This is a genomic window from Pedobacter sp. T50_32 (assembly GCF_057652195.1).
Genome location: NZ_JBYFBY010000010.1, coordinates 1 through 57671 on the forward strand (window position 1 = coordinate 1; position 57671 = coordinate 57671).

General features: G+C 37.7%; 44 protein-coding genes and 1 tRNA gene (1 of these 45 running past the window's edge). 20 read left to right on the forward strand and 25 right to left on the reverse strand.

Features of this window, described 5'->3' with window-relative positions; all coding sequences use genetic code 11:
• Positions 1-366, forward strand: a 366-nt coding sequence (locus tag AC23ME_RS20090) for a JAB domain-containing protein (RefSeq protein ID WP_487729523.1), incomplete at its 5' end; no start/stop codon positions are given.
• 1009 nt (positions 367-1375) lie between these two features.
• Here AC23ME_RS20090 and gap read toward each other — a convergent pair.
• The 3 genes from gap to pfkA form a co-directional block, all read right to left on the reverse strand.
• Positions 1376-2374 (reverse strand): type I glyceraldehyde-3-phosphate dehydrogenase, encoded by a 999-nt coding sequence (gene gap, locus AC23ME_RS20095; RefSeq protein ID WP_487729524.1) that lies wholly within the window; start codon positions 2372-2374, stop codon positions 1376-1378.
• Positions 2375-2490: 116 nt separating this feature from the next.
• On the reverse strand, positions 2491-3333 hold the full coding sequence (locus tag AC23ME_RS20100; RefSeq protein WP_487729525.1) for a hypothetical protein: 843 nt from the start codon (positions 3331-3333) through the stop codon (positions 2491-2493).
• A 5-nt stretch (positions 3334-3338) separates the two neighbouring features.
• Positions 3339-4328, reverse strand: a complete 990-nt coding sequence (pfkA, locus tag AC23ME_RS20105; protein ID WP_487729526.1) for a 6-phosphofructokinase — start codon at positions 4326-4328, stop codon at positions 3339-3341.
• A gap of 123 nt (positions 4329-4451) precedes the next feature.
• Between pfkA and AC23ME_RS20110 the strand changes: the two genes are divergently transcribed.
• On the forward strand, positions 4452-5141 hold the full coding sequence (locus tag AC23ME_RS20110) for an NUDIX hydrolase (protein ID WP_487729527.1): 690 nt from the start codon (positions 4452-4454) through the stop codon (positions 5139-5141).
• 803 nt (positions 5142-5944) lie between these two features.
• On the opposite strand, the gene AC23ME_RS20115 is transcribed toward AC23ME_RS20110, so the two are convergent.
• Positions 5945-6796 (reverse strand): N-acetylglucosamine kinase, encoded by an 852-nt coding sequence (locus AC23ME_RS20115; protein ID WP_487729528.1) that lies wholly within the window; start codon positions 6794-6796, stop codon positions 5945-5947.
• Positions 6797-7218: 422 nt separating this feature from the next.
• Between AC23ME_RS20115 and AC23ME_RS20120 the strand changes: the two genes are divergently transcribed.
• Both AC23ME_RS20120 and AC23ME_RS20125 read left to right on the forward strand, forming a co-directional pair.
• Positions 7219-8247, forward strand: a complete 1029-nt coding sequence (locus AC23ME_RS20120; RefSeq protein ID WP_487729529.1) for a threonine aldolase family protein — start codon at positions 7219-7221, stop codon at positions 8245-8247.
• A 130-nt stretch (positions 8248-8377) separates the two neighbouring features.
• On the forward strand, positions 8378-9136 hold the full coding sequence (locus tag AC23ME_RS20125) for a hypothetical protein (RefSeq protein ID WP_487729530.1): 759 nt from the start codon (positions 8378-8380) through the stop codon (positions 9134-9136).
• Between the two features lie 20 nt (positions 9137-9156).
• Here AC23ME_RS20125 and AC23ME_RS20130 read toward each other — a convergent pair whose 3' ends face one another.
• Positions 9157-9612 carry a DUF2721 domain-containing protein gene (locus AC23ME_RS20130; RefSeq protein ID WP_487729531.1) on the reverse strand — a complete coding sequence of 152 codons (456 nt, stop codon included), beginning with the start codon at positions 9610-9612 and terminating at the stop codon, positions 9157-9159.
• A gap of 225 nt (positions 9613-9837) precedes the next feature.
• Here AC23ME_RS20130 and accC point away from each other — a divergent pair, with 225 nt between their 5' ends.
• From accC to AC23ME_RS20145, 3 genes are all read left to right on the forward strand, one after another.
• A complete protein-coding gene (gene accC / locus AC23ME_RS20135; protein WP_487729532.1) occupies positions 9838-11328 on the forward strand; it encodes an acetyl-CoA carboxylase biotin carboxylase subunit in 1491 nt (496 codons plus the stop codon).
• On the forward strand, positions 11329-11916 hold the full coding sequence (locus AC23ME_RS20140) for a riboflavin synthase (protein ID WP_487729533.1): 588 nt from the start codon (positions 11329-11331) through the stop codon (positions 11914-11916).
• Positions 11917-12222: 306 nt separating this feature from the next.
• Positions 12223-12684, forward strand: a complete 462-nt coding sequence (locus AC23ME_RS20145; protein ID WP_487729534.1) for a DUF4268 domain-containing protein — start codon at positions 12223-12225, stop codon at positions 12682-12684.
• A gap of 526 nt (positions 12685-13210) precedes the next feature.
• Here the strand turns inward: AC23ME_RS20145 and AC23ME_RS20150 are convergent.
• Positions 13211-14368 (reverse strand): tetratricopeptide repeat protein, encoded by a 1158-nt coding sequence (locus AC23ME_RS20150; protein ID WP_487729535.1) that lies wholly within the window; start codon positions 14366-14368, stop codon positions 13211-13213.
• 125 nt (positions 14369-14493) lie between these two features.
• On the opposite strand from AC23ME_RS20150, the gene AC23ME_RS20155 reads away from it, so the two are divergent.
• Positions 14494-14793, forward strand: coding sequence for a hypothetical protein (locus tag AC23ME_RS20155; RefSeq protein WP_487729536.1), 300 nt, complete (start codon positions 14494-14496; stop codon positions 14791-14793).
• A gap of 107 nt (positions 14794-14900) precedes the next feature.
• Here the strand turns inward: AC23ME_RS20155 and AC23ME_RS20160 are convergent, their stop codons facing one another.
• Complete coding sequence (locus AC23ME_RS20160; protein ID WP_487729537.1) at positions 14901-16664, reverse strand: sensor histidine kinase; 1764 nt, start codon at positions 16662-16664, stop codon at positions 14901-14903.
• Positions 16665-16848: 184 nt separating this feature from the next.
• Between AC23ME_RS20160 and dnaE the strand changes: the two genes are divergently transcribed.
• Positions 16849-21279, forward strand: coding sequence for a DNA polymerase III subunit alpha (dnaE, locus tag AC23ME_RS20165; RefSeq protein WP_487729538.1), 4431 nt, complete (start codon positions 16849-16851; stop codon positions 21277-21279).
• Between the two features lie 145 nt (positions 21280-21424).
• Complete coding sequence (trxA, locus tag AC23ME_RS20170) at positions 21425-21742, forward strand: thioredoxin (protein WP_267759542.1); 318 nt, start codon at positions 21425-21427, stop codon at positions 21740-21742.
• A gap of 139 nt (positions 21743-21881) precedes the next feature.
• Here trxA and AC23ME_RS20175 read toward each other — a convergent pair whose 3' ends face one another.
• The 14 genes from AC23ME_RS20175 to AC23ME_RS20240 form a co-directional block, all read right to left on the reverse strand.
• On the reverse strand, positions 21882-22640 hold the full coding sequence (locus tag AC23ME_RS20175) for a DUF4272 domain-containing protein (protein ID WP_487729539.1): 759 nt from the start codon (positions 22638-22640) through the stop codon (positions 21882-21884).
• 275 nt (positions 22641-22915) lie between these two features.
• Positions 22916-23608, reverse strand: a complete 693-nt coding sequence (locus AC23ME_RS20180; protein ID WP_487729540.1) for a hypothetical protein — start codon at positions 23606-23608, stop codon at positions 22916-22918.
• A 27-nt stretch (positions 23609-23635) separates the two neighbouring features.
• On the reverse strand, positions 23636-24526 hold the full coding sequence (locus AC23ME_RS20185) for a hypothetical protein (RefSeq protein WP_487729541.1): 891 nt from the start codon (positions 24524-24526) through the stop codon (positions 23636-23638).
• 436 nt (positions 24527-24962) lie between these two features.
• Complete coding sequence (locus AC23ME_RS20190) at positions 24963-25442, reverse strand: DUF1569 domain-containing protein (protein WP_487729542.1); 480 nt, start codon at positions 25440-25442, stop codon at positions 24963-24965.
• A 42-nt stretch (positions 25443-25484) separates the two neighbouring features.
• Positions 25485-26264 carry a carboxylesterase family protein gene (locus tag AC23ME_RS20195; protein WP_487729543.1) on the reverse strand — a complete coding sequence of 260 codons (780 nt, stop codon included), beginning with the start codon at positions 26262-26264 and terminating at the stop codon, positions 25485-25487.
• Between the two features lie 103 nt (positions 26265-26367).
• Complete coding sequence (bglX, locus tag AC23ME_RS20200; protein WP_487729544.1) at positions 26368-28656, reverse strand: beta-glucosidase BglX; 2289 nt, start codon at positions 28654-28656, stop codon at positions 26368-26370.
• A 6-nt stretch (positions 28657-28662) separates the two neighbouring features.
• The gene (locus AC23ME_RS20205) at positions 28663-29988 is read right to left on the reverse strand and encodes a glucoamylase family protein (RefSeq protein WP_487729545.1); all 1326 of its coding nucleotides are present in this window, start codon (positions 29986-29988) and stop codon (positions 28663-28665) included.
• A 211-nt stretch (positions 29989-30199) separates the two neighbouring features.
• Positions 30200-31705 carry a DUF4886 domain-containing protein gene (locus AC23ME_RS20210; protein WP_487729546.1) on the reverse strand — a complete coding sequence of 502 codons (1506 nt, stop codon included), beginning with the start codon at positions 31703-31705 and terminating at the stop codon, positions 30200-30202.
• 15 nt (positions 31706-31720) lie between these two features.
• Entirely contained in the window at positions 31721-33259 is a 1539-nt protein-coding gene (locus AC23ME_RS20215; protein WP_487729547.1) for a RagB/SusD family nutrient uptake outer membrane protein, read from the reverse strand.
• Between the two features lie 9 nt (positions 33260-33268).
• Positions 33269-36304: a SusC/RagA family TonB-linked outer membrane protein gene (locus AC23ME_RS20220; RefSeq protein WP_487729548.1), complete on the reverse strand. Its 3036-nt coding sequence runs from the start codon at positions 36302-36304 to the stop codon at positions 33269-33271.
• Between the two features lie 257 nt (positions 36305-36561).
• Positions 36562-39450, reverse strand: coding sequence for a triple tyrosine motif-containing protein (locus tag AC23ME_RS20225; protein ID WP_487729549.1), 2889 nt, complete (start codon positions 39448-39450; stop codon positions 36562-36564).
• 199 nt (positions 39451-39649) lie between these two features.
• Entirely contained in the window at positions 39650-40585 is a 936-nt protein-coding gene (trhO, locus tag AC23ME_RS20230) for an oxygen-dependent tRNA uridine(34) hydroxylase TrhO (RefSeq protein ID WP_487729605.1), read from the reverse strand.
• A gap of 151 nt (positions 40586-40736) precedes the next feature.
• Positions 40737-43193 carry a DUF5686 and carboxypeptidase regulatory-like domain-containing protein gene (locus tag AC23ME_RS20235; protein ID WP_487729550.1) on the reverse strand — a complete coding sequence of 819 codons (2457 nt, stop codon included), beginning with the start codon at positions 43191-43193 and terminating at the stop codon, positions 40737-40739.
• 89 nt (positions 43194-43282) lie between these two features.
• A complete protein-coding gene (locus AC23ME_RS20240) occupies positions 43283-45736 on the reverse strand; it encodes a DUF5686 and carboxypeptidase regulatory-like domain-containing protein (RefSeq protein ID WP_487729551.1) in 2454 nt (817 codons plus the stop codon).
• Positions 45737-45844: 108 nt separating this feature from the next.
• Between AC23ME_RS20240 and kbl the strand changes: the two genes are divergently transcribed.
• The 9 genes from kbl (at position 45845) to AC23ME_RS20285 (ending at position 55151) form a co-directional block, all read left to right on the forward strand.
• Positions 45845-47035 (forward strand): glycine C-acetyltransferase, encoded by a 1191-nt coding sequence (kbl, locus tag AC23ME_RS20245; RefSeq protein ID WP_487729552.1) that lies wholly within the window; start codon positions 45845-45847, stop codon positions 47033-47035.
• Between the two features lie 103 nt (positions 47036-47138).
• Entirely contained in the window at positions 47139-48038 is a 900-nt protein-coding gene (locus AC23ME_RS20250; RefSeq protein WP_487729553.1) for an alpha/beta hydrolase, read from the forward strand.
• Positions 48039-48155: 117 nt separating this feature from the next.
• Positions 48156-49196 carry a phenylalanine--tRNA ligase subunit alpha gene (gene pheS, locus AC23ME_RS20255; protein WP_308850042.1) on the forward strand — a complete coding sequence of 347 codons (1041 nt, stop codon included), beginning with the start codon at positions 48156-48158 and terminating at the stop codon, positions 49194-49196.
• A gap of 3 nt (positions 49197-49199) precedes the next feature.
• Positions 49200-49601 (forward strand): Rieske (2Fe-2S) protein, encoded by a 402-nt coding sequence (locus tag AC23ME_RS20260; RefSeq protein ID WP_487729554.1) that lies wholly within the window; start codon positions 49200-49202, stop codon positions 49599-49601.
• Entirely contained in the window at positions 49601-50176 is a 576-nt protein-coding gene (locus tag AC23ME_RS20265) for a TetR/AcrR family transcriptional regulator (protein WP_487729555.1), read from the forward strand. Before AC23ME_RS20260 ends, AC23ME_RS20265 begins: the two co-directional genes overlap by 1 nt.
• 308 nt (positions 50177-50484) lie before the next feature.
• Positions 50485-51048: an RNA polymerase sigma factor gene (locus tag AC23ME_RS20270; RefSeq protein ID WP_487729556.1), complete on the forward strand. Its 564-nt coding sequence runs from the start codon at positions 50485-50487 to the stop codon at positions 51046-51048.
• Positions 51041-51769: an anti-sigma factor family protein gene (locus AC23ME_RS20275; RefSeq protein WP_487729557.1), complete on the forward strand. Its 729-nt coding sequence runs from the start codon at positions 51041-51043 to the stop codon at positions 51767-51769. The genes AC23ME_RS20270 and AC23ME_RS20275 overlap by 8 nt, the downstream gene beginning before the upstream one ends.
• Before the next feature lie 304 nt (positions 51770-52073).
• The gene (locus tag AC23ME_RS20280) at positions 52074-54434 is read left to right on the forward strand and encodes a PAS domain S-box protein (protein ID WP_487729558.1); all 2361 of its coding nucleotides are present in this window, start codon (positions 52074-52076) and stop codon (positions 54432-54434) included.
• Between the two features lie 72 nt (positions 54435-54506).
• Entirely contained in the window at positions 54507-55151 is a 645-nt protein-coding gene (locus AC23ME_RS20285) for a hypothetical protein (protein WP_487729559.1), read from the forward strand.
• Here AC23ME_RS20285 and AC23ME_RS20290 read toward each other — a convergent pair.
• The 4 genes from AC23ME_RS20290 to AC23ME_RS20305 form a co-directional block, all read right to left on the reverse strand.
• Positions 55148-56014 carry a bile acid:sodium symporter family protein gene (locus tag AC23ME_RS20290; protein WP_487729560.1) on the reverse strand — a complete coding sequence of 289 codons (867 nt, stop codon included), beginning with the start codon at positions 56012-56014 and terminating at the stop codon, positions 55148-55150. The genes AC23ME_RS20285 and AC23ME_RS20290 overlap by 4 nt on opposite strands.
• A gap of 122 nt (positions 56015-56136) precedes the next feature.
• Entirely contained in the window at positions 56137-56307 is a 171-nt protein-coding gene (locus AC23ME_RS20295; RefSeq protein ID WP_113639047.1) for a spore protein, read from the reverse strand.
• Between the two features lie 39 nt (positions 56308-56346).
• Positions 56347-56417, reverse strand: a tRNA-Cys gene (locus AC23ME_RS20300).
• Between the two features lie 186 nt (positions 56418-56603).
• On the reverse strand, positions 56604-57347 hold the full coding sequence (locus tag AC23ME_RS20305; protein ID WP_487729561.1) for a TrmH family RNA methyltransferase: 744 nt from the start codon (positions 57345-57347) through the stop codon (positions 56604-56606).
• On the opposite strand from AC23ME_RS20305, the gene tamL reads away from it, so the two are divergent.
• Positions 57338-57671, forward strand: partial view of a translocation and assembly module lipoprotein TamL gene (gene tamL / locus AC23ME_RS20310; RefSeq protein ID WP_487729562.1) — the 5' portion only. Its footprint extends 2069 nt past the window's final position; 334 of the gene's 2403 nt are visible here — the first part of the coding sequence; it begins with the start codon at positions 57338-57340; its stop codon lies off the right edge, out of view. The two genes, AC23ME_RS20305 and tamL, sit on opposite strands and share 10 nt — an antisense overlap.

Genomic DNA, 57671 nt, shown 5'->3' on the forward strand with positions numbered 1-57671 from the left:
ATGAGGTGGTCAGTTTGCCGCGGAATAGGTGGTCAGCTTAAACCGAAATCAGATGGTCAATTTCAGCGAAATCTCCAACTTAACCGCAATAACAGAGTGTTGGGCATTGTAGACTTATCCACTGGCGGTGGAGGTTCTACGGTGATGGATGCTAGAGTGATATTTGCAACTGCGTTAAAAGCAACTGCTACTAGCATTATAGCGGCGCATAACCATCCAAGCGGTAATCTTAGACCATCAAGCGAAGATATACGATTAACCACAAAGCTAAAGCAGGCGGGTAAGCTACTAGAAATTGAGGTTCACGACCACTTGATTGTGAGTGAAACTGGATATTATAGCATGGCAGAAGAAGGAATGATGTAGTGATGGATAATCAAACTGAATTTAATAACTCGTTTGTTCTTGTATGGTTTATAAGGTAAATAGCTTAAAATCAATTGTATATTACAGGGATGAGAGAATGCTTAAAAAGCTTCAATAGGGATGAGATTAGGGATAGTAGGGATGAGAGGAAGCAAATTCAGTATGAAATTACTAGATTTAACACGAATAAATAAATAGATTAATTAATCACTCAAACCCACAATCGTCCTTAAACACCGCTTCAGAGCACTCGCATGGCTATAAAAAAGAAAAGAGACAACTCATCCAAGCTTGTCTCTCTTTCTAACCAAATATAAACCTGTATGAACGGGTTGCTCTTTATTCCTTTTCAGGACTTTTATCTATTCTAGGGCGTTGATCTAAATCAACAGTACAAATGTAGGTATTATTTTTCTTAGTGTAAATGGTACACTAAGAAAATTTTATTTTGTCAGTCGTTATGACAGTTTAATGACATTTTCAGGCGTTTTCTTGCAGCTTTACTGCTTTAAAGGCCGTTTAACCATTGTAACTTCTGTTTTGCTCCGCAAAAACTAATCTATTAACGCAAAAATACGAAAGACATTTTGTTCTGCTTTTTAAAAGTTTTATGATAACAGTGTATTTAACTTTTATTAACATTAAAGGTTCATTTAGGTGCTGTGAGCAGAAATATCTAAACAGAAATCTTTCACTTTTTTAATTTTAGGTATAGAAATGTTTCTAGCAAAGATGAAAGGTTGATAAACACTTCTGCACCCAGCTTAGTCCCTGAGGTATCTAACTTAAACAAACGTTTTATTGGCTTGCGTAGCGATATGCTAGGAGGCCAGGATTTCGCACTTATGAAAGTTGGTATTCATTTCAACTGTTTAAAATCTAGTGCAGCTAGGATAAGCTTAAATAAACTTTGTGTTCTTCGTGCTTTGGTGGTTAAATCTTATCCGTTAAAAAACAAAAAAGCAGTACCTCTCGGCACTGCTTTCTATTTTTGGTTTGGATGTTATGCTTAAATATGTTTAGCTACTTCTTGAGCTAAATCGATGATTTTGTTTGAATAACCCCACTCGTTATCGTACCAAGAAACAACTTTCACGAAGTTATCGCTCAATGAGATACCAGCTTTAGCGTCAAAGATCGATGTACGAGCATCACCTAAGAAATCTGAAGAAACAACTTCATCTTCAGTGTAACCCAAGATACCTTTCAATTCACCTTCAGCAGCTGCTTTCATGGTGGCTTTGATGTCTTCGTAAGAAGCACCTTTTTCTAAACGTACAGTTAAATCTACTACAGAAACGTCTGCAACAGGTACACGGAACGACATACCAGTTAATTTACCTTTTAACTCAGGCAATACTAAACCTACCGCTTTAGCAGCACCAGTAGAAGAAGGGATGATGTTAGAGAAACCACCACGTCCACCTCTCCAGTCTTTAGCCGAAGGACCATCAACTGTTTTCTGAGTAGCAGTTACTGCGTGAACTGTAGTCATTAAACCTTCTAAAATACCGTATTTATCGTTTAATACTTTAGCAATTGGCGCTAAACAGTTAGTAGTACAAGAAGCGTTAGAAACGATGTTTTGATCTGCTTTTAATTCTTTGTGGTTAACACCCATTACGAAAGTAGGAGTGTCATCTTTTGCAGGAGCAGACATAATTACTTTCTTCGCACCAGCATCAATGTGTTTTTGAGCAGTTTCTTGCGTTAAGAACAAACCAGTAGATTCGATAATTACTTCAGCACCTATAGCATCCCATTTTAAGTTTGCTGGATCTTTTTCTGCAGTAACACGGATGGTTTTTCCGTTAACAACTAAGTTGCCATCTTTAACTTCTACAGTACCGTCAAATTGACCATGGGTAGAATCGTATTTTAACATATAAGCCATATAATCTGGCTCTACTAAGTCGTTGATACCAACAACTTCGATATCATTGCGTTTTACAGCGGCTCTAAAGGCTAAACGGCCAATACGGCCAAATCCGTTAATTCCTATTTTCATCTCTTTTTAATTATTTGTTTTTTTAATGTGATGAAGCTGTCTTGAAGACGGTTTCATGTTTTATCTATTTTTATTTTTAACTGTCATGAAGCTGTCCAAAAGACGGCTCATCGTATTTAATTGGTGTAATAATTTAATATGTTATGTATAGGTTCTTTGGTAACAGACACAATGCTGATGTTGTATTTGCTTGCCACTTCCCGTAATTGATCTTGGAAAGCGCCGGCCACCGAGCCCACAAAATGTACTTCTTCTTCCGGATGTTTTTCTATGGTAGGTAAAATGTAGCTTTGAAAATATTTCTCAAAACCTTGGGCCAACAACTGTTGGATAAACTTATGATCTCTATTGTCTAGGTAGAAATCTAAAAATGAAGCTAAATAAGTTTGTGCCTGAGGTTTTCTGTAAACACGTTCCAAAATACCTGGGCGGTCTAAGTTGTATTGCGCTTCTATTTTTGTCTTTAAATCTTCAGGTACTTTTCCCTCCAAGAAGTTTTTCAAAAGCATTTTACCAAAGTAGTTGGCCGAGCCTTCATCTGCAAGAATATAACCCAAGCCGTAATTGTTCTTCTCAGGTTTTTTGCCATTGTAATAAGCACAATTAGCGCCGCTACCTAAAATTCCAACAATACCAGTTTTATCATGGCAAGCTGCAATGGCAGCACCATACACATCGTCTTTTACCTTAATTTTGCCATTCACAAAGAATTGCTCTAACGTATTTGTTAGTTCTTGTTGTTTCTCTTTGGCAGATGCGCCTGCTGCGAAAACATAGATTTTTCTAATATTTTCGGCATTATGTATCAAGGTGATGTTTTTGCTCAGTACCTGAAGCACTTGCTTAGGGTCGTTAAAACATGGGTTAACACTTGCGGTATGCGTTTCGATCATGGCAGTGCCCTCTTGCCAAATTTTCCAGCAAGCATTTTTAGATCCACTATATACTACTGCTATCATCTTAACTATATTGATAAAACGTGTGTCATTTGCAACAAATCATCTTCCAATTTGTAATTGCTTAAACCGCTCAACGCTTCCTCTAAAGATGTTAAGCCAATCTTATTGCCTTTTAAACCCACCATTTTCATGCTTTCGCCGGCAATAAGTGCGTTAGTAGCTGCAAAACCTAATCTGCTGCCTAAAATTCTGTCGAAACCACTTGGGCTACCACCACGTTGTAAGTGACCTAAAACCGTTACTTTGGTGTCGTAGTGCGTAAACTTACGCTTCACAGCTTTAGCAATATCATAAGCGCCGCCGTATTTATTTCCTTCAGAAACAATTACAATGCTTGATGATTTTTTGGTAGAAGCACCCGATTTTAACTTGGTAATCAATTCTTTTAAAGAAGTTTCCCTTTCTGGCAAAAGTACCGCTTCGGCACCGCTGGCAATGGCACTACGTAAGGCAATGCAGCCAGAGTCGCGGCCCATAACTTCAATAAAGAATAACCTATCGTGCGAATCGGCAGTATCTCTAATTTTGTCTATGGCTTCTATAACGGTGTTAATTGCGGTATCGTAGCCCAGGGTAAAGTCAGATCCATAAAGGTCATTATCTATCGTTCCGGGTACGCCAATTACTTTAACGCCAAATTTCTCTCCAAATCGCTTAGCTCCGGTAAAGGTGCCATCGCCACCAATTACCACCAAGCCATCTATTTCTTTTTCCTGTAAATTCTTAAAGGCAATCTCCATTCCGGCATCCTCTTTAAACTCCAAACATCTGGCTGTTTTAAGGATGGTTCCGCCCATATGTAAAATATTGCTTACAGAGCGGGCATTCATCGGAATTATGTTGTTATTGATCAGACCTTGGTATCCTTGTATTGCACCGAACATGTTTTTGCCATGATAAATTCCGGTGCGTACCACGGCCCTGATGCAGGCATTCATGCCTGGAGCATCGCCTCCTGAGGTCAGTACTGCTATGTTCTTAATATTTGGTTTCATTCTGATTATACGAATATAACGTGTATTTTTTACACTAAGTAATTTTTTTTCAAATATTTTATGAATTAACGAAATAAGTGTCTTTATTTTGTTCCATATTTCGAACATTTTAAAGCGATTGTTTTGACAGAAGTGACCCCCGGTTTTGATTTTGCAGTCTCTATAGATTGTGTGCTTTTTGGTTTTGATGGTACCGAACTTAAAATTTTGTTGATTGAGAGAAACGAGGAACCATTTAAAGATTGGTGGGCTTTGCCCGGAAACTTGGTTAACCACGAAGAAAGTGTTGATCAATCTGCACAGCGTATCTTGAAAGAGCTTACTGGTTTAAGCGATATTTATATGGAGCAGTACTATGCCTTTGGCGATGTGAACCGACATCCACAGGGTAGGGTAATTTCTGTTGCCTATTATGCCATGTTGCGTTTAGGTGGCGATAAACCGCTAAAACCGCTAAGTAATTACGCTAAAAAAGCGCAGTGGGTAAACGTGGCAAGCTTGCCTAAATTGGCTTTCGACCATCAAAATATACTGAACAAGGGTTTAGAGAAAATTAAGCGCAGAATTAAACACCTGCCTTTGGCTTTCGAACTTTTGCCAGAGAAATTTACGCTTACGCAGGTGCAAAGTGTTTACGAGCTTATTTTAGGTAAAAAATTGGATAAACGTAATTTCCGCAAGAAAATTTTGAGCTTTAAAGTGCTTAAAGAGCTAGAAGAAAAGCAACGTGGTGTATCTTTTAGAGCGGCTACATTGTACAAGTTCGATAAACGTAAATACAACAAGCTGTTTGGTAAGGAAATTTCTTTCTAATTTTTCGCAAGCGATAATGATATTAGGCTGGGTTGATAACCTGGCCTATTTTTTTGAAAAGCAATTGCATTGCAGGTATTGATCTGTATTCCCGCTATCCGCTTTACTTCGGGCAAACACATTTGTTTGCCGCTACGTGTTCGCTGCTATCGGGTTTAATTGGCAATAACGGTGCAGGTATTTACATTTCCTAGCGTAACTCACTATTCTTTACGTTGAATATTATTTTAATGCAAAGGTTTCTAAGTATTGCAAAGAGCGCAAAGGGAAATGTTTTTAAATCGGTATTAAAAATAAGGGTGTTCGAAACATGGCTTTTTCTATATTGTTCAAAAACTACGTTGGCGAGGACGCCAACGTTTGACAGCGTTATTGTTGGCGTCCCCGCCAACAAATACTGGATTTCGAGTACCCCTAATTAGAAATTCTGTGATACGGAGTTTTGTGAAGCTTAACAGACTTTTGTTCGATAGCCCTGATTGCAGCGGTATCCTTTTTTGTGGTATTCTTGTACATAGGAGCATTTAATTTGCCCTTCCATAGGTTTTGAAATGACAGTTGGGTAACACAAAAAAGATAAAGCGTAAAGCAGGACTGCCATTAAAAAGAGGTAATGGAATTGCGCTTCAAATAATTCTAAACCTTTTGTCGCATTAAGATTGCCTGTCGAGCTGGCAATGACGAGAGGCACAAATAAAATGACCAATAACCAATAATCAATCACCAATTCGCTAGTGAACCAATGAACTAATAAACCAGTACGACTAAAAACAAAAAAGCTCCGATTTACGGAGCTTCTTGTTTTATCTTTTGCTTAAGTGGTATTCTACCAAGTCGTCTATTGGAGAGCGAATAATTTTACCTACGCCCATTTCGTACTTATCTGCTACTACACTTAACCTATCTCTAAAGCTGTAACCTACCGAGCCTACTACATTTAACAGGTGTTTGTTGTAGTTGGGGTAGTGTTTCACCAATTTCTCAAAAAACGCTGTGAAAGCTGTGTCTACTACATCTTCAGCGTAATCTGGGTAGGTTGATTTAAAATCGTATAAAAACTTGCTGAAGCTTGCACAGAAACGATTTGGAAGCGGTTTGTTGTAGATATTATCGAAAATATCTTCGTTGCTTAAACCGTAAATAGTGAAGAAGCTTTCGCTTAATCCTTTTGGCATGAAGCCTTTCATGTAATCGGCCAATAAGCGCTTGCCAATGAAGCTGCCACTACCTTCATCACCTAAGAAATAACCTAGGGAATCGATGTTCAAAGAAATGTCGCTGCCATCGTAAAGGCAAGTGTTGGTTCCTGTACCTAAAATAGCTGCAAAGCCAGGCTCGTCGCCCAAAAGCGCACGACAAGAAGCTAATAAATCATGATCTACATTGATTTTAGCATTTACAAAAACCTTTTGCATTGCATCCGATACAATTTTTTTGTTCGCCTCTGTAGAGCAACCAGCGCCGTAGTAGTAAACTTCTTCTAGTTTAGAAGCGTCTAGTGTGTCTGGCAAAGTGGTTCTCAACGAGTTTTCAATGTAATCTTGCTTTGCAAAATAAGGGTTGTAGCCCTCGGTGTTAAAATGGATTTTCCTTCCGGCTTCGTTAATTAAGCACCAGTTGGTTTTAGTAGATCCACCGTCTGCAATAAGTATCATTTTTTTGGTTTGTTAAGTTGTATAATTTGTATAAAAGTTTGGCAATATATCAGCCTTTATTGGAAATAAAAAATTAATATTAAGTTTTTTATTAGTTAATCTTGGGGGTATTCAAACGTTTGATTGTTAATAACTGGGGCGGTTTTTTATTAAAGTGTATTTTTTACACTATTTACGGCTGTTTTTAGAACAAATATGCTTTCGGTTTTAATAATAAATGATGATCGAAAAATTGTGAAAAACTACAATGTAATTTTTTCATTAATCAGATTTTATCATATGCTTTATCAACTGCGAGTGCTAAATTTGGATGTGTAAAAGATAGCATGCTAAATTAAATACTGAATGATATAGTCCGCGTTTCTTTGCATCGCTTACTTTGCCATTTAAAAATTAACCTTATAACCATAACATAAGCTCCAATGGAACCAAAAATAGACTTTAGAAGTGATACCGTAACCAAACCAACTGCAGGTATGTTGGATGCCATGATGAGCGCAAAAGTAGGCGATGACGTGTACGGCGAAGATGAAACCGTTCAAGCGCTGGAAACTAAACTGGCGACGATGTTCCATATGGAGGCTGGTTTGTTTTGTCCCTCTGGAACTATGACCAATCAGATTGCCATTAAGTGCTTTACTCAGCCTTTAGATGAGGTGATTTGCGATCAGACTGCTCATGTTTATCGCTACGAAGGTGGTGGTATTGCTTACAACTCGATGGCTTCGGTAAGGTTATTGTATGGAGAGCGGGGTATTTTAACACCGGAGCTAATTGAACCAGAAATTAATGAAGAGAACATTCATTATCCTAAAACAAGTTTGGTGGTTTTGGAGAACACGGTTAACAAAGGTGGTGGTAAATGTTACACTCTCGACCAAATTGAGGCTGTGCACAATCTTTGTAACATTAAAGGTCTAAAACTGCATTTGGATGGTGCTAGGGTGTTTAATGCTTTGGTGGCCACTGGAGATAAAGCTGCGCCTTACGGGCATTTCTTCGATGGAATTTCTATTTGTTTATCGAAAGGTTTAGGGGCGCCAGTGGGTTCTGTGCTCTTGGGTTCTTCTGAAATGATTAGACAGGCTAAAAGGATTAGAAAAGCCTTAGGTGGTGGAATGCGTCAAGCGGGGTTTTTAGCTGCTGCAGGTATTTACGCATTAGATCATCATGTAGAGCGTTTGGCAGAAGATCACTTACATGCCAAAGCTTTGGTTAGTGCTTTGACACAGGTTAATTATGTAGAAAACGTAATGCCTGTTGAAACGAATATCGTTTTGTTTGATGTGGTTAGTCGTTATAAAGCCGAAGATGTTGTGAAAGCTTTAGGTAGGAAGGGGATTTTATGTAATACTACTTCTGCTAAGACAATCCGCTTGGTAACGCATTTAGATGTTTCACCAACGATGATAGATCAAACGATTGAAGTGATTAGGGGTTTGGAGGTTTAAGGCCAAATGATCTATTGGGTGGTTGAATTATTGATTTAGCGAATGCTGGTCAAACATCTATTCAGTTGCAGAATAGTTGATTAGCTTTTTGTATCTTTAATAACTATTTCAAACTTTCAATTGTATCTAAATGACTGTTAGGTTCTCACCTTTAAAGTATTTTATTGCCCTTCTAATATTATCTGCAACAATTAGTTGTGAAAAATCCACAGATGCTACTGACACTCAGTCTGGTAAGGGAAAGATTTCTTATTTCGCCAAAGCAAGCTTTACCAATTCGAAAAACGCTAAGACAGCAATCATTGCGGGTGATAGTGTCGTAAATTCTATTGCGGTTAATTGGACTTACGCTACTGTTTGGGTTGAGAAGATTAATTTTTCGGGAAGCAAATCAGGCTTTCTCGATACTACGGTTATGATTGAAAGAAACTTAAATATTTTTAATTTAGATGCTTTTGCCGGTTTTATTCAGTTGCCTGAAGGTTCTTATAAAGATGTTAAAGTAAAAATGTTCTGTAGAAAGTCCCCGAAATCAGAGTTTGCATTTGATTTTCGAGGTACTTTTACCAATACATCTGGCAGTACAGATAGTATTAGGGTTGGAAGTTCTTACCCGTTCGAAGCAGATGTTACAGTAACTGAGATCACCATGAATAACAACGACGACTATAAAGTTACTGCTAACTTTAATCTCGATAAAGTATTGGCGGGTATTAAAGCGCAATCAATAGAAATGAACGTACTACCTCAACCCGGAAAGGGAGGCTCTAAGAATTATGTAATTTGGAAGGGAGGCTCACAAGATGTGCCTTTTTACAATCAAATTATTCAGAACTGGCAAAATGTAATTACTGTAAATGTAAGTAAAGGTGGCGTTGGTATGTATTAAAGGAGTTGTTGTTCTATTTACTAATGCTCAAACTTCTTTTTGATTTTCTTCACAATGGAATCGTCTTCAATACCTTCAATTGAGCTTAGTTCTAGTTCTAAAGCTTTGGTGCTTAATTGTATTTCTAATAAGGATATGAGTAATGAAACCAAGAAAAAAAACAAACTTAGTGCAAAGAAAATTTCTGCAGTAACATTGCGTTCCAAGTAAATAAATAGCATACAGAACAAACAGCACGCAAAACTCAAAACACCAAAAGCTTGCATATTCTTAATTAATCTTAAACGGTAGCGCAGGTTCTTGATTTGTAGTTGCAAGCCAGAATTGTGGTCGCTTTGTTCGTATTTGGATTTTAAGCTTCTAACCAAACTAGCCAATGCTAAAAAACGGTTGGTGTACGCTAACATAATTAAGCTGATGGCAGGGAAGAATAGGGCTGGTACGTTTAAGGTGAGTTGCATGGTTATAGGGTTCACAAGTTCATTTGTTTATTCCGAAATCCGATGATATCGTTCTAATAGTTTATCATTTACTCATTTAATTATTCAAAATTGAGTTATTCCGAAAGAACTGAGGATTAAGTTAGGTAAAAATTGCCAACAATATAGAATACAACAATCAAACAATCCAACCATTAACCAAACAATTTGCCATTTCGCAATAAAATCTACATCTTGTAAACGGTAACCAAGTATCAAGACATGAATAAAATATTGATAGCAAATCGCGGGGAAATTGCCTTGCGCATCATGCGTTCGGCAAAGGAAATGGGCATTAAAACGGTAGCTGTTTTTTCAGAAGCAGATCGGAATGCCCTGCATGTACGGTATGCCGACGAAGCAGTTTGCATTGGTCCAGCACCATCAAATCAATCTTATTTGGTAGGCAGCAAAATTATCGATGCCTGTAAACAAACTGGTGCGCAGGCTATCCATCCAGGCTATGGCTTCTTGTCAGAAAATCCAGCCTTTGCGCAAGAGGTAAAAAACGCAGGACTAATTTTAATTGGGCCAACTCCGGAAGCCATGGAAATTATGGGCAATAAACTTTCGGCAAAGGCAGCGGCGCTGAAATACAATATCCCCATGGTTCCCGGTACGGAAGAAGCCATTACCAACGTAGACGAAGCAAAAGTTCGAGCGGTAGAAGTTGGGTTTCCAATCCTCATTAAAGCAGCGGCCGGCGGTGGCGGTAAAGGAATGCGCATTGTTGAGAAAGTAGAAGATTTTGAAGAGCAAATGCAATTGGCAGTAAGCGAAGCCACTTCTGCTTTTGGCGATGGTTCCGTTTTTATTGAACGCTACGTTACCTCTCCACGCCACATCGAAATACAGGTTTTGGGCGACACCCACGGAAATATCGTGCATCTTTTCGAAAGAGAATGCTCGGTTCAACGTCGCCACCAGAAAGTAGTAGAAGAAGCCCCTTCGTCGGTTTTAACACCTGAAATTCGGGAGAAAATGGGTAGGTGTGCAGTAGATGTTGCTCGTTCAGTGAGCTATGTTGGCGCTGGTACAGTAGAGTTTATTTTAGACGAAAACCTCGATTTCTTCTTCCTCGAAATGAACACCCGTTTGCAGGTAGAACATCCCGTTACCGAAATGATTACAGGTTTGGATTTGGTGAAAGAACAAATTAAAATTGCTCGTGGCGAAGCATTAGGTTACCAACAGGAAGATCTGAAAATTAGCGGTCACGCCATGGAATTACGAGTTTACGCCGAAGATCCTTTGAATAATTTCCTGCCGGATATTGGCACACTGCAAACTTATCAAACCCCAAAAGGTTATGGTGTACGTGTAGACGATGGCTTTGAACAAGGTATGGAAATCCCAATTTATTACGACCCTATGATTGCCAAACTTATCACCTATGGTAAAGACCGCACCGAGGCTATCGAGCGAATGGTGAGGGCAATCGAAGAATATGACATTACGGGCATACAAACCACGCTAAACTTCGGTAAATTTGTAATGCAACATCCAGCCTTTGTTTCAGGTAAGTTCGATACGCATTTTGTGAGCAAATATTTCACGCCAGAAAGCTTGAAAAGCGAAAATGAGCAGGAAGCAATGATTGCGGCAATCGCAGCGGTGCTATTAATGCAAGATCAGAAAAGCAAATCGCAGCCAACCGCTTCCGAAGCCAAACAAAAGAGCAACTGGGTGCAAAATAGAAAGAAATACACGTAAATGTTTACAGGAATAATAGAAACTTTAGGCACTGTCCAAAATATACAAAAGGAAGGCGATAATATCCATTTTACCATCGCGTCTAACATCAGTAACGAGTTAAAAATAGACCAAAGCGTTGCTCACAACGGCGTTTGCTTAACCGTGGTGAAGCTAGATACCGATGCCCATACCGTAACTGCCATTGATGAAACCTTGCAAAAAACCAATTTAGGACATTTGATGATAGGAGCCAAGGTAAATTTAGAGCGTTGTATGCAGATGAATGCTCGTTTAGATGGGCACATTGTGCAAGGTCATGTAGACCAAACTGCTACTTGTGTTTTGGTGAATGAGCTCGATGGAAGTTGGGAGTACCGCTTTAAATACGATGCCTCAAAAGGTAACGTAACCGTAGAGAAAGGTTCGGCCTGTGTGAATGGCATAAGTTTAACGGTGGTCAATTCTGCCGACGATGAATTCTCTGTTTTTATTATCCCTTACACGCACGAGCACACCAATTTGCAGGATGTGAAAGTTGGCGATACCGTTAACTTGGAGTTCGATATCATAGGCAAATACGTTGCCCGTTTAATGGGAAGGAATTAGTTTTTGGAAAAGAACGAGGTTAGTTCTTGGCAACTGTAGCCCCGCTTTTCGTTGAAATCTTTTTGTTTAGCCAGTCTGTCATCCCGACGGAAGAGGGATCTAATCCTTTAGTGCAGCAACAAACAGATCCTGATCCACCAACTGGCGGATCAGGATGACAGAAGAAACAAAAAGTATTTACACTTCAATCGGATTTAACTAACAAAAATCCTTCGCTTTTTTGAAACAAAACTGGCCAATGCTTGCTATTAATGATGTGCATTAACCTTAAAACATTCCAACTTTAAAACCTTACAACACAGTCCAATGTTCAGCAAAGAAGAAGCCACTAGGTTACGACAACAGTTTTGGATCAGTTTCGGTCAGTACATGAAGCCTATTCCCGGTGCCGAAGGATTACCGGTAAACTGGGTGAACTATAAAACTGGTGTGAAAAATATCTTCTTCCGTATGGATGCCGAAAAAAAACACGCCAGCATTGCCATCGAAATTGCACATCCAGACGAAGGAATTAGAGCGCTGTTGTTTGAACAGTTCCAAGAATTTAAAATGCTATTGGAAAACACGTTGAACGAGCAATGGGAATGGTTGCCATTTACTACTAATGCGTTCGACAAGCAGGTAGCTCGTATAGAATGTGTGTTGCCAAACGTAAGTGTTTATAATCAGCAGCAATGGCCAGACATTATCGCTTTTCTAAAGCCACGCATCATCGCTTTAGATGAATTTTGGACAGATGTAAAGCCTGTTTTCGAGGATTTGAAATAATTCTGCTTGTCATTTTGAAAGAACAGATTTCAAATCTGTAGCTATAAAGGTCGAGATTGCAAATTCCGAGCAACACAATTTTGCAATTTATAACTTCGAAATAAATATTGTTGGCGGGGACGCCAACAAAAGCAATTCCCCGCCAACGTTTATTAATGATGTTACCTGAAAAAAATCTCACATAGATACATTGCAATTTAGACTAGCGAAAATAGCCAAGGCCGTTAAGGTTATTTTTTTCCGTTGCTAAGAACTTATCTCGGCCTCTTAGCATAGCGCAGTGAAAGCCGATAAAACGTAAGCAGTTCTTTTAAGAGTTTTACAACATAAGCTGGTTGCAGAAGTGTTGCAATTACTTTCGAGTATACACAAACACTCACACGTTTCAGCCAGCGCAATTAAAGTTTTATTGAGCTGTAACAAGCTAGGCTAAGCAGCCTTGATTTTTGCCAACTTTTTATCAAGAAAAAGTTGAAAATAAATCTGTCGTCGATCTCCTCGCAATGACGAAAATGAACTTTGTTATTTAGGGCGATGTCCTTTGTGTAATTGGTTTAAACTCCTCTAATCTTGCTTTGATATAATCTACTTGCGCTTTGTCCTCATCATTTAATTGCTTATTCTTCAAAAACTGATTGTAGTAAATCGTTGCAGACTTGGTTTGTTTCAATTTCAAATCGTATAATAATCCCAATCGATATTGAATATTCTTGTTGGCACTGTAGGTTAACCCTTTTTTGTAAGCATTAATTGCCTGTGTGAGTTGCTGTTTTTCATCGTAAATTCCACCGAGTACATTGTAATAGGCCGATGTATTTGGCGAAATACCTTCTTCTATAGTGCGCTTGGCATAAGCTGTTGCCATTTCGTAATTTTTCAACTCCCGATAGCTTAAGGAAGTGAAATACAAAGTGCCTTCATTTTGCATTGACTTTTTCTCCAACATTTGATATAGGGAAATAGCTTTTTTATAATTCTTTAAAAAGAAATATGCTTTGGCTACATCTACAATAACATTAGCATCAGTACCGTTTTTCATCAGTTTCTCCCCAGCAATAACTACTTCATTGTATTTGCTTAAGAAATTTGCCACGGGTAGCAAAGCCTGCTGTAAAATGAGGTTGCTGGTGTCGGCCGAAATGGCAATTTTAAGTACATCGTACGATCTCTGGTAACGTTTCTCGTTTCTGTAAGCACGAGCTAAATCGAAAGCTACATCTGCTTCTGTTGCATTCAGTCGGTTTGCCTTTTCTAAGTATTGGAGTTTTAATGCAGCGCTATCTGTATAATCTGCCAAACGTTTAAAGGCATTAAAATTATTACTGTCAATCTTTACGACTTGCTGTAAGTAATCCGATGCATTTTTTGTGTTCCCACGTCTCGAATTAATATTAGCCAAACTGAACAATATGGGTATTTGCTGCGGCTGAAGCTCATTTATCTTTTGGTAGTTTTTTTCTGCATCCACCAATTTTCCAGCCATCATATTGCAGTAAGCAATTTGCGTTAATGCCTTCACATCATTTGTTTCGGCAGGGTAAATGCTGGCTAGGTAAGTTGCAGCTTCTGCATAGCGTTGTGTTTGATAAAGCTCTAAAAGTTTCTCCTTATCAAGAGAGGTTTCCTGACCATAACCAAATTTAAAAATAAGAAGTAATACGAGTAGGACAGCGTGTTTTTTCATTTAACTAAATTATTAGTTGTTTTTGAATTAACCAAATATTTTCTTGTTAAATCCAATAAAATCAAACAATAACTAGGTTAAGATGGTTGTTAAGCTAAGTTTATCAATTAATAAAAACATATTTTATGGAAACTTTAAAGAAATTCGAACTAATGGAGAAGATAGTGAGGGAGCTCGAAGATTTGCAGCATTCTCAGCAGGCTATCATACAAAAAATAGGTAAAATTGAAGTAGATAATATCGAACTTGGAGATAAAAAACTAGAACAAGATTTGCCAGATATGCACCAACGTGTAGCTGATAACTTGGATTCTATAGTTAGCATTTTAGATTATTTCGCTAATAAAACCGAGAAATTCGGTAATAAAAATAACGTCGACGAGTTAAAGGAGCAACAGGTAATTAACGAGGTTATCGGGAAATAGTCTTGTAAAATTATAAAGCCAATTTGTTATTTAGAGGAGTGAGAATTTGAGATAACTCAGGTTATGGCAGAGTTCTTTACTTAGCTCCGGATAGCGAAATGGCTTTTTTATGCTTTGGTAGGAAGGGTTAAGTTAAATGTAGTACCTATGCCAACTTCACTTTCAACCGTAATTTCTCCATTATTCCTATGCATGAAATCTTTACAGATCATTAGTCCTAAGCCAGTCCCTTTTTCATTTTTGGTTCCTCTCGATGATATGTTCTCTTCCTTAAATAGTTTTTCTAAGGTTGCCTTCGAAATGCCAATACCGCTATCTTTGATACTTACCTTTAGCATGCCGTCTTTTTGATAAGCTGCTGTTATAGATATTTCGCAACCTTCATTACAAAATTTAATCGCATTATTAAGGATATTCCTGATCACGATTTGGAACATTAATACATCGGCGTAAGCTACTTCGTAAGGGAAAACCTCGTGTAAAATCTTAATATTTTTAAGGGTAGCTGATGGCAAATGGTAGTTTATCTCGTTGATGATGATATTTCTGACATTGAAAAACTCTTTGGTTATGCCAAATCCTTTCAGCTGACTGCGTGACCAATGGAGAATGTTTTCTAGTAGATCTGTGGTGTAAATAATATCTGTACTTAAAACTGGGGAAAGCGATTTGAATTCTTCATCGCTAATTTGGTTATAGGAAACCATTTTCAATACTTCGGAGAGATTAACTAACGGTCCTCTTAAATCATGGGCAATAATGGAGAATATGCGATCTTTCAACTGGTTTACTTTCTCAAGTTCTATGGCCTGCTCTCTAGCAATCAATGCATCCTTTTTAGCTGTTGTAAGATCTTGCAGTTTTACAATGGTAAACTCATTATTGATTTTGTTTTCGTGTAAAAACAATACCTCAGCCTCAAAATATATGGTTTGGTCGTCAACGTTAGCTTGTAGTTCTATCTTGCCACTTTTTCTATCCTTAATATTGTTGATAAGTAAGGGCTGCTCCGAAAAAAGATCTTCTATCGATTGCCCAATAACTTTAAGATCTTTTTCGATATTAATGAAACTAAGTAGAGAACTATTGTAGTCAATAACTCGATGCTTTTCATCAAGTACCAGAAATCCATCGCTCATCAATTCCAAAACTTTTTCGCGGGCAATTGGTACGATATCAAATAACCTAAACCTATAAACGCCTAAAAAAATAAGGAAGGTAGTAAGAATGAAAGCGTAAGGAGTTAAATCGATAAAGCCGAGCGGCCGTATGCCGATGAGATAAGTGAAATTGCCGATCCATGGTATAATAGCTGCGATAATAATGCTATAGTTCTGTTTCCTATAGATCGGGTCCGAATTTCTGAATTTGTTGAGGATAAGGTAGCAACCGCAAGCAAGCAGCAAATAGAAATAGCCAGTAAAGATGTGATACCAAGTGCCGGGATAGATTTTTACCATCGGGAAAGGCCCTTCATAAAACATCTTCACATCTTTGTAATGCAGGTGGTGCATCGGGTTAGTCCATACCATTACCAACGTGGTGATAGGAGCAATGAGAATAAGCGTAAGGTTTAGCGGTTTTTTATACCAACACTCTTTATTACAAAAATTGAGGCAAAATAGAAACCAGTTTAGTGGTAGAGTAGCAATGCCAATATATTCAATGTTGATGAACAACATGGCCTGCTCTAGGGTATGGCTAGAAAGCTCTAAGCCATAGGCGATAGACCAAATGGCATTTGAACCCATCATTAAGCTAAACCAACGCACTACATTTGTACCGCGTTTATAAATATACACGGCTAAAATGGCGGTTAACGTTCCAAAGAATAGCAAAACTAGTCCGTAGCCGTTAAAGGTGAATTCCATTTATGTTTAGGGTTTAGAGCTTATAGGAGTAAAAGTAAACAATTTTAATGGATGTGTTAGAAAAATGAAAAATGAGGTTTGTGAAAACCAAAAAGCTCATTAACAATAGGTAATGGATGTTGATAATTTGGTGACCGATTGGGCTTAATTTTTCGTTAATTTTGATATCCTTATTTAATCAGCTATGTACTTAATTTTTGATACCGAAACTACAGGTTTGCCACGTAATTTCAATGCTCCAATTACCGATACCGATAATTGGCCGCGTTGTATTCAAATTGCTTGGCAGCTGCACGATGAGTTAGGAAATTTAGTAGAGCATCAGGATTATTTGGTAAAGCCTGACGGTTTTAATATTCCTTATGATGCGGAGCGCATTCACGGTATTTCTACCGAGTTGGCAGAAGAGCAAGGCGTTCCGTTAGCTGATGTTTTGGTGAAATTCAACGAAGCGCTAGGTAAGGCCAAGTTTGTAGTTGGACAGAACATCAAGTTCGATATCAATATTATGGGCTGCGAGCTTCATCGTTTTGGTGTAGAAAGTTCGTTAGCTAATATGCCGGTGCTAGATACCTGTACCGAAGTTACGGCAGAGTTGTTGAAAATTCCTGGAGGTAGAGGTGGTAAATTCAAATTACCTACCTTAACAGAGCTACATCAATATCTATTTGGTACACCTTTCGGTGAAGCGCACAATGCAACTGCCGATGTGGAGGCAACTACTCGTTGTTTCTTAGAGCTAATTAAAAAGCAGGTTTTCACCAAAGAGGAACTACAGGTTGATACCGATTATTTTCTACGCTTTAAGGAAGCCAATCCCTTTGCAATTGACTCGGTAGGGATAAAACATATCAACCTAAAAGCGGCTTCTGATGAAATAAGGAAACGAAAAGGTGCAGATACCGGAGGTGTTTCTAAACAAACCTTGGCGGGTAATAAAGCAGCATTGGCCGATGCTACTTTTGTTCATTTGCACAACCACACACAGTTTTCAGTTTTGCAGAGTACCATTAGTGTACAGGCCTTGGTTAAAGCTGCGGTAGAGAAAGGGATGCCGGCTGTGGCCATTACCGACCATGCCAATATGATGGGAGCTTTTCATTTTGTGAATAATGTGCTTAACCATAATAAAGGGGCGGAAGCTAAAAATGCAGAAGCAATAGAAAAAGGCGAAACGCCAACAGCAACGGTAATTAAGCCAATTATTGGCGTAGAGTTTTTTGTTTGCGATGACCATACTGATAAAACCAGAAAAGACAATGGCTACCAAGTAGTTTTCTTAGCGAAGAACAAGCAAGGTTACCATAATTTGGCAAAAATGTCATCTATTGCCTATACCAAAGGCTTTTATTACGTTCCAAGGATAGACAGAAATGTAGTTGAGCAGTACAAAGAAAACCTGATTGTATTAACAGGAAACATGTATGGCGAAATACCAAGTAAAATTTTAAATATTGGCGAAAATCAAGCTGAAGAAGCTTTGGTATGGTGGAAAGAGCAATTTGGCGAAGATTTTTATATCGAGCTGATGCGACATGGTCAGGAAAATGAAGACCGTGTAAATGAAGTTTTAGTTAAAATGGCGGCACAGCACCAAGTGAAAATAGTAGCCACCAACAATACTTATTACGTAAATAAAAAGGATGCCCACGCTCACGATATTTTGCTGTGCGTAAAAGATGCTGAAAAACTGGCCACGCCAATTGGTCGTGGTAGAGGTTTTAGGTACGGTATGCCTAATCAAGAATACTATTTTAAGTCGGCAGATGAGATGAAAACGCTCTTTGCTGATGTACCAGATGCAATTATCAATATTCAAGAAATTATTGATAAGATTGAAACTTATAAGTTGGCTAGGGAAGTTCTCTTGCCGAAGTTTGATATTCCAGAAGAATTTATTGTTGCTGAAGATGAGGTTGATGGCGGTAAAAGAGGAGAGAATAAATTTCTTCGCCACTTGACCTATGTTGGTGCTGAAAAACGCTATGGTGAGCTCACGCCAGACATTACCGAACGTTTAGATTTTGAGCTGCAAACCATCGAGAAAACTGGTTATCCGGGTTATTTCTTGATTGTACAGGATTTTATTGCCGAAGCTAGAAATAGGGACGTTTCTGTCGGTCCTGGTCGTGGTTCTGCTGCGGGTTCTGCGGTAGCTTATTGTTTGGGTATTACCAATATCGACCCAATTAAATACGACCTCCTTTTTGAGCGTTTCCTTAATCCAGACCGTGTTTCCATGCCCGATATCGATATCGATTTTGATGATGAAGGCCGTGGTCGTGTAATGGATTATGTAATCAATAAATACGGTTCTAGTCAGGTGGCGCAAATCATCACCTATGGTACCATGGCTGCAAAATCTTCTATTAGAGATACCGCTAGGGTATTAGATTTACCTCTTTTCGAAGCAGATAAAGTTGCCAAGTTGGTACCTAACATGAAGCTGGCAAAAATCTTCAACTTAGAGGAAAAAGCTTTGAAAGAAGCTTTACGACCTGATGAGTACGAAAATGTAAACTTGCTGAAAGGCTTAGCGGGAGGGAAAGATTTAGCTGCCGAAACGTTACAGCAAGCCATTGTTTTAGAAGGTTCGGTGCGTAATACTGGTATCCACGCTTGCGGGGTAATTATTACGCCAGACGATATTACCAATTTCGTACCTGTGGCTACCGCAAAAGACAGTGATTTATACGTTACCCAGTTTGATAACTCGGTGGTAGAAAGTGCTGGTCTGTTAAAAATGGACTTTTTGGGGTTGAAAACACTAACCCTTATCAAAGACACGGTAAAACTGGTAAAAAAACGTTTTGATATTGACCTTGATCCAGATAATTTCCCGATAGATGATGTGAAGACTTACGAGCTTTTCCAGCGTGGCGAAACCGTAGGTATTTTCCAGTATGAAAGTCCGGGGATGCAGAAATACATGAAGGAACTGAAACCTACGGTGTTTGGAGATTTAATTGCCATGAACGCACTTTATCGCCCAGGACCGATGGAATACATTCCAAGTTTCGTACGCCGTAAACACGGAACAGAGCCAATTACTTACGATTTAGATGCTTGTGAGGAATACCTACAAGAAACCTACGGTATTACGGTTTACCAAGAGCAGGTAATGCTTTTGTCACAGAAATTGGCGGGTTTTACCAAAGGTGAAGCCGACGTTTTGCGTAAGGCAATGGGTAAGAAACAGAAAGATGTACTAGATAAAATGAAGCCTAAGTTTGTAAAACAAGCTTCAGAAAAAGGACATGCTGCAGCAACTTTAGAGAAAATTTGGAAAGATTGGGAGGCATTTGCATCTTACGCTTTTAACAAATCTCACTCTACTTGCTACGCTTGGATTGCCTACCAAACTGCTTATTTGAAAGCACATTACCCAGCAGAATATATGGCTGCGGTACTTTCAAACAACATGAGTGATATTAAACAGGTGGCTTTCTTCATGGAAGAATGTCGCCAAATGGGGGTAACTGTACTTGGTCCAGATGTGAACGAATCTGACATGAAATTCTCTGTAAATGCTAACGGAGAAGTTCGTTTCGGTTTATCGGCGGTAAAAGGAGTAGGAGAGAAGGCGGTAGAAAGTATCATCGAAGAACGAGTGGAGAACGGTCCGTATCCAACAGTTTTTGAGTTTGCCAAGCGTTCGAACACACGTATCGTTAACAAAAAAGCTTACGAGAGTTTTGTGTACGGCGGCGCTTTCGATGCTTTTGGTTATCATAGGGCACAATACTTTTTCATTGGCGCTAACGATAAATTAAATGGCATCGAGAAATTAATCAAATACGCCAACGATTTCCAGAACAATCAAAATTCCTCGCAATCATCCCTTTTTGGTGGTTCAAAAGCCGATTTAATTTTAGAACCAACTTTTGCTACGGCGCCAGAATGGGGCTTGATAGATCGATTGAAATATGAAAAAGATGCCATCGGGATTTTCCTTTCGGGACATCCATTAGACGATTACCGTTTTGAGTTGGATAGGTACTGCGCTAACAAAGTAAAACACCTTTCTATTATTAATAAGGTGAGAATGGGCGATACCAATGAGGAAGTTTTGGCAGAGTTTGAGGGATTGAAAAACCGTGAGCTCGTAGTTGGTGGTTTAGTGGGTACAGCCTCGCAACGTATCACTAAAACGGGTAAGCCTTTTGGTATTTTTGTGTTCGAAGATTACGATGATAGCTGCGAAATTGCTTTGTTTGGTGATGATTTCCTGAAGTTTAAACAGTTTTTAACCGAAGGTTATTTCTTGCAAATTCGTGGCAAATTAGGCTTGCGTTTCGGTAAGGAAGGCGATTGGGAGTTTAAAATTACCAGCATCGATTTGCTGGCTGGACTTCGAGATAAGCTCACTAAATCATTAACGTTGTTGTTCCCAATAGAAGCGGTTAATGATAGTTTCATGCAGCAAATACAAGCTATTTTAGAAGAGAATGCAGAAAGTGGCGAAAATCAAAACTGTAAGCTCAATTTTGAGGTTTATGATGTAGAGAAAGGTTTAAAACTCGAAATGCCATCAAAAAACAAAAAAGTTAATCCAAACAATCAGTTTTTAAATGGCATTAAGAATATGAATTTTGTGGATTACAGATTAAATTAAGAAAATCACCAATTACCAATAATCAATATCCAATGAACCATTGAGCTATTGAACCAACAACATTGAACAAAAAAATGTCAAATTGGCATTAGGCTATTGATGGCATCACAATTGATAATATATTTGTAACATAAAAAATTTAGATATGGCTTTAGAAATAACAGATGCTAACTTCGAAGAGTTAGTATTAAAATCGGATAAACCAGTTTTGGTAGATTTTTGGGCAGAGTGGTGCGGTCCTTGCCGTATGGTAGGTCCAGTGGTAGAAGAAATTGCTAAAGAATACGAAGGTAAAGCTTTGGTTGGTAAGGTAAACGTTGACAATAACCCTCAAATTTCAATGCAGTTTGGTATCCGTAATATCCCGGCTTTGTTGTACTTTAAAGGCGGAGAAGTAGTAGATAAACAAATTGGTGCTGTGCCTAAGTCAGTATTGGCAGGTAAATTAGATAGCCAATTATAAGAATAGGTTTTTACTTATTTCGATAATATATAATCCCGATACGTTTACCGTATCGGGATTTTTTTTGAAAAGCATTTTTAGTGTTTTTTTTATTGCCAGCGGCTTCATTTACCAATTTTTTAACCGCCTTTGACTAATATTAAGTGCTTAAATCTGTTTCATCCCACGTTATACCTTCTGATAACATCCAAGTTAAAGAATGTCTACGTTCGTGAATAACGCCTCCGTTTCCCACTGGATGAAAACCATTTGGAACAGTATCACTGCCTAATTGAGCACTTCTAACAGCATTATGTAAGCAATAAAACAAGTCTTCCTTTTTAATAAGCTCTTCTTCCGTAATCGTATTTTTATTTGCAACCCATTCTTCTACATTTTCATTAAGCGGACAACTGTAATTCGTTAAAATATCTTGCATTTGATCTCCGCTCATCATTTCGCCGGTTATGTCTGGCGTTTTGTAACCAAAATACCAGGCTAATGGCCAAGCATTTTCAAATTTCCAACCAATAGCATTCCTCGCTTCTTCGTCATTTCGAGATAGACTTAGAATTGCCTTTTCATCGTCAGCCATAAAATCATTAAGTTCGTTTTCGCTAACAAAATTTAAGATTTTTTCGCTTGGTAAATCTTCTTGGGCTACCATTAACCAAAGTACTATTGCTTTTATTGCACTTAGTCTTTTTGCAATTTCAGTAGCAGGTCGTAACTGCGTGCCTAATTCTGTTGGAAGCGAACTAGCAGGCTTAAATCCTGCGTTAAGACAAATAGCAATTGTTTCTCGTCTTAAGTCTGTCATCCAAGGTATATTTTCATAAGATTGGATACCTTCTTCGTAAGCGTCTGCTTTTTGTTCATTATTTTCTTTTGAACCAAATATCTTTTTAAAAAAGCTCATAGTTAATAGTTATGTTAATCCTTATCTGTATTTCAGGTTTTGATTTAAGCCATGAAATAAAAATAACGTTGGTATGATATTAAAGTTTAAATTAAGAAAGAAAGTTGAACTTTTAAATACTTTGCTAATCGAAACTGTCTAGAATAAAATGTTAATTTTAAACCTATGATATTCAATTGAGAAGATAATCACCCGCTAAACTATGTATTTAAAATCTATAGTTTTAAGTCGAGATTGAAAATCATGATTGACAAGTTGGGAAAGATACTCACTCACTAATTTGCAAAATCACTGACTAATTTAATCCAAAACGTAGACTGCGGAACGACAACAAGTATCACAATTTCCAATAGCCAACATATAAAAAACAGAAAATACGGACTTTTGAGAATATCTCTTTTGAGCTTTATCTTTTCAATAACAAAAATAGCCATGGATACAATAAATGGTAAAAATACAGCTGAAATTAGGCCTAATCCTTCATTAAGCTGGTTCATTAATCGAGCCATACCGGGATTTAGCACAATTAACGTGGCAGCAATTATAAAAGCGACATGCCAGCGTACATTTTTCTTGTTTGCCATCGCTATCAAATAGAAAGCGGTAAAGGAAATTGCGTCTAATAAACCAATTAAGGCTGTGATTGCTGCATCGTTTTTAGATACGGTTATTTCGCGTTGAAATTTCTCATTCACTAAAATTAATATAGTTGCTACCAAAATTGGTGCTAAAAAATAAGAAGCTATGCCAAGCCGACGATGGAGTTTAAACCTCTTTTTAGCTATAAGTATTGGTTGTGCAATAACTAGTACAAACCAACAGACAAAAGCTAAAAAATGAATGTGTATCGCTAGTTGAAATTTTCCATAATCAGGAAAGAAGCTTAAGTAGGAAGTATAAAATCCAATGATGGAGATTAGTGCTATTGCAACGAAAAGAAGAATGAGTAACGTATATTTTTTTTCCATGGCTTTTGGTTTTCAGCAGTTGTTCAATTAGTTTCCATCCCAATTTTGCATTGCACTTTTCAATGCTGGATGCGTTTGTGACAGTAACTCCATAAGTGCAGCATCATCTAACTTTTCTTTCTGCTTTAATAAAGCAGTCCAAAGGTTGTTCATCGCTTTAAGGCCGCCCACATCATAAATTTGTCCAGCTACAACGTGAAATCTACATTGGTACCAACCATAGTTGTCTGGATATTTTTGTGCTATTTCATTGTAATAGGCATCAAAATCTTGAAGCTTGGTGTATTTTAATCTTGCAGTAGGGAATGAGGCAACCGAAACTTGAGTGAACTCTGTAATAAAAGGAAGTGATTTTGGGTTCTTTTCTGCCAAATAGGTATGCAGTAAAATGTTGCAAAGTAATTCGTTTAGCCAGTTGCGTTGTTGCTTCATTCCTGCGGCTTTTTGGAATGCGTGCCCTAATTCGTGAACCGCAAGCAAATCAAAAGCTTCTGTTAAATTTATTTCTCCGTTTTTATCTGTGTAAGTCGCTTTTAATCTTTGGGCAAGCTCGTTCGGGATTTTGTCTACAGGCGGAACATTCCTTTTCCAAAACTCGTTGTTTTCTGAAGCTACAACTAATCTGCCATCTGGCAAATAATGTGGAATACCATAAATGGCATTAGGATGTGCGTATAACTTCCAGTCTGCCGGAGCCAGAACCAATAAGGTATAGGTTGGCTTAACTTTAAATTGCTGTTGGAAGTAAATTTCAGCTGTAGCCACCTCATCGGCAATCTTAACGGCTCGTTCTTTCGTATTTGCACTGAAGTAAACATGCTGAGCAACTTTATCTAGTTTTTTCAGGTCGGTATATGTTTGGGTATAACCGACTTTAACTACTAGCGTAAAAAATAAGAGTATGAGTTTTTGTTTCATAGATTGTATACTGAAGGTAGGCGTTGGTTAATATTGAAATAACTTATTGATATTTAAATAAATATCGTAAAAATTGAGAGGATAATGATATTAAAGTAATGATTTTGCCAAGGTGATTGTGTGGCTTTTTAGCGAGTAGCTATTTTTTCTGTTTGAAATAGGTGTTTTAATTATTGAAGTTGGTATACTAGGTTTTGAGGAAAACATAGAAAAGCCAATGGAAATGCGGGGTTAGCTGTAGATTGTCTGTACTTCAGTTTGTTTAATAAACGTGATTGAGCGTTTTAGCCCGGAATGAAGTGCAACGAAATGAGGACTATAAGCGAAAGCAGGACTGAGTTGGCCGATGAGTACTGAGATTGCTTTTCAAAAAAAATCCTTCCCGAGTGACCGAGAAGGATGATAATAATAGCTGATAATTTACTATTGCTAAAATCTATACGCCAAACTGTTTCAAATGATGATCGATGTGCTTATAGAACATATTATTCCACTCGTTGGCACTTAAATGGCCAAATGAAAGAGACTTTTTGCCATCGAAAATATAAGAGCCCAATACTTCGGTTTCACGAATGTAATCTATTAAACGTTGCTTCTCTGCTTCGAAGTCTTTCTCATCACTGATTAAAAAAGCCGGAGCGGTTTTAGAACTTTTTGGATATGGTTTAGGGCTTACCACCATTCTTTTTACAAAAGTTTTTAAAATGAAACCCATGAAAAAGCCTGGTTTCGGATGCTTGTCGGTATAGACCATTTCGTAAGCCACGCAACAATGGGCAAACATTTGTGCCGCATTCATTTTGCCCCATAACGGTTGAGAATTTGGACTCAATTGATTAATTCGGTCTATAACTCCTTCTGATACTTCTTTGCTGAAGATATTAGGTAAATCCATTTTATTTATTGGCTCGCTCATAAAAGGCTAAAATTTCGACACCTTATATTGTGTCTTAGCTTGTCATTGTTTTTTATGCGACAACAACCAAGGTAGCAATTCTGGCTCAGCAAAGGCGCTATCCCAACTGTTGTGATTTGCCTTTAAATATACCGTAAACTTTGGTTGGCTACCTAATTTTTTTAATTCTCTGTAAACCCCATGAGAAAACTGAGGTGTCACTACATCATCTAATCCTCCGTGGAAAATCCAAAGTGGAACATGTTTATATTTTTTTGCATTCGCAGGATGATCACCACCACAAATAGCAAAAGCTGCGGCAAAGGTTTTTGGTTTTCTTCTCAGTATTTCGAAAGTACCCATGCCGCCCATAGATAGACCGCCAACATAAATTCTAGTAGGATCTACAAAAGAATTTTTAAAGAACTGATCTGTGAATTGAAGTACAAGATCCATCGATTTTGTAGCCTCGCCGCCTTTTACAAAAGTGAAGAAACGCTTAGTGTTTACGGTATCAATCTCCACATTAGCCCAATAACTGTTTTGACCGCATTGAGGAAAAATAGTGATGACTTCGTTACTGCTTCTGAAATTATCATTCAAGAAAAGCTTGCCACCATTTGCCAACTGACGTTCGTTATCTTTGCCACTTTCGCCTCTGCCATGCAAGAAAAGTATTACAGGATACTTCTTATTGGAATCAAAATTTTTAGGGTATAGGATACGGTACTTTAAGGTATCGCCTTTGGTAACGAATGTTTCTTTCTTATAAAGTGAAAGATCTTGCGCAAAGGTGGTGATACTTAGGAAGAGTAATAGGAGTAATGTGCTTGTTCTTTTCATGATGTTGAATTTAATCAATTATAAAAAAAATGGAAAAATCTTTAAACGAGGATCAACAAGTTTAAAGATTTCTCCACTAAGGTCGAAATGACCGACTATGTTGTTACTTCACTAATTTAAAAGCTACTTCTTTTACGTCTCTAGAATTTGCTCCGATAAACAATTTAAAATCGCCTGGTTCGGCTACAAACTTTAAATCTGAGTTATAAAATTTAAGGTCTTCTTCGGTTAAAGTAAAGGTGATATCTTTCGATTCGCCAGCTTTTAAACTCACTTTTTGGAAACCTTTTAGTTCTTTAACTGGTCTGGTAATTGTACCAACCAAATCTCTCGTGTAAAGTTGTACTACTTCTTTGCCATCATACTTCCCGCTATTGGTTAGTTTTACCGTAGCAGTAATAGATTTTCCTTTAGATAAAGTGTTTGAGCTTAGTTTAATATCACCGAAAGTGAAATTGGTATAACTTAAGCCGTAACCAAAAGGATAAAGGGGATCGTTAGTAACATCTAAATAATTAGAACGGAACTTGGTGAACTTTCCATGCTCTGGTCTGCCAGTATTTTTGTGGCTATAATAAAGCGGCACCTGACCAACATTTTGAGGGAAAGTTGCCGTTAATTTACCAGAAGGATTTACATCGCCGAATAAAACATCAGCGATAGAATTTCCAGCTTCGCTACCAGGGAACCAAACATTTAATATAGCAGGTAAATTTTCGTTTTCCCATTTCAAAGCCAATGGTCTGCCCGTAAATAAAACCAATACTACAGGTTTGCCAGTTTTAGCCAATTCTTTCAGTAAGTTCTTTTGTGTTTCTGGGATTTCGATGTTAGTTACACTACTACTTTCGCCACTAAATTCAGAACCTTCGCCCATTACTGCAACAATCACATCAGATTTTTTAGCCACTTCTAAAGCTTCCTTAATTAATTCTGCTTCTGTTCTACTATCACGTTTGTAAGTTGGATTGTGAACGTTTACATAACGATGTTCCATTACAGAATCTGCCAAGAAGTTTGAACCACGAGCAGTTAAAATTTTAGCGTCGTTACCTAAAGCATTTTTCAATCCTTGCAAAACAGTTACAGATTTATCCCATAAAGCAGCAACGCTCCAGGTTCCGTACATATTTGCAGTATTATCTGCTAATGGGCCAATTAAACCAATAGTTCCAGATTTTTTTAATGGTAAAGTATTGTTGCTATTTTTTAACAACACAAAACTTTCTGCTGCAATTTCTCTTGCCACTTGGCGATTTTCAGGTGTGAAAACTTCTTTAGCTGCTCTTGTTGGATCGCAGAATTTATAAGGATCAGTAAATAAACCTAATTTGTATTTTGCTTCAAGAATTAACCTACAAGCACGGTTAATTTGTTCAATCGTTACTTTTTTCTCTGCCAATGATTTTTTCAAAGTAGTTAAAAAGCCATCGCCAACCATGTCCATATCTATACCAGCGTTTAAGGCTAGGGCAGAAACTGTTTGTAAATCGCCCATGCCGTGGTCAATCATTTCTGGAATGCCAGTGTAATCTGTAACCACAAAGCCTTTAAAGCCCCATTCTTTACGCAAGACATCAGTCATTAACCATTTACTTGCCGTAGCCGGAATGCCTTCAACTTCGTTAAAAGAAGCCATAATACTAGCCGAACCAGCATCAATAGCAGCCTTGTATGGTGGTAAGTATTCGTTGTACATTCTTACACGGCTCATATCAACTGTGTTGTAATCTCTACCAGCCTCGCCAGCACCATAAAGTGCATAGTGTTTAACGCAGGCTAAGATCTCGTTATTCGCTTGTAATTTTCCTTGATAACCGGTAACCATCGCTTTAGCAATTTGAGAACCTAAGTAAGGATCTTCGCCGCTACCTTCAGAAATACGACCCCAACGTGGATCTCTAGAAATATCTACCATTGGAGAAAAAGTCCAGTTGATACCACTTGCACTTGCTTCGATAGCTCCAATTCTAGCTGATCTTTTAATGGCATCCATATCCCAGGTAGCACTAATGCCCAAAGGAATAGGGAACACGGTGTGGTAACCGTGAATTACATCCATACCAAACAACAAAGGAATTTTCATTCTGCTATTTTCTACTGCAATTTGCTGTACAGCTCTAATTTTATCAACCCCTTTAATGTTAAATAAACCGCCAACCTGACCAGCTTTAATTTTTTTGCTGATATCTGAACTGCTTGCCTGACCAGTGGTAATATCGCCAGAACTAGGCAAATTTAACTGCCCAATCTTTTCGTCTACAGTCATTTTCGACATTAGATTGGTGATATAAGTATCCATTTTTTGCTTTTCGGTGCTCACCGTTTTTTTCTGTTGAGCGAAAGCAGGTAATGTTAAAGCTGCGGCAAATGCTACGAATATTTTCTTCATGTATATCTATTTTGAGTAGGTAAAACCTAGTTTTGTTAATCCTTGTTGAATTTCTGGTGAGCTCATGAATAACTTCCATAAAAGTCCTGTACGACCATTTTCTATCATCACTACAATTGGTCCTTGGTCGATACCTAAATATTTTTTCGGATACCAATTATCTGTTTCGCTGTAGGCATCATAGAAACCGAATTCGCCCCAAACTTTATCCTTCTTGTTTTCGTAGAGATGTCTAATCATCTGCATACTTTCTTTTGGTGTGTAAGGATATGATGAAAGCGCCGCTGTTGGACTAATTACACCAAAATCTTCGTTAGGCATATGTGCAGCATAACCTTTCACAGAATAGCTTGCCGTCATTCCCCAAGAATTTTTGCCATAACCTTTAAAACCTTTCGGGTTGGCAATGGCGTAATCGTAATTAATTAAGGTGTGATTTCTGTTCTCTTGCCAATAGTCTGCGTATTTATCTTTCAATCCTTTTGGATTTAAGCCTAAGTAAGAATAATGCGACCAGAAAAGTGGTCCTACGCTTTCGCCAACTACGTTATGTTTCAATTTAATTGGATGTCCATACATTGACATGTTAGTGTTCATTGCACCATTTTTAGCCCAACCCTGGTGGTAAACTTCTGCTGGTACACCGTGAGTAGGGGAGCAGGCTGCCATCACATAAGTGATTAAACACTCGTTGTAACCTGTAATGGCGAAGTTCATTTTCCAAGCAGATTTTGGCGACCAGTGCCAGTACAAAACGTTTTTGTTATTCTGTCTATAGAAATCCCATTCGATACCTTTCCAAAGTTCATCAGCTTTTTTAGCTAATGCTTTTTCTTGTTCGGTACCATTCTGATAGTATTGACGTAAGGTTACCAAGGCTTGCGCCAAGAAAGAAGTCTCTACAATATCACCTGCATCATCATCCTTACCAAATTCTTTTGCTTTACCAGAGGGATGCATCCAATGTGCCCAAGCACCATGAAATCTATCGGCCTTTGCCAAAAAATCTAAGCCTTTTTTAAGGTGTGCGTAACCTTGTTCTCTAGTAATGAACTTACGTTCTATAGCCACAATAGTTCCCATAATACCAAAACCACTTGCGCCAGTAGCGATGATGTCTTTATCGTGGTTTCCGTAAATGTTATCGCTATGGTATCTCTCTCTAGCTAAACCAGAGGTTGGTTCTGCACCTTCATAAAAGTATTTATAAGTTTGACGCTGAACCTCGGTTAAAAGTTCTTCATCAGATAGTTTTTGTGGGTTGTTGTTGGTTTTACTGACGGAGCAGCTTCCTAAAAGGGCGAGAAAAGGGATTAACAATTTAAGTTTCATTTGTGTGTGTTATGTTTTCATTTGTCAAATGGAGCCTTAGGATTAATGAAGTTTTTAGCTTTGATCGTAATCCTTTCGGGTTCATTTGTGTGTGTGTTGTGGTTATAGAAAGCGAGGGTTTGCTCGAATACTAATAGAAAGCGTTAGGTGTTAAAGAGCCATCACTGAGTTTTACACAAAGTGATGGCTATAATTTTAAATCAACTATTGACTAGTTTGAAGTTATTTTTGCGGCATTTAAATAAAACCATCCGTTAGCTGAAACATTGTTAGGACCAGCAGTAACAGAAATAGTAATCTTTCCTTGCGCATTAGGTTTAATATTTGCCACAGTCGCAATCTGTGTTGCATTTGAAGATGGATTAAGACTAGCTGAGCCAGTATTAGCCCCTTCTAAAGTAAATAGAGTTTCTCTATTGTCTGATGCATCTCTAGAACCGAAGAAGCTGAAGGTATAGTTTAAGTTTGGCAATAGGCCAGCAACCTCAATTACACCTTTTGGAGTAACGATACCATTAAATAGCGGACCTCTTGCATTACCATAAAAGTTACGGGCAGATACATTGGAAGGCATGTTCAATGCAGTGGTGGTAGTTGTCGCACCATTGGTATTGATATTGTTGAAACGTTCGGTAATAGTTAACGACATTCCTACAAATACATTTTTAGTATCTTTTAAGTTAATTTTGCTACCTACAGTAAAGCCTGTCATTTGGTTCCATGTTGGCGAAGGAGTAGCATTACCAAAATCAACTAATACTGGATCTACTAAAGGGATTGGTTGTGCTTCGTAAGATACCATAGAACTTACTTCATAAGGTTTTTGTACTGCTAAGTGCGCTGCGTTCTGCGCTACTAATACTTCAAAAGCAGAAAAACCGCCGGTGTATGTGTTACCTACTACAGATTGCCCAAAGATTTTTTCAAACCAAGTGCATGCTGCGATATATTTGCCTAAAGTATTTAAATGATAACCGTCGCCAGCATTATAACTTTCTCCTAATACGCTAGTTCTCGCATTCTGAATGGCTGTGCCTGAAGGGATAATTACATGACTAGGAATAATAGGCTCAATGTTCTTAGAAACATTAACGATAGCATTAAACATAGTTGTTTGGTTGCTTCCGTAGTTTGCGAAGGCAGCAGTATTAGTTGTGTTTGGTGCATAAGCCCAAGTAGAATGGTAGGCATACTTTACATTTGGGTTGGTAATCTTAGATTTTACATAATCGAAAACCGTAGGCAGTGATGCTTGTACCGTTTCTAGCTGACCAGAGTTAGGACTTGCTTGTTGGAAACTGATATAGTCCCAAGGTTCGTCTTCAATAGCCATATCCATACGTAACGGGTTAAGTGTTTTTTTAACACCATCTTTACCAATTTTGCGATATTGATACACGGAAGATCTATTATCTACGTTTTTCTTATGATCTGCCAAAGATGCACCTGCAATAAACAAGTTGCCAATTATTACCGTTTTACCAGATGCTTTTGCCAGATCATAAAGATGACTTTCTACAGCATCCTCAGAAAAACTATTGCCAATAGCTAATATTTTAATTACGCCATCATTAGCATTACCTCCGTATTGAGACTTGTCTGCGTCCTTAATATCAAATGGGTTGTCGTCTTTGGTACAAGAACCTACAACCAAGGCCAAGGTAACGGCCAAAAAGCCTAATTTTAACTTAGCAAATGTTTTAAATAATTTGTTCATTATTCAATATTTTAATTAGTTATAACCAAAGTTTTGGGTTAATACGCCCTTACTAATTTGTATCTGCGCTGCTGGAATAGGTAGTATTTCATGCGTGCCTGTTTTGTAATTTGTTTTACCTGCTGCGTGTAAAACGGTTTCTGCAGTTCCCCATCTTACTAAGTCAAAAAATCTATCATGTTCCATAGCCAACTCAATTCTTCTCTCATGTCTAATAGCATCCCTTAAATCAGATTGATCTGTAAACGTAACGTTAGGTAAAATGGCACTATTTGACCCGCGAGCTCTAGTTCTTACACTGTTAAGTTTTTCGCGTGCATCGGTTATGTTAGCGGTCCCACCAACTTCATTAGCAGCTTCTGCATACATTAAAACAACATCAGCATAACGTATAATTCTAATATTCATCCAATACGAGAAATTATCTAATAGTGCTTTTCTACGAGCTGGATTTGAATGAACTTTATGGTTATAGACTTTAGGCGCATCTGCTGCTTGGTTTGCTGCGGTAAATACCTCGCCATAAACAGAAGGAACACCCATGCTTAAGAAAGTTCTTGCTTTTCTTGGATCGTTGGCCTCGTACGCCGCATCCAAACGTGCACTTGGTACGTTAAACCCCCAACCTAAATTCCAATCGCCAGTACCACGCACACCTTGCGTGCTGGCAAACTGACTTCCGTTAGCTCTTTTCTCAGTTAAATTAGCCGTACACTGAATTTCAAAAACAGATTCTTTACTGTTTTCTCCCTCTTCGCCAAAAATGGTGTTGTAAGGTACTGATAAATCATATTGTCCAGAGGTGATTACTTTGTTAGCTGTCGACATTGCTTGTCCCCATTTTTTTTGGGTTAAGTAAACTTTTGCCAATAAGCCATTTGCAGAACCACTAGTAGCTCTACCAGGAAAAATATCCGCATTCCAGTTTGGAGGTAGATGTGTACCAGCAAAATTTAAGTCACTTTCGATGAAAGCATATATTGCAGCTGGCTCACTCTGAGGTACATTGGCTTGTTGTGATGCATCAGAATAAAGCTTGTCTACTAGAGGAACTCTACCAAAAAATCTCACTAACATGAAATAACCATACCCTCTTAAAAACTTTGCTTCTGCTTCTGCAAATGTTTTCATCTCAGGAGTAGTTGTTGCAGTTTGGTCTTTCTCTATCCTATCAAGCACTCCATTTGCCTTCCCGATCAGGTTGTAGTAACCTTTCCACATTCCGTCTAATAAGCCATTACTCGATATCAAAGTAAAATCATCAAATTCTTTAGATGAAGGTCCGTCCGTAGGGGTACTTCCTTTATCAGCGTCGTCGCTGCGGATACTCGTCGCAGCAACAAAACCCGAACCTGTCGCATCGTAAGAACGAAGTACATCATAAGCGGCAAATATATCACCATCAAATGGCCCAGATCCTTTTGGATACGGATAGTTGCTAGCATCGTATTCACCTTGAGGACGTAGATCCAAAAACTTCTTGCATGCTGGTAATGCGAATACAACAATGGCTGCAGCCATTAAATATTTTGTTATGTTTTTAATACTTTTCATTGTCTTTGATTAAAATGTAACATTAATACCAAATGTATAAACGGCAGGAACTGGATAAGTGCCGTTATCTGCACCACCTCCTAAAACGTTGCTAATTGGAACTTCTGGTGTGTAGCCACTTACTTTAGACCAAGTGTGTAAATTTTGTCCACTTAAGTACATTCTGATGCTTTTCAACATCATTCCTGACGTATTCTTTGGCCTATAAGTATATCCTAGTTGTAATGTTCTTAAACGGAAATAATCACCTGGTTCTAAAAAGTACGAATTAAATCGAAAATTTCCCGTTCTATTTTTATCCAATATCGGCTCTACATTTGACGTTCCTGCACCATCCCAAGCATTTAATCTGTTACTTTCAAAGTTGATGTCAGTAAAAGTTACCACTCTTCTTTGTGTATAAATATAGTTTCCTGCCACACCTTGTCCTTGTACTAAGAAATCAAAGTTTTTGTATGATAGTGAAAAATTGATACCATAATTCCATGTTGGGAATGGTGAACCTAAGTTCTCCATATCGTTCAAATCAATTTTCCCGTCATTGTTTAAATCGCCAAACATAATATCACCTGGAAGTACATTAGTACTAGTAGGAGAGTTTTCAATTTGTGAAACCGTTTGATAAATGCCAATTTGACGATATCCATAAAAGTGACCAACAGATTGTCCAGTTACTGTTCTATTCACAGTTCCATTTCCTGTCAATACGAAATCAAATTTATCTCCAATAGACTCTACCTTATTTTTGTTATAACTGAAGTTTGGTGATATCGAATATTTCAAATCTTTTGTGATATTATCTGTCCAGCCTAAAGCAACCTCTAAACCTTTGTTACTGATATTTCCAGCATTTGTTACGTATCTGCTAATTCCTGTAGAGCCTGGCAATGTTATGCTGGTAATAATGTCTTTTGATTTTCTGTCGTAATAAACAACTTCTGCGCTTAGTTTATTGTTTAATGCTTTCAAGTCAAAACCAACGTCTACTCCTCTGATACTTTCCCATCTTAAATTTGGATCTGGTAGATAAGCATTAGCTACACCAGGGTAGATAAAGTCACCAAATACACCTGAGCCGCCAGTAGTTAAACCAGGTATAAAGATGAAATCATCAATACCTGAAGCATTACCCGTATTACCCCATGCACCGCGTAGTTTTAAAAAGTCGATACCTTTGATGTTTTTGAAAAAGCTTTCTTCAGAGATTACCCATCCTAAACCTACCGAACCGAAAGTGCCCCATCTGTTTTGTGGACTTAAGCGAGAAATACCATCTCTACGAATGGAAGCATTCAATAGATATCTATCTTTGTAGGCGTAATTAACCCTTCCGAAAACACCAGCAGAAGAACGATTACCACCTCTACCTCCTAACGAAACTGGATTATTAATATCGTTAAGCGGCAAACCAACATACCAAAGGTTTGGGTCGTCTGGAATAATTAAACGGGTGTCTGTACGTGAACCCTCAAGATTTGTACTTGATTCATGAATTGTGGTTAAACCCAGTAGACCAGTAATATTATGATCACCGAATTTATTCGAGTAGTTTAAAGTATGATCTTGTTGGAATTTTCTAAATTCTTCTGCTTTTTGCCTTACGGAAGTTCTAGAAAGAGGATTGTCAAAATATCTAGTAGGAACCAAATCTTCTCCTAATTCGATAGAAGTGAATGGGAGCGGTGTGTACCCTCTAGAATTATTGAAACCCAAATCGGTATAAACTTGTGACCTCCAGGTAAAGTTGTCCAAAAATTTAACTTCACCAAAAAGACTACCCACAAATCTGTACCCTTTATTTATTGATTTTCTGTCGTTTCTATAGATAGGAGCCATTGGATTACCTACCTGTGCCCTTTGAAAACTCGGCATAGCGTAATAAGCGGTTTCACTTTCTCTAATACCCACAATTGGTGCAGCCCAAATGGCGCTATTTAAACTAGCATTAGATCCGTTTAGGTTCCAATGAGAGCCAGTTAAATCGCCACCAATTTTAATGTCTTTAGTTATCCTAATCTCTTCGTTTAGCCTAGCAGTATATCTTTGGTATTTACCAAATTTTAGCACTCCTTCTTGATTGTTATAACCTAAACTTAGCAAAGTAGTAGACTTTTCGCCACTATTAGAAATGGTTAAACCGTGGTTGGTCTGAAAAGCTGTTCTTAGCATTTCATTTTGCCAATCGGTGTCTGCTGTATAATTTGTATAATCAAATGGTGTAGAGTTAGCATTGGCTCTAATTTTATCATATACTGTGCGGAATTCGGCCGCATTAAGTACGTCAATTGTATTTTGTACCTTTTGAAAACCTGCTGAACTTGCTAGGTTAATTGTTGTTGTTCCTGTTTTTGCTCTTTTCGTTGTTACAACAATAACACCATTAGCAGCTTGTAGACCAAAAATAGCGGCCGAGGAAGCATCCTTTAGTACTTCGATGCTCTCAATGTCAGCAGGGTTAATGTAATCTATATTGCTTTGATGTACACCATCTACTACATATAGCGGATTAACAGATCCAGAATTTGTACTGGCAATACCTCTAATTCTTACCGTTGGAGCTGCACCAGGACTACCACTATTTACGATTGTTAAACCTGCAACTTGCCCTTGCAAAGAAGATACAGGATTAACATTTGGTTGTTTGGCAATATCTTCACCTTTAATAGAAGTGATCGATCCAGTTACGTCTCGCTTCTTTTGCGTTCCGTAGCCGACAACAACAACTTGCTGTAAGTCGTTGGTAGATGAAAGTAAGGTAATGTTAATAGTTGTTCTGTTGTTAACAGGTGCTTCTTGATTGTTGAAACCAATAGAAGAAAATACCAAGGTGCCATTTGAAGGCACGCTAATTGTATAATTTCCTGTAGCATCTGTTTGTACACCGTTTGTAGTGCCTTTAATTACGATACTTACCCCAGGAATTGGTAAGTTCTGATCATCATTTACCACACCCTTAACTGTAACGTTTTGGGCATAGGCAACGTCTGATATTAAAAGCAATAAAAAACAGGCTATAACAGAGAGTTCTGTAAAGATTTTTTTCATACCGTTATTTTAATATTTGATTATTGAATACACGAATGTTGAACTTTTGTTTGAAAAGAACAACTGAATTTACTTGCACATTACTACATCAACTAGCTTAAATTGGCTATCTCAGTATAGTTTGTAATGATTGATTTTGTTATCAAAATGGCAGTTTTTTCGCTTTTAACTAAGAAAATGGTACTACTACAATAATGGTCTAGTTGTCTAAATAGAATTACTTAGTTTTTGTGCTGTGAGAGGTAATGATGTAGTGGTTAGATTTCAATTAGAAACTCTGTAAGGTTTTTATCATGAGGCACAGCTAGCTTTTTACGCAAACGATACCGACGAATTTCTACACCTCTAACGGATATATTCAATAACGATGCCATCTCTTTACTGCTCATATTCATACGTAAATAAGCACATAGTTTGAGGTCGTTCGGCACTAAATCTGGATGGTTAGCTTTTAACTTTTTGAAGAAACTTTCGTGTGCCTCATTAAAACTGTTTTCGAAGAGATTCCAATCGCGTTCATCGTTCATTCCGTCATCAATAATTTTCTGGATTTTACGTAATTGTTCTTCCTGCGGTTTTTGGTTGTCTTTCAGTTTGTTCAGTTCCTGACTGATTTTTTGGAGCAGTTCGTTCTTATAAACCAAACTCATGGCAGAATTGGCAAGCTCTCTGCTTTTACCAGCTAGTTCGGTTTGTAGTTTTTCTGTCTGCAGTTTATTGATCTGCTTTTCTGTTGCCTCTGATTCTTTTTTCAGATATTCTTCTTGCTCTTGCTGAAGCTTTCCCGCAATTTTCTGCTGATCTTTTTTCAGTTTAGCTTCGTAGACTTTTTTTCCAACAATTAAGCCAACAATGATGAGTATAAAATAAAATGCCCAGGCCCAGTTACTAGCATACCAAGGTGATAGTATCGTAATTTGTAGCTTGCTGATTTCACTGATCGTTTTTTCGTCAATTTTTGCTCTAACTTTAAAGGTATATGTGCCACTGCTAAGATTCGTAAAATCTTTTTGTGTAGCTGTGTTCCACTCAGACCATTGTTTAGAATATCCTTCTAAGAAATATTGAAACTGAATTTTTGCCAAGCGATAATAGGGAAGTGCGAAGGAAATTCTAATACTGTTTCTAGCGTAGGGTATTTCTATTTTTTCTTCGCTGTCGCCGTTTTCGGCGATAGAACTATATTTATCTGTAATGTCGTCTATTTTACCGATAAGTACTTTTGGCAACTTGGTAGCCGATTTGATGTTGTTCGCCAGCGCATTATTGTAGATTGCAAAACCATCATCCACACTAATTAAATAAAGGTTGTTGCTAATTTGGCTAATGTTTTCATAATACTGTACCATTCTACCATCCAGAATGTTAAATCTGTTGGAGTCGATACTTATTTTGCCAGGCTGACTGAAGTTAGCCAAGCTCATTCTACCATCGTTGATAAACCAATATCTTTTATTAGCTGCCTTAATGATTTTGTTTGATGAACTGAAATTGCCCAGCTTTTTATTCAGAATATCATATTTGCTAAATCGATTACTTATGTCATCGTAAACGTAAAAACCAGAATCCGATGAAAAAACAACGCGATTATCTAGGTTAAAAGCATTGATGTTAAAACTGCTAGGCAATCCATTCTTTTCATCATAATATTGAATGTTTGTAGCCTTTTTTAAATCAGCGCTTACTGTAATGCGATAAAGACCTTTGTAGGCGTGACTTACCCAAATATTTCCTTTGTGATCTTGCTCTACATATCGAGATGGTTCTCCAAAACCTTCTACTCTATGGCTAAAATTCCAACCACCTTGACCATTCTTTACGTAAATGCCTAGACCAGTGTAAGTACCCTGAATAAGATAATTTGGATTGGACGGCAGCTTTTTTAAAGTCCAGCCGCCGTTGATATTTGAAATTTTTTGGATCTGATCACCAACTACTGAAAAGGTTCCATCGTTATGTCCGCAAATCAGTTGATTATCTATTCTCGTTAAATCCCAAACCTGCCCCTGCGAGTTAGGGATCAGTTTAAAATCGAAATTACTTGCAGCGTTATTGCTCCAGTTTCCAGAAAATAAACCTTGGTTGGTTCCTAAATAAATTTTGTTTCCAAAAATCAGACTAGAATAAACCGTTCCGAACTTTCCACTTTTATCGAAATAGAATGATAGAGGAGAATTGAGCTCAATACGATCTATACCATTATCTAAACCTGCCCAAAGATTGTTTTCATTATCATTGAAAACGCTAAGTACTGTATTGTTTTGTAATCCGCTTGTTTTATTGATGGTTTGTATAACACTTCCATTTTCGTCTATGATTACCAAACCATTCAAAATAGTTCCGAAGGCGTAATACTTACCAAGTACTTTCGCTCCGTTGTTGAGCTGGAATGTTTTTAAATACCAATTAGCCTCGTTGTTAAATGGAGCGAAATTGCCTCCATCGAAAGTAAAAAGTCCATTTTTACTCGTGCCAATTAACAACTGGTTGTTTTTAAATGGCAGAATTGACAATACACCGGTCTTGCCTAAAATTTCACTTCCTGCAAGTTTTACTAATTGGTTTCCTTTAAGTTCAAACAGTCCGTGATCTAGCACCTCGGCGAAAAGTCTGTTATCCACTTTGTGTAAAAACAATAAGTTGTTGAGTGGTTTTACAACAGACACCTTTTTGTTTTCGTAGATATAGATATGTGAAAAGGATTGGAAATAGATCTTCTTTCCTAAAACGTAAATTTTCCAAACTTCGCCCGTTAGCTTAGCTGATTTAGGAAGGAGTTGAGTTAATGAATTGTAACGTAATTTTTTATCTTGATAAGCCCAATAGCCAAACTCTCCAAAGCCGCCAGTATAAATTAAACCATCATTTCCAATAGCTACGGAGCGTACAATTTGTTTATTCGGCAGTTCGTGTTTGCCCCAATATTTTCCGTTGAAACTTAACAGGCCAGCAGAATTTCCGAAATACATTATTCCTTTTTTGTCTTTCGCTATAGACCAGTTTTGGTTTCCTGCGGCATACAAAGATTTATGAAAATTCTGCACGTAGGGCACGCCAATACGCGGTATATCGTTAGCGTTTGAACTGCTAATGGTAAAAGAAAGAGACGTTAATAAAAGGATAAAATGTAGAAGGTTAATCCTCATTTACAAACTTATGGTATTGATACAGCTGCAAAATAGAAAAATAAATGGACAGTTGCAGTGGCTTTGATCTAAGCGTCATTTCGAACGTAGACAGAAATCTGTTTTTAGAATAGTCGTTTGCTAGATTTAGTTTCGCTTTCTCTCAGTTCTATCTGCTTTCGAAATGACGAAAGACAGTTACGATAAAAGATGTGTATAGTTAGCTTTTAATCGCTACCGGTTGCGGAACTTTAACGTAATAACCTGTACCATCATAAGTACGTTTACGAGGATGGGTAGTGCATTCAACTGAGCAACAACCTTGCAATTCTTCGCCACAAGCATCACATTGTGTGAAATGCTCATTACATTCTGGGTTGGCACAGTTAATCATTTTTGGAGTGGTAGTGCCACAATTTAAACACTTGCTGGCAATTGTCGGATTTACGGTATTTACGTCAACTGCAATTCTATTGTCGAAAACGTAGCATTTACCTTCAAAATCTTTGCCGCCAGCTTCTTTGCCATATTTTATAATACCGCCGTGTAACTGATAAACATCGTTAAAACCATGGTGTAACAATAGGGCAGAAGCCTTTTCACATTTGATACCGCCGGTACAGTAAGTTAGCACCTTTTTATCTTTGTATTGGGCTAAAGCTTCAATCTGCTCAGGAAAATCCCTGAAATTTTCTATATCTAAAGTAATGGCATTTTTAAACCTGCCTAAGTTATGTTCGTAATTTGATCTCACGTCTAATACAATCACATCTTCTTGATCAAGCATTTCCCTAAATTCTAGAGGTTCTAAATGCTTGCCAGTTTGTTTATTTGGGTCGATGATGCTAGTATCGCGTAAGCCAGAATGCACAATTTCTGCTTTATAACGGCAGTGCATTTTGATAAACGAAGGCTCTTCCACCTCGTCAATTTTGAACTCTGTTTTTACAAAACGTTCATCAGCATGGATGTGTTCCATGTAAGCTTTACAAGCTTCAATGGTTCCAGAAACAGTTCCGTTTAAACCTTCGTCGGCAACGATAATACGGCCAACTAAACCTAAAGATTTACAAAATTTTAAATGATCGGCAGCAAATTGTTCTGCATCAGCTATTGGAGAATAGCAATAATAAAGTAGGGTATTGTATGTCATAATATATTGATACCGCTGCAAACGGCGTTTAACGCTGCAAAGATAAAGCTAATTTGTGGTTTAGCAAGATGATTTTCGTCATTATGTAAACACATAGAAACATAGGTTTTAGTAATGAACGTGCTTTTCTAGTTGTCTATTGGTTTAAAGAAAACTACAGATTAAACCCGTAAGAGAACTTGAAGCCTTTTTTGATCAAAACATCTCTATCATAAGCGTAACCATAGTGAATTCGGAAATTCAATCGTTTTACGCCGAAATAAAACTCATTATAATTTCTTTTTTCTGGGGAAGAGAGGTAAGCGCTACCGATAATCTCTTCCAGTTTCAGTTTTTTAATTAAAGGAATTTGACTTAAAAAAAATGAACCGAAGTTATGTTGGAAATGCGCTTCGAAATATTGTCTGGTAGTGTTGAATATATAGAAATCTAAGAATTGGAAGTTTCTTTCATCTGGATCGAAAACGATAGATTGATTTGCCCTAAAATGCTTCCAATCTGGATAGTTTAAGCTTTTTGAGGTAAGAAATTTGCCTGCGCCAAGTAAAATGGAAGATTTGCCCAGCATCCCGAAATGCAACTTTTTCTGATAGATTTCTAAGGAAATAAAATCATAATCTACACTTGAGCCGAAAACACCTTTTAAGCCTCGTTTATAATTCACCTCAATTCTAGGGTAATCACTTTCTATGTAAAAACGACCATCGGGGCGGGTGATGTATTTTTGAGCAACAGTATATGCTAAAGTTCCACTGAGCACTAAAGCTCTGTGTTTTGGAAATAGTAAGCTTCGTTCGTCGTCTGGTTTAAACGGATCGTTAGAAGTAAAATTGTCGTTCCGAAAATGGGTGAAATTACTATTGGTCAGTGCGTTTCGACGGGCATAATCTGCGCTGATTTTTAGCTCGAAACTCGGGGCAAATTCCCTGGAAGCTTCTACATTAAAAAATCTTCGCTCGTAAAACTTAGCTACGTTTTTACCAAAAACCAAAGTATTGATGGTGTTTTGCAATAAATTAGTTTGCTGCTGCGAGTTCAGGTTGGCAACCTCCGAACCAAAACCTAAGGCAATGGTTCCGTTTCTGGTAGGATCAAAAAGGTATCTCGATTTGATGTTTGCGTTAAAATGGTTATTGGCAAATCCGTAGCGTGCCTCCGGTTTTATCGTGTAATACTTGCCATCATCAAAGCCTTGGCGCCAGGTAACTGCGTATTTTAAGCCAAGCCCTTCAACTGTGTTGTAAAAAACACTTGTAGCTACAGGGTCGAAGGTTACGCTCTTCTTGTTGTAGCTTCGGTAATGGATGTACGGCGTTACCAATACCTGCACTGGATTAAATCGGTTTTTAACCTGATCAACCGAATCTAGATATTGCTGAGAGGCCTTTAAAGCACTAACACTGTCCTTTCTTCTGTAATTTTCCCGCTCTTCTGGAGTTAAAGGCACAGATCTATTTTTTTCCCAGTAAAAAGGATCTTTCTTGTTAGATGATCGTTCAACTCGTAAAATTTCGTTAGTAAAAAAGTTCTTATTGAACCGTGGTTGTACATCGTAGTTTTTGTAAACGCCCATTACGTATCCAGAAACTTTGAAACCTAATAACTTGCCTACAATATTAAACTGAATAGATTTCGGTACGTACACATTTCCTACCTCCACTAGCTGCTGGCTTACCTTTAGTGTGTCGATTAATTCTATGCCGTTATCCTTGGTTACAAACAAGTCAACTGCATTAATTCGCCATAAATCGTTAACGATATAAATTACCCCAGAAAATGCAGGTAAATTTTTTCGCTTAGGCAATACCTGTATTTTACTGATGGTTTTACCGTTTTCGGTACTAGTACCCATCATTTTGTACTTGTAATAAGTAAAGGCATTGTCTGCAATTGGCGAAATAAAACCACGTACACAAAGTTTGTCTTCAAATAAGATGTTGTTATAGAAATTTACACTCAAATCTGAAGCTTTGTTAAAGCTAAATCCATTATCGTCTCCAGCAATCTTAGAGGAGATCATTACCTCTTTGATTTTGTCTCTCTGCTTAAAATCAAGTTTCGATTCCGTTTCAGAAAGATAGATCACGCCTTGTCGGTTACTGTCTAAATCCAATATGGTAGCCACATCACGTCCGAAGAATTTTTTTGGGGCGTTCAGTAATTTTTGCATTGCTTTAGTGTAAACTTCGCAAGAAAAGGCATCTATTTCATTAAGGTAGATTTTTCGCTTTGCAATTACTTTTTTTATGATTTCGTTGGCCCTATTTTCATTCGGCGATTTGATGATGACATCATTCAGCGTAAATATTTTCGAAGCTAATACCAAGTCTAACTTTGTATTCTCCGTCATCGTTACTATTATTTTTCGGTCTTCGTATCCAACAGCGGTAATCAGTAATTCAGTTTTTCCGGCAGGTAAAGTAAGTTTATATTGCCCATCTATATTAGAAGAAGTGCCCTGTGTAGTTGCATTTACATATACCGAAGCGAACGGAACACTTGTGCCCTTAGGTTCGGTAATTTTACCCGTTAGTACGTACTGTTGACCAAATGCTGTAAACGCGCTACTGCAAAGCAATATCAGTAAACAACATCGGAGGTAGCACGCCATTAAAAGTAGTTTGGGTTTAGTTAATAACGTTAAAATAGCAAAAAGCTTGTAAGTTTAGCATTATGCTCCAAGTTTATGGTAGTTAATTATTAAAAACTGTAGGCAATCCTGAAACCTTCATCAACTTTTCTGTTTCCGTCGTAAGCGAAACCGTAACTAATGCCGAAAGCTAAACGTTGTACGCCAAAATAAAACTCAGTGTAGTCTCTTTTTTGCGGTTGCGTTAGGTAATTCACGCCAATAACTTCTTCTAATTTTAACTTTCTTAATATTGGTACTTTGTTGAGGATGAAACCAGCAAAGTTATGCTCCAAATGTGCCTCTAAGTAATGTTCGTTGGCACTGTATCTGTAGAAGTCTAAAAACCTAAATTTTCGAAGATTTGGTGGGAAAAGTAAAGCTCTATTGGCACTAAAATGTTTAAATTCTGGATAAAATAGTTTGTTGTTATTGAGGAATTTACCTGCGCCAATAACAAACGAGGTATAGCCAAATAAGCCCAGCCCAACTCGCTCTTGGTAAGCTTCAAAGGTAATAAGATCATAATCTGTATCGCCACCTAAAAGTCCATTAATTCCTTTTTTATATCTCAAGCTTAAACGAGGATACTTAGACTCGGTGTACACTTTTGCATCTGGTCTGGTAATGTATTTCTGACCTATCGTATAAATTAATCCAGCGGTAATTGAAGTAGATTGGTAGGTTTGGAAAAATGGAGAATCATCTTCGGGATTTAACGGATTGTTTGATGTAAAAGCTCTATCATCATAATCTTTAAACTTGTAAAGTGTGCTGTTGGTTAAGGCATGGTTTTTAGAATAATCTAATGATAACGATGCTTGTAGGCCTGTAGCTAATTCTCTTTGTGTATTGATGTTTACATAATCTCGTTTGTAAAATTTAGGAAAGTTCCTTTCGAAAAGTAAGGTGTTAATTGAGTTAGATAGCAAACTCATCGTTCCATAATTATTCAAATCTGCTATTTCGTTACCGAAACCAAACCCAACACCCGCTCTTTTAGTGGCATCGTAATAATAATAGGTGTTCAAATTTGCGGTGAACACCTTATTTTTAAAGCCATATCTTACCTGCGGACGAATAGTTAGGTATTTATTTTCTTCGAATCTTTTGCGATAGGCGACACCATATTTAATGGCGAAACCTTCAACTGTATTATAAAAAACAGATTGTAGCAAAGGATCAAAAGTGTAAGTGCGTTTATGGTATCTATCATTATGTGTATAGCTGGTCAACAGCATTTTGCCCAATGTAAAGTTGTTATTAGCTTTTTCTACAGAGTCTAAATATTGCTTACTTTGCATTCGCAGGGCGATACTATCCTTTTTGATATAGTCTCTGCGTTCTTCTTCCGTTAGGGGAATAGGTCTGTTGTTTGCCCAATAGGCAGAGTCTTTCTTGTTTACTGCCTTGGTAATCTTTAGAATTTCTGGTGTAAAGTAACCTTTCTCAAATTTAGGGTTGATGTTGTAGTTGCTGTAAAAACTGATAAAATAACCTTCGAACTTAAAGCCGAAAACATCGCCATTGAATTGGAATTTCAAATTTCCAGGCATGTAATATTTATCGACCTTGATAAAATGCTGGGCAATATTTAAAGTGTCTATTAAGTTAATGCCAGCATCTTTGGTTAAATTAACATCGGTGCCCATTAGACGCCAAGTATTTTCGGCAATGTAAATCACTCCCCTAAAAACTGGATCATTTTTTCGTTTAGGGATAATCTCAATTTTATTAACCGTTAAACCATTTTCTTCTGTTCTACCCAATAATTTGTATTTGTAATAGAAAAGTGCGTTATCCGCAATTGGCGATACAAAACTTCTTGAGCTTAAACCAGTATTGGCCAAAAGCAGGTTTTCATAGAAATTGATTCTCATGTCGGAAGCCTTGTTAAAACTGAAGGCATTGTTTCTGCCAGAAATTTTGGAAGAAATCATCTCTTCCTTAATTCTATCGGGCTTCATGTACGAAAACTTAGATTGTGATTCTGACAAATACAGAATTCCGTTTCTGTTGGTATCTAGGTTTAATGTCTTTTGGATATCCCTACCAAAGAATTTTTTTGGAGCACCAACCAGTTTTTGCATCCCTTTGATATAAACATCACTATTGTAAGCGAAAATTTCCTCTAAATAGGCTTTCCTGTTTTTGATAGCATTTCTAACAATTTTATAGGCAGGATCTTCTCCGCCAGCGGTAATGGTTACACTGTTTAGGGTATATTGTTCTTGCTGTAGGGTTTTGTTTACGGTTACGTTGTCGAAAACATCAACGGTGTGACTAGCAGTTTTAAAACCAACCACAGTATAGGTTAATGTCACCAAACCTCTGTCTACTTTTATATTGTACACACCATCTACATTCGCAGAAACACCTTTGGTAGTTCCTTTGATGAAAACAGATACAAACGGAATAGGTTGCCCGTCGTTGTCGGTAACTTTTCCTTTTACCTCAAATTGTTGTGCTAACGCAAAAAAAGACGATGTCAGAAGACATAAGAGCAAGAGATAGTTTTTCTTCATTGGTTTAAATATAGGGCAAATTGCCTTACATAAACATATTTCTGTTGTTAAAGTTTGTTAAGTGCCAAAATACTATCTTTGTGGCTCATGCAATCAAATATTTAAGCCATGTATAAAACCCTACAACCCGTTTTACAAAAAGAGCTAGCAGAAATTCAACAAGCTGGTTTATATAAAAAAGAAAGAATTATCGTTACGCCGCAAGGAGCAGATATAAAAGTGAGTACTGGCGCCGAAGTAATTAACTTCTGTGCTAATAATTATCTAGGTTTGTCGTCGCATCCAAAAGTAATCGAAGCGGCTAAAAAAGCAATTGATCATTATGGCTACGGTATGTCTTCAGTGCGTTTTATCTGCGGAACACAAGATATTCACAAAGAATTGGAAGCTAAAATTTCTCAGTTTTTGGGTACGGAAGATACAATTTTGTATGCTGCAGCTTTTGATGCCAACGGTGGTGTTTTTGAACCTTTGTTAGGTGCAGAAGATGCGATTATCTCTGATGAACTGAACCATGCTTCTATTATTGATGGCGTGCGTTTGTGTAAGGCACAACGTTTCCGCTACAAGAATTGCGATATGGAAGATTTGGAGAAGCAACTAATTGCTGCGAAAGATTGTCGTCATAGAATGATAGTAACCGATGGTGCTTTTTCGATGGATGGTTCTGTAGCGCCTTTGGATAAAATCTGTGATTTGGCAGATAAATACGAAGCTTTAGTGATGATTGATGAATCACACTGTTCTGGTTTTATTGGCAAAACTGGAAGAGGAACCCATGAGTATTTCGATGTGATGGGTCGTATTGATATCATTACAGGTACTTTAGGTAAGGCTTTGGGTGGCGCATCTGGCGGATTTACATCAGGACGTAAAGAAATTGTGGATATGTTGCGCCAACGTTCGCGTCCGTATTTATTCTCTAACACTTTGGCACCGTCAATTGCGGGTGCTTCTGTTGCAGTATTAGATATGCTGAGCGAAACTACCGAGCTGCGTGATAAGTTAGAATATAACACGAAGTACTTCCGTGAAAAAATGACCGAAGCTGGTTTTGACATCAAACCTGGTTTTCATCCAATTGTTCCGGTAATGTTGTACGATGCAAAGGTAGCGCAAGAATTTGCAGCTAAAATGTTGGAAGAGGGTATTTATGTAATTGGATTTTTCTATCCAGTAGTTGCACAAGGTAAAGCCCGAATTAGAGTGCAACTTTCTGCCGCTCATGAGCAACATCATTTGGATAAAGCCATTGCAGCTTTTACCAAAGTAGGCAAGGAATTGGGCGTAATTAAATAATTGATATATGGCTGAGGTTTTGAAATCTCAGCTTTTTTTTGCAAACATTAAAAATAAACCTACCTATTGCTACGTTAAAATTGATTGATTATCTGGAATTAAAATGAAAATTATCCTGCGAAGTGCATTTGTTGTTGTTTTATCGGTATTAATTACCTCTTGTAAGAAATCTAACAAAGAACAGTTGGAAGCTAAAACAATGATGAACGTAAGCTACGGAGCCAGTGCCTTACAAAGTATGGATGTCTATTTACCCGCAAATAGAACTACGGAAACTAAAACAGTAGTATTTATACATGGAGGCAGCTTTACAGGTGGCGATAAAAGTGATTATACCGACATTGTAACGGAACTGGTTAAAAGAAACTTTGCGGTGGTAAACATTAATTATCGTTTGGTAGATGGTAGTGATTTGCAAACTCGTAAACTAAGTGCGGTTGTAGTTCGGGATCAGGTTGACGATGTGAGTTCGGCAGTAGATCATGTGATTGCTAACGCCAACGAATGGCAAATAAGTTCGAGTAAAATAGCGGTTGTAGGGCACAGCGCAGGGGCAACGCTATGTTTGCTTTACAGTTATGGCGCAAAAAACACGGGTAAGGTTAAAATGGCAGTGAATTTAGCGGGAGCTTTAGATCAAACCTTCACCGATATTCCAAATTACCAAAATTTACCTGCACAGGTTTTCGAATTAGGTTACAGATACACTGGGTATGAAGTTACTGTTGCAAACGAACAGCATTACAAGGAGATAAGTCCATTATATGTTGTAAATGCCAATCAGAAAATCCCTACGTTAAATATTTTTCCTCAAAATAACGTAGTTGCAGGTTTACCAAAGCAAGACAGGGCAACTTTTGATGCATTTACAAATAGGTTAAATCAAGTTGGTGTGCCCAATAAATTTGTGCAAATTCCAGGCGCCGATCATAGTTTTAGTTCCGCTGGAAGTATCCAGTTGGTATTTGTGGAGCTGCTGGCTTACTTGAATGCGAATCTATAATACAGTTTCGTAACCAAAATCCCTTCTCGGTTCATTTTATGTATTTGTTCTATGACTAACTTGGTTTTTGAACTCGATTTGACAAAAACATAAGATAAATTCGTGTATATTTGGCGCATGTTACAAGACCAAATAACGCAGTACACAGAAGAAATCAATGCGTTTTCTACCACCAATGCAGCAGAGCTGGAGCAATTTAGAATACGTTTCTTAGGCACAAAAGGCATCATTAAAGATATTTTTGATGAATTTAAAGCCGTTTCTCCAGAAGAGAAAAGAACGTTAGGTAAAGTGCTGAACCAATTTAAACAATTGGCAGAAGCTAAATACCAAACGTTAAATGAAACTATTTCTGCTTCGCAAGATACTGCAGAAGGTAACCAGTTAGACTTGACACTTCCAGGGGAGGGTTTTGAATTGGGTACGCGTCATCCATTGGCAATTGTAAGAAGAGAAATCATAGAAATCTTCAATAAATTAGGTTTTAGTGTTGCCGAGGGCCCTGAAATTGAAGACGATTGGCATAACTTCTCTGCGTTAAACTTTCCGGAAGAACATCCGGCAAGAGATATGCAGGATACATTCTTCATCAAAAAAGGTGGAGAGAAAGGCGATATCGCTTTGCGTACACACACTTCGTCGGTACAGGTGCGAATGATGGAAGCTGGTCAGCCACCTTTCAGAGCGTTAATGCCAGGTCGTGTTTATCGTAATGAAGCCATTTCTGCAAGAGCGCACTGTTTTTTCCACCAAGTAGAAGGTTTATACGTAGACGAGAAAGTTTCATTTGCAGATTTGAAGCAAACCTTGTTCTATTTCGTTCAAGAATTATATGGAGAAGGTACCAAAGTACGTTTCCGCCCATCATATTTCCCGTTTACAGAGCCAAGTGCCGAAATGGACATTTCTTGCAGTATCTGTAAAGGTGCTGGTTGCCAAATGTGTAAAGGCAGTGGTTGGGTAGAAATTTTAGGTTGCGGAATGGTAGATCCAAATGTGTTGGAAAACTGTGGTATAGACAGTAAAAAATATAGTGGTTTCGCATTCGGAATGGGTATTGAACGTATCGCCAACCTTAAGTTCGAAATTAAAGATTTGCGTTTGTTCTCTGAGAATGATGTACGTTTCTTGAAACAATATCAATCGGCTACGATTTAATAAATGAAAAGATTATCGGGCATAGCATTGATTTTTCTGCTTTTTGCATCTTGTGGAAAGGAAGAGAACTTTGTGCCCGATTATCCTGTAACTCACAACGTAACCATTGTTGAATTTGGAATTACGGCTACTAACAACGTTTTATTGGTGCCAAATAAGGGTGTAGCCGGTTTAATGATTGTTAAAACTTTTAACGGATATGTAGCTTTTGACCGTTGTAGCACGGTTAATCCTGAAAAAGCCTGTGCCGTAACACCCGAGGATAATGGGATTACGGCTATTGATCCATGTACTGGGGCTAAATTCTTATTGCTCGATGGCAGTCCGCAAAAATCACCTGCAAAAATAGCGCTGAAAAGATATAGCGTTGCTGTAGCTGGTGGTACTATACAAGTTAGAAATTAATGGAACCAGAAAAAATAAAAGAAAGTATACTCAGAGCTGCCAAAGAGCTGTTTAGGAAGTATGGTTATCACAAAACCAGCGTCAACGAAATTGCTAAGAAAGCACGCATTGCAAAAGCTACGATCTATAAATATTTCGAAAGCAAAGAGCAGATACTCGATTTTATTTTAATGGATTATCTAGATGTGAACCTTCATGGAATTTTGTCTAATAAAGCACAATTTACCAACGAAGAGGAGCATTTAAAGGCATTGGTGATGAAGACTTGCCGTTTGTCTTTCACGGTTTGCAATGAATTTATTGGTTGGGACTTTGTACGTGAGAACGCAAACTCTCAAGAATTCTTAAAACATTTATCAGATCAACTAGAGGCACTTTTACTGTCGGCCTACCTTGAGCTAGATCATTTCAAAAATAACCCTGCTAAACGTGGCGGATTGGCATTTTTGCTAAAAGCTAGTAAAAGTATCGTTTTCTCTTTTGCGTTTACTTCTGTAAGCGATGCCGATGTGCGCAAGAACTTTGTAACCTTTCAAAAAGAAATCTTACCGTATTTGGTTAAAGCGGCCTTGTAATCTGATTAATTGAAATTAGGAAAGCAGTTTTGCTGCTGTTAGGTTATCAAAGCCCCGTTATTCGCTACTACCGATAAAATCGGTATCCGCTCGCTGCTACCGGGTTTATTTTGGAAGTGTTGTGCACAGGTTTATGTAAGCTAAACCCAATTGAGCGGATTAGCCCGCATCCCGATTTTATCGGGAGAGGACTATGAGCGAAAGTGGGACTATCGGTTGCTCGTGTTTCTGTCAGTGCTTTTCTAATAATCAATCAAAACTTTTTCATTTTCCCTAATAAATTCTACTTTTAGGTAAATCAACGATCGATGACCAAAAAAGTACATGAAGACCAACGTTATGTAACTGCGCTGCTTAACAATGAGGTGGCTTTGGTGAACGAAATTTATAAGAAATGTTCTGGTAAAGTGAAATCGTTTGTGCTGTTTAATAACGGCAGTGCCGACGATGCTGCGGATATTTTTCAGGAGGCTTTGGTAGATATCTACAACCAGGCGAAATATAAGAATTTAGAACTCACGTGCCCTTTTGAGCCATTTTTGCTATTGATATGTAAGCGAAAGTGGCTTAACGAGCTGAAAAAAAGATCGATTAACCCGGTAACAAAAGGCGAAGACGATTTATTACATATTGGCGAGGATACATTTGAACAGGCCGAAATTTTAGAAGCACAAAAGGAACAGTCGGCTTTGTTTCTAAAAGCTTTTGAGAAATTGGGCGAACGTTGCAAAGAAATCATTAGATGGAGCATGAAGGGCGAAGCGCAAGAAAAAGTTGCAGAGGCTTTAGGCGTAACCTATGGTTACTTGAGAAAGAAGAAATCGGAATGTATGGCGAGCTTGGTTAAATTAATCGATAGAAAAAATGACTGAGGACAAAATTTTATGGACAGCCCAGTACGTGGAGGGAGATTTGGACGAAGCTGAACGCTTGGAGTTCGAAAACCTTTTAACGCAGGATGAAGAACTGAAGCAATATCTTGCCGACTATTATGATATACATAGTAGCTTGCAAATGGAACTGGCCGATGACCAGGGCAGGAAAGCTTTGGAAGAAACGTTAGATAGGCTAAACGACGATCATTTTAAGGCAGAGCAACCAAAAGTGCTAAAGCTGAGCTCTCATTTGAAGTGGATATCTTCGGCAGCTGCGGTTTTAATCATTGGTTTGTTTATTTGGTCGCCATGGAAAGGTGATTTGTATGAGCAATTTCATACTACATCACAAATGAATGTGACCGAACGTGGGGTAGAAGTGAGTGAGTTGGACAAAGCTGCAACATTTTTTAATGCCCAAAAGTATAATGAAGCCAAAGCTGCTTTAGCAAAACTGAACGCCGCTGATCCTGCGAATGCAATGGTGGCCTATTATTATGGGGTAAGTTTAGTAGAAACCAATGAGCTTGCTAAGGGTAGGGTGATGCTAGAAGATTTATTTAAAGGACAATCTGTTTATAAATATGATGCTGCTTACGCCATGGCTATGAGCTATTTGAAAGAGAATAAAAAAGCAGATGTTAAGTTTTGGTTAGAGAAAATTCCTGACGGAGCGGTACAGTATGATAAAGCACAAAGTTTGTTGAAGAAGTTGTAGTTTGTTTTTGTTCTCAATTTTTGTCATACATTTGTATTACGTTTTGTGTTAAGTTAGTTCAGTCAAAATTTATTTAAACAACTCGTATTAGCCCAAAGATGTTGCGACCTTCTTTGGGTTTTTTATTTCATTATGCTGTAATAATTACGTCTTTATTATTTTATTTCAGTTAATCATTTCTTAATCTTATTTTGGCTTAATGATTATCGTCACTTTATTTTGTTGGTTTGCATCAAATAAATTGACTGATAAAGATTTAAGTTTGCATCAACTAAACTAATAACAACCAGAAATAGCATATCTAATGCCCATCAGTGCTAAGCAGCCTATTAAGACCAATTGGTTCATTTTACATCCAAAGCTTTCGGCTTCCCTTTTTTTCGTAGTACTTATTTCTATTATTTCACTAATTGCTCAGCAACGTTATCTTATTGTTAAAGAAAATCGTGAAAAGGGAATAGATATAATGTTAGAAAGTGTTGAGTTGAGGTTACAGCAATTGCTCAAAAACAGTCAGAATATTACATTAACCTTAGCGCTAACACTAGATCAATCTGGAAAGCCGCGAAACTTTAATGCCGTAGCAGCCGAGATTATAAAAGGAAATCCATATTTGCAAGCCGTTCAGTTAGTGCCAAATGGGGTAATTAAGTATACCTACCCGCTGGAGGGAAATGAGCAAGCTTTAGGTTTAGATTTGTTTAAGCTGGAAGATGTAAACTCGGCAGCAGCAAAAAGGGCAATAACAACAAAGAAGATTTACTTTCAAGGGCCGGTAACGCTAGTGCAAGGGGGAGAGGGCGTTATTGGTAGGTTACCGCTTTACATCGATACTAAATTTTGGGGTTTTTCGGCGGTAGTAATTAAACTAGATGAGCTTCTAAAAGCTGCCGGAATTGATAATGCAAATCAGCAATATTATAAATTTCAATTTTCTAAAGTAAACCAGCTAACGGGTATCGAGGAATATTTCTTGCCTGGAGGAATAAACATTGCTAACGCTTATAAGAGCAAGGTTTTTGAAGAAGGAGATTGGAAAATTTATCTTACCGATATCCGTCCAATTTATGCGGATTACCAGTTGGGTTCTTTAGCTGTTTTTGGTGTGCTTGTTTCGGTGTTAGCTGCTTATCTTTTGCTGCGACTTTTGAAAAAGCAAGCACAGCTGTATGTAACCTTAGACAAGCAGGCTGATATGTTATTTACTGCCGAAAGTAAATATAAAACCATCTTTGACCATGCTGCAATTGGCATTGGAAGGGTAAATTCTATTACTGGGGAGTTTTTAGAAGCTAATGCTTTTTTGTGCGATTTGTTAGGGTATTCGAGTGCTGAGCTTACGCACAAAAAGATTAAAACCCTTATACATAGCAATGACCTAGCTGGCGATGCTCATAGTTTTAAACGTTTACTAAGCGGCGAAATTAAGCAGTTTTCTTCTATCCGTAGGTACATCAATAAAAAGGGAGAAGTGATTTGGGCTAATGCCATTATAAGTCCGTTGTGGAATGAAGGGGAGCCTCCAAGTAACCATATCATTATTATAGACGATATTACCCGCCAAGTGGCGTATGAAGAGAAATTGATTGCATCGCAGAAGCACATTGAAGAGTTGGTGAACTCAATTGAAGGTATTGTTTGGGAAGCATCTATACAAGACAATTTCGCAAATACTTTTGTAAGCAGCAAAGTGTTTGATATTTTGGGTTACACACCTGATGAATGGAGTTCTGAGCTAGGATTTTTTATTAAAAAGCTTCACCCAGATGATCGAGATAGAGTTATAACTTATTTAGAGAACGAACTGTTTCTTAGGAAACATCACGAGCATGAATACAGAATGATCGCCAAAGATGGTTCTGTTGTTTGGATACGCGACACCTTGACATTAGAACCAAGAATAGAAGCTCCTGAAAAGTTAAGAGGTATCATGATGGATATTACTGTTTTGAAGGAAGCGGAAGAGACGCTGCACAAATCATACGAACTTGTGAATGAACAAAATAAGCGACTCCTCAATTTTTCATATATCGTGTCACACAACTTGCGCTCTCATGCAAGTAACATTGATGGTATTAGTGCTTTAATTAGCAATGCAGATACGCATGAAGAGCGAGATGAGATGATTAAGCTGATGCGTAAAGTTGTGGTTAATTTAAATGATACACTATACAACCTCAATAGCATTGTCAATATTCAAACTAGTATCAACATGGTGAAAGAGTCTTTGAATTTGTTAGCTTATGTGAACAATGCTATACAAACTCAAGAGGCGCAAATACTAAGTAAAAATGCCGAATTGGTTATTAGTTTAGCAGACGATGTGTTTGTGTATTTCAACAAGGCTTACTTAGAAAGTGTGTTGTTAAATTTAATTTCTAACGCGTTAAGGTATAGTCACGCTCTGCGCAAACCAATTATAGAAATTAGTTGTGAGCCTATTGGTGCTGGTTATATTTTTAGCATTAAAGATAATGGTGTAGGCATAGATTTAACTAAGAATGGCGACAAGCTGTTTGGCTTAAACCAGACTTTTCATGGCAATGCCGATGCAAGAGGGTTCGGGCTTTTCATCACTAAAAATCAGATCGAAGCTATGGGCTACACCATAGAAGTAGAAAGTGCTTTGGGAGAAGGTACTACATTTAAAATTCTGTTTACTTAGGTTCGTTTGCACATAGACATCGAACAAAACACCCTGAGTGCTGTTTTGTAAAAGCAAACATTAGAACCTAAAATGAAAGTAATTCCATATTTGATAGCAATTGCTATGCTCGCATCTTGTACTTCAAATCAAGAAAAGCGAGTGCAGCAAAAAGATAGTTTAGTAAGTGAAACAGTGGTTGATACGAGTGACGTTAAGGTAACGACTACAATTAACAGCGTAGCTGATATACAAAATGCTTATCAGGAAGTCACCAAACTGCACGCGAATAGATCCTTAGACTCAACTTCGTTTAAGTATGATTGTAATGGCGAAAAAGGTGGTACTGTAGATTATTTTACAAAAAATGGAAAATTAATGATGGTTGTTCATCGATATCATGAGTATGACCACCATGAAGCAGAAGATCAGTACTTTTTGAATGACGGCAGCCTTTACTTTTTACATCAAAAAACCTTGAGTTGGTCGTTTGATAGTGGGCCTGACGGTGCAACACGTGACCAGATCACAGAACAGCGCAGTTATTTACTTGACAATAATGTAGTGAAGTGTCTCGAAAAGAAGTACGAAATTAGAAAGCACGCAGGCGTTAATCCAAATCCAGACAGTGTAGCGAATAAGGAAGTTGACTGCAAAAGGTTCAAATCGCCTATGGCTACATTCGAAAAACTAAAGCTTTATTGGAAAAGTGAGCCACCAGCTTGCCTAACGCTTTAAACGCTTTGTTTGTTATTTCTACTAACAATATAACCAAACAGTGCCGCTGTAAAAAACATTAACAAACCATATACAGCAGGCGGAATGCTCATCTCGCTATTGTTAAGTACATTTAATGCGATGTAAATAGCTAAAGTACCATTGTGGATTCCGATCTCCATTCCAATTGCGATAGCCTGTTTTTTGCCAATTTGAAATAGCATCGGTATAAAATAACCCAGCACCATGCTAATCACATTGAAAGCTAAACTTGCCAGGCCCACTTGTTGAAAGTAGTCTAAAAAGTTTGCCCTTTCTTTAAGAATGGCACCAACTATAATCAGCACTAAAAAAATTGCTGAGAGTATCTTAACTGGTTTTTCCAATCTTTTCGCAAAAGCAGGCGCTTTGTGATTGATAAACATTCCTATGCCAACCGGTACTAAAACAATAGCGAAGACTTCAATAATCTTGCTAAACTGCATTGGTACAACCTGTCCGCTTTGCATAAAATGTGCAATAGCAAAATTCACGATGAAAGGTAAGGTGAATAAGGTAAGTACGCTGTTTACGGCGGTTAGCGTCACGTTTAGTGCTACATCGCCTTTGGCCAAATGACTAAATAAATTTGCGGTAGCTCCGCCTGGTGATGCAGCCAAAAGCATTAAACCAACAGCAAGGGCTGGAGGCAAGTTAAATGCAATGGTAATGCTAAAGCATACTACGGGTAATATCACCATTTGGCAAAGCAATCCTATAAAAACGGCTTTCGGATAAAGTACCACTCTTTTAAAGTCGTTCATAACGAGGCTCAATCCCAAGCCGAGCATAATGATACCTAAGGCGATAGGCAAGAATAGCGTTAATAAAGCACTTTGTTCCATTCGGTTTTGATTTGGTTAATTAAAACTACAATTTTATAATTGCTTTTGAAACCAACACAGAATGGTAAAACGAAAAAAGCCCCGATTTACATCGAGGCTTTCCTTTTTTCTTTTCGAAAAGATTATTTTGCTAAAGATGCTAATACTGCATTGTTTTTAGCTAATTGATCTTTTGTAGATTGCTTAGAACGGCTACCTAACTCTAGATTAGTTGCCAATTTCAAATTTTTCACTTCTAAACGAGAAACAGTTTTATTGTATCTGTCTTTTCTTTTTAATCTGGTAACTGCCATGATAATAAGCTTTATTTCTTTATTAATATTTTAATCTTGAGGTCGAGAGCGGATTCGAACCGCTGTACAAGGTTTTGCAGACCTCTGCCTAGCCACTCGGCCACTCGACCTTTCTTTTCAAGGTTGCAAAAATAGCAATTAAAAATAAGCTTCCAAACTATATGCGATAAATTGTTCAATTATTTTTTGACGATGGTACAGTAGTTCATTAGTTCAATGACTCATTTGTTCATAGGTAGCGAGCTCAACAGATTTTGCTAAGCCTAATTAAACTGCAAACTGAGAACTAGAAACCGCTACTGGTCTCTACTAATCTCGCTACAGAAAATAGCTGCTGATACCGCTACATTTAAAGATTCAGCTGCTCCAATTCGAGGAATAGTTATTGGAACGCTGATTTTCGCTATCAACTCTTTGCTAATACCGTGACCTTCGTTGCCCAATAAAATTAGTCCTTCGTTTTCCCATTGGGTTTTATAGATGTTCTGTCCGTCTAAAAGTGCACCATAAATAGGTAATTTAGCTTCCTTCAAAAACTCATTTAGTTGGGTATAACGTACAGTTACTCGGCATAACGAACCCATGGTAGACTGAACTGTTTTTGGGTTATAAGCTTCCACCGTATTTTCAGAACAAATAATGTTTTTAATGCCAAACCAATCTGCGGTTCTAATGATCGTTCCAAAGTTGCCCGGATCTTGCACATCATCAAGTACTAAAGAGAATTGATTTTTAAGATCTTGAAAATTAATCTCCTTTACAAGAGGAATGTGTACTAAAGCCAATATACTTTGTGGCGTTTGTAGTGTACTGATCTTTTGCAACTCGGTTTCTGTTACTTCAAATAAGTTTATATTTGCACTAACTTTAGGTAAAGTAGCCGATATTTTTGGAGTGTAGTAAATGCTATGTAGTTGATAATCAGATTTTAAAAATTCTACAATAGATTTTATACCTTCAATTATGAAAATTCCGTTTTCTTTACGGTACTTTTTTTGATGAAGCGATTTAATAAAACTGATCTGAGATTTTGAAAGCATATAAAAACTACAATAAACAGGACATTCAACTTCTTGCAATATTACTATTTATTCTTGTTTTTATAGCAGGGTGTGCTTCAACAAAATATATTGAAGACTATCAGGCCATTGTTAAAAAGGTAAATATAGATAGCGTAGGTAAGGAATATGAAGAGGCTGCGTATATGTATGTACAAAAAGATATCAAACCTGTGGAGGGGCTAGGTATCAATGTTGCCATTTACAATGTCTTCAATACCAAAGATGGCAAGTATCGCAAAACGAACATTAAACCTTTAGGGTCGCCGCCGCCAATTTTAGATAGCACGCTGGTAGAGATTTCTC

Excerpts from the sequence above, each read along its gene's own strand:
- gap (WP_487729524.1), bottom strand. The coding sequence starts at position 2,374 with ATGAAAATAGGAATTAACGGATTTGGCCGTATTGGCCGTTTAGCCTTT.
- AC23ME_RS20100 (WP_487729525.1), bottom strand. The coding sequence starts at position 3,333 with ATGATAGCAGTAGTATATAGTGGATCTAAAAATGCTTGCTGGAAAATT.
- pfkA (WP_487729526.1), bottom strand. The coding sequence starts at position 4,328 with ATGAAACCAAATATTAAGAACATAGCAGTACTGACCTCAGGAGGCGAT.
- AC23ME_RS20115 (WP_487729528.1), bottom strand. The coding sequence starts at position 6,796 with ATGATACTTATTGCAGACGGTGGATCTACTAAAACCAACTGGTGCTTA.
- AC23ME_RS20120 (WP_487729529.1), top strand. The coding sequence starts at position 7,219 with ATGGAACCAAAAATAGACTTTAGAAGTGATACCGTAACCAAACCAACT.
- AC23ME_RS20125 (WP_487729530.1), top strand. The coding sequence starts at position 8,378 with ATGACTGTTAGGTTCTCACCTTTAAAGTATTTTATTGCCCTTCTAATA.
- accC (WP_487729532.1), top strand. The coding sequence starts at position 9,838 with ATGAATAAAATATTGATAGCAAATCGCGGGGAAATTGCCTTGCGCATC.
- AC23ME_RS20140 (WP_487729533.1), top strand. The coding sequence starts at position 11,329 with ATGTTTACAGGAATAATAGAAACTTTAGGCACTGTCCAAAATATACAA.
- AC23ME_RS20145 (WP_487729534.1), top strand. The coding sequence starts at position 12,223 with ATGTTCAGCAAAGAAGAAGCCACTAGGTTACGACAACAGTTTTGGATC.
- AC23ME_RS20150 (WP_487729535.1), bottom strand. The coding sequence starts at position 14,368 with ATGAAAAAACACGCTGTCCTACTCGTATTACTTCTTATTTTTAAATTT.
- AC23ME_RS20155 (WP_487729536.1), top strand. The coding sequence starts at position 14,494 with ATGGAAACTTTAAAGAAATTCGAACTAATGGAGAAGATAGTGAGGGAG.
- AC23ME_RS20160 (WP_487729537.1), bottom strand. The coding sequence starts at position 16,664 with ATGGAATTCACCTTTAACGGCTACGGACTAGTTTTGCTATTCTTTGGA.
- dnaE (WP_487729538.1), top strand. The coding sequence starts at position 16,849 with ATGTACTTAATTTTTGATACCGAAACTACAGGTTTGCCACGTAATTTC.
- trxA (WP_267759542.1), top strand. The coding sequence starts at position 21,425 with ATGGCTTTAGAAATAACAGATGCTAACTTCGAAGAGTTAGTATTAAAA.
- AC23ME_RS20175 (WP_487729539.1), bottom strand. The coding sequence starts at position 22,640 with ATGAGCTTTTTTAAAAAGATATTTGGTTCAAAAGAAAATAATGAACAA.
- AC23ME_RS20180 (WP_487729540.1), bottom strand. The coding sequence starts at position 23,608 with ATGGAAAAAAAATATACGTTACTCATTCTTCTTTTCGTTGCAATAGCA.
- AC23ME_RS20185 (WP_487729541.1), bottom strand. The coding sequence starts at position 24,526 with ATGAAACAAAAACTCATACTCTTATTTTTTACGCTAGTAGTTAAAGTC.
- AC23ME_RS20190 (WP_487729542.1), bottom strand. The coding sequence starts at position 25,442 with ATGAGCGAGCCAATAAATAAAATGGATTTACCTAATATCTTCAGCAAA.
- AC23ME_RS20195 (WP_487729543.1), bottom strand. The coding sequence starts at position 26,264 with ATGAAAAGAACAAGCACATTACTCCTATTACTCTTCCTAAGTATCACC.
- bglX (WP_487729544.1), bottom strand. The coding sequence starts at position 28,656 with ATGAAGAAAATATTCGTAGCATTTGCCGCAGCTTTAACATTACCTGCT.
- AC23ME_RS20205 (WP_487729545.1), bottom strand. The coding sequence starts at position 29,988 with ATGAAACTTAAATTGTTAATCCCTTTTCTCGCCCTTTTAGGAAGCTGC.
- AC23ME_RS20210 (WP_487729546.1), bottom strand. The coding sequence starts at position 31,705 with ATGAACAAATTATTTAAAACATTTGCTAAGTTAAAATTAGGCTTTTTG.
- AC23ME_RS20215 (WP_487729547.1), bottom strand. The coding sequence starts at position 33,259 with ATGAAAAGTATTAAAAACATAACAAAATATTTAATGGCTGCAGCCATT.
- AC23ME_RS20220 (WP_487729548.1), bottom strand. The coding sequence starts at position 36,304 with ATGAAAAAAATCTTTACAGAACTCTCTGTTATAGCCTGTTTTTTATTG.
- AC23ME_RS20225 (WP_487729549.1), bottom strand. The coding sequence starts at position 39,450 with ATGAGGATTAACCTTCTACATTTTATCCTTTTATTAACGTCTCTTTCT.
- AC23ME_RS20235 (WP_487729550.1), bottom strand. The coding sequence starts at position 43,193 with ATGGCGTGCTACCTCCGATGTTGTTTACTGATATTGCTTTGCAGTAGC.
- AC23ME_RS20240 (WP_487729551.1), bottom strand. The coding sequence starts at position 45,736 with ATGAAGAAAAACTATCTCTTGCTCTTATGTCTTCTGACATCGTCTTTT.
- kbl (WP_487729552.1), top strand. The coding sequence starts at position 45,845 with ATGTATAAAACCCTACAACCCGTTTTACAAAAAGAGCTAGCAGAAATT.
- AC23ME_RS20250 (WP_487729553.1), top strand. The coding sequence starts at position 47,139 with ATGAAAATTATCCTGCGAAGTGCATTTGTTGTTGTTTTATCGGTATTA.
- pheS (WP_308850042.1), top strand. The coding sequence starts at position 48,156 with ATGTTACAAGACCAAATAACGCAGTACACAGAAGAAATCAATGCGTTT.
- AC23ME_RS20260 (WP_487729554.1), top strand. The coding sequence starts at position 49,200 with ATGAAAAGATTATCGGGCATAGCATTGATTTTTCTGCTTTTTGCATCT.
- AC23ME_RS20265 (WP_487729555.1), top strand. The coding sequence starts at position 49,601 with ATGGAACCAGAAAAAATAAAAGAAAGTATACTCAGAGCTGCCAAAGAG.
- AC23ME_RS20270 (WP_487729556.1), top strand. The coding sequence starts at position 50,485 with ATGACCAAAAAAGTACATGAAGACCAACGTTATGTAACTGCGCTGCTT.
- AC23ME_RS20275 (WP_487729557.1), top strand. The coding sequence starts at position 51,041 with ATGACTGAGGACAAAATTTTATGGACAGCCCAGTACGTGGAGGGAGAT.
- AC23ME_RS20280 (WP_487729558.1), top strand. The coding sequence starts at position 52,074 with ATGCCCATCAGTGCTAAGCAGCCTATTAAGACCAATTGGTTCATTTTA.
- AC23ME_RS20285 (WP_487729559.1), top strand. The coding sequence starts at position 54,507 with ATGAAAGTAATTCCATATTTGATAGCAATTGCTATGCTCGCATCTTGT.
- AC23ME_RS20290 (WP_487729560.1), bottom strand. The coding sequence starts at position 56,014 with ATGGAACAAAGTGCTTTATTAACGCTATTCTTGCCTATCGCCTTAGGT.
- AC23ME_RS20295 (WP_113639047.1), bottom strand. The coding sequence starts at position 56,307 with ATGGCAGTTACCAGATTAAAAAGAAAAGACAGATACAATAAAACTGTT.
- AC23ME_RS20305 (WP_487729561.1), bottom strand. The coding sequence starts at position 57,347 with ATGCTTTCAAAATCTCAGATCAGTTTTATTAAATCGCTTCATCAAAAA.